This is a genomic window from uncultured Friedmanniella sp., assembly GCF_964244005.1.
Taxonomy (GTDB): Bacteria; Actinomycetota; Actinomycetes; order Propionibacteriales; family Propionibacteriaceae; genus Microlunatus.
On sequence record NZ_CAXTHG010000030.1, the window covers coordinates 1 to 51237 of the forward strand.

General features: G+C 71.2%; 44 protein-coding genes and 1 pseudogene. 31 read left to right on the forward strand and 14 right to left on the reverse strand.

Annotated features, from left to right (window positions below):
• Nucleotides 1-490: 490 nt before the first annotated feature.
• The 8 genes from ACFE76_RS16695 (at nucleotide 491) to ACFE76_RS16730 (ending at nucleotide 8058) form a co-directional block, all read left to right on the forward strand.
• Entirely contained in the window at nucleotides 491-1441 is a 951-nt protein-coding gene (locus ACFE76_RS16695; RefSeq protein WP_375432903.1) for a permease, read from the forward strand.
• Nucleotides 1431-2219: a TIGR03943 family putative permease subunit gene (locus tag ACFE76_RS16700; protein ID WP_375432904.1), complete on the forward strand. Its 789-nt coding sequence runs from the start codon at nucleotides 1431-1433 to the stop codon at nucleotides 2217-2219. The genes ACFE76_RS16695 and ACFE76_RS16700 overlap by 11 nt, the downstream gene beginning before the upstream one ends.
• Nucleotides 2209-3627 (forward strand): hypothetical protein, encoded by a 1419-nt coding sequence (locus ACFE76_RS16705; protein ID WP_375432905.1) that lies wholly within the window; start codon nucleotides 2209-2211, stop codon nucleotides 3625-3627. The genes ACFE76_RS16700 and ACFE76_RS16705 overlap by 11 nt, the downstream gene beginning before the upstream one ends.
• Before the next feature lie 37 nt (nucleotides 3628-3664).
• The gene (locus tag ACFE76_RS16710) at nucleotides 3665-3949 is read left to right on the forward strand and encodes an alkaline phosphatase PhoX (RefSeq protein WP_375432906.1); all 285 of its coding nucleotides are present in this window, start codon (nucleotides 3665-3667) and stop codon (nucleotides 3947-3949) included.
• Between the two features lie 419 nt (nucleotides 3950-4368).
• On the forward strand, nucleotides 4369-5091 hold the full coding sequence (locus ACFE76_RS16715) for a DUF1361 domain-containing protein (RefSeq protein ID WP_375432907.1): 723 nt from the start codon (nucleotides 4369-4371) through the stop codon (nucleotides 5089-5091).
• 482 nt (nucleotides 5092-5573) lie between these two features.
• A complete protein-coding gene (locus ACFE76_RS16720; RefSeq protein ID WP_375432908.1) occupies nucleotides 5574-5915 on the forward strand; it encodes a hypothetical protein in 342 nt (113 codons plus the stop codon).
• Between the two features lie 29 nt (nucleotides 5916-5944).
• A complete protein-coding gene (locus tag ACFE76_RS16725) occupies nucleotides 5945-7171 on the forward strand; it encodes a cupin domain-containing protein (RefSeq protein ID WP_375432909.1) in 1227 nt (408 codons plus the stop codon).
• Nucleotides 7168-8058: a sucrase ferredoxin gene (locus tag ACFE76_RS16730; RefSeq protein WP_375432910.1), complete on the forward strand. Its 891-nt coding sequence runs from the start codon at nucleotides 7168-7170 to the stop codon at nucleotides 8056-8058. Before ACFE76_RS16725 ends, ACFE76_RS16730 begins: the two co-directional genes overlap by 4 nt.
• 324 nt (nucleotides 8059-8382) lie before the next feature.
• On the opposite strand, the gene ACFE76_RS16735 is transcribed toward ACFE76_RS16730, so the two are convergent.
• Both ACFE76_RS16735 and ACFE76_RS16740 read right to left on the reverse strand, forming a co-directional pair.
• Nucleotides 8383-9591: a PQQ-dependent sugar dehydrogenase gene (locus ACFE76_RS16735; protein WP_375432911.1), complete on the reverse strand. Its 1209-nt coding sequence runs from the start codon at nucleotides 9589-9591 to the stop codon at nucleotides 8383-8385.
• 74 nt (nucleotides 9592-9665) lie between these two features.
• Complete coding sequence (locus ACFE76_RS16740; RefSeq protein WP_375432912.1) at nucleotides 9666-11378, reverse strand: purine-cytosine permease family protein; 1713 nt, start codon at nucleotides 11376-11378, stop codon at nucleotides 9666-9668.
• Nucleotides 11379-11696: 318 nt separating this feature from the next.
• Here ACFE76_RS16740 and ACFE76_RS16745 point away from each other — a divergent pair.
• The 6 genes and pseudogenes from ACFE76_RS16745 to ACFE76_RS16770 form a co-directional block, all read left to right on the forward strand.
• A pseudogene (locus ACFE76_RS16745) lies at nucleotides 11697-11963 on the forward strand (aquaporin); the annotation flags it as partial.
• A 99-nt stretch (nucleotides 11964-12062) separates the two neighbouring features.
• Entirely contained in the window at nucleotides 12063-12821 is a 759-nt protein-coding gene (gene aqpZ / locus ACFE76_RS16750; protein ID WP_375432913.1) for an aquaporin Z, read from the forward strand.
• A gap of 52 nt (nucleotides 12822-12873) precedes the next feature.
• On the forward strand, nucleotides 12874-14208 hold the full coding sequence (locus ACFE76_RS16755) for a GAF domain-containing protein (protein ID WP_375432914.1): 1335 nt from the start codon (nucleotides 12874-12876) through the stop codon (nucleotides 14206-14208).
• Nucleotides 14209-14329: 121 nt separating this feature from the next.
• Nucleotides 14330-15853 carry an aldehyde dehydrogenase gene (gene adh / locus ACFE76_RS16760; protein ID WP_375432915.1) on the forward strand — a complete coding sequence of 508 codons (1524 nt, stop codon included), beginning with the start codon at nucleotides 14330-14332 and terminating at the stop codon, nucleotides 15851-15853.
• A 28-nt stretch (nucleotides 15854-15881) separates the two neighbouring features.
• Entirely contained in the window at nucleotides 15882-16292 is a 411-nt protein-coding gene (locus ACFE76_RS16765) for a DUF779 domain-containing protein (protein ID WP_375432916.1), read from the forward strand.
• Nucleotides 16293-16377: 85 nt separating this feature from the next.
• The gene (locus ACFE76_RS16770; protein ID WP_375432917.1) at nucleotides 16378-16815 is read left to right on the forward strand and encodes an SRPBCC family protein; all 438 of its coding nucleotides are present in this window, start codon (nucleotides 16378-16380) and stop codon (nucleotides 16813-16815) included.
• Between the two features lie 31 nt (nucleotides 16816-16846).
• Here ACFE76_RS16770 and ACFE76_RS16775 read toward each other — a convergent pair whose 3' ends face one another.
• Nucleotides 16847-18463 carry a phytoene desaturase family protein gene (locus ACFE76_RS16775; protein ID WP_375432918.1) on the reverse strand — a complete coding sequence of 539 codons (1617 nt, stop codon included), beginning with the start codon at nucleotides 18461-18463 and terminating at the stop codon, nucleotides 16847-16849.
• A gap of 196 nt (nucleotides 18464-18659) precedes the next feature.
• On the opposite strand from ACFE76_RS16775, the gene ACFE76_RS16780 reads away from it, so the two are divergent.
• Nucleotides 18660-18866: a hypothetical protein gene (locus ACFE76_RS16780; protein ID WP_375432919.1), complete on the forward strand. Its 207-nt coding sequence runs from the start codon at nucleotides 18660-18662 to the stop codon at nucleotides 18864-18866.
• Between the two features lie 24 nt (nucleotides 18867-18890).
• Here the strand turns inward: ACFE76_RS16780 and ACFE76_RS16785 are convergent, their stop codons facing one another.
• Both ACFE76_RS16785 and betA read right to left on the reverse strand, forming a co-directional pair.
• Complete coding sequence (locus ACFE76_RS16785; RefSeq protein WP_375432920.1) at nucleotides 18891-19829, reverse strand: NlpC/P60 family protein; 939 nt, start codon at nucleotides 19827-19829, stop codon at nucleotides 18891-18893.
• 145 nt (nucleotides 19830-19974) lie between these two features.
• A complete protein-coding gene (gene betA, locus ACFE76_RS16790) occupies nucleotides 19975-21648 on the reverse strand; it encodes a choline dehydrogenase (protein ID WP_375432921.1) in 1674 nt (557 codons plus the stop codon).
• 34 nt (nucleotides 21649-21682) lie between these two features.
• Between betA and ACFE76_RS16795 the strand changes: the two genes are divergently transcribed.
• Complete coding sequence (locus tag ACFE76_RS16795) at nucleotides 21683-22501, forward strand: IclR family transcriptional regulator (RefSeq protein ID WP_375432922.1); 819 nt, start codon at nucleotides 21683-21685, stop codon at nucleotides 22499-22501.
• A 31-nt stretch (nucleotides 22502-22532) separates the two neighbouring features.
• Here the strand turns inward: ACFE76_RS16795 and ACFE76_RS16800 are convergent, their stop codons facing one another.
• The 4 genes from ACFE76_RS16800 to ACFE76_RS16815 form a co-directional block, all read right to left on the reverse strand.
• Complete coding sequence (locus tag ACFE76_RS16800) at nucleotides 22533-23657, reverse strand: aromatic ring-hydroxylating dioxygenase subunit alpha (protein WP_375432923.1); 1125 nt, start codon at nucleotides 23655-23657, stop codon at nucleotides 22533-22535.
• Nucleotides 23658-23717: 60 nt separating this feature from the next.
• Nucleotides 23718-24914: an NAD(P)/FAD-dependent oxidoreductase gene (locus tag ACFE76_RS16805; protein WP_375432924.1), complete on the reverse strand. Its 1197-nt coding sequence runs from the start codon at nucleotides 24912-24914 to the stop codon at nucleotides 23718-23720.
• A gap of 13 nt (nucleotides 24915-24927) precedes the next feature.
• A complete protein-coding gene (locus tag ACFE76_RS16810) occupies nucleotides 24928-25287 on the reverse strand; it encodes a bifunctional 3-phenylpropionate/cinnamic acid dioxygenase ferredoxin subunit (RefSeq protein ID WP_375432925.1) in 360 nt (119 codons plus the stop codon).
• Between the two features lie 147 nt (nucleotides 25288-25434).
• Nucleotides 25435-26793 (reverse strand): DUF222 domain-containing protein, encoded by a 1359-nt coding sequence (locus ACFE76_RS16815; RefSeq protein ID WP_375432926.1) that lies wholly within the window; start codon nucleotides 26791-26793, stop codon nucleotides 25435-25437.
• 114 nt (nucleotides 26794-26907) lie between these two features.
• On the opposite strand from ACFE76_RS16815, the gene ACFE76_RS16820 reads away from it, so the two are divergent.
• On the forward strand, nucleotides 26908-27393 hold the full coding sequence (locus ACFE76_RS16820) for a DUF1707 domain-containing protein (RefSeq protein WP_375432927.1): 486 nt from the start codon (nucleotides 26908-26910) through the stop codon (nucleotides 27391-27393).
• On the opposite strand, the gene ACFE76_RS16825 is transcribed toward ACFE76_RS16820, so the two are convergent.
• The 3 genes from ACFE76_RS16825 to purU all read right to left on the reverse strand — a co-directional run bounded on the left by ACFE76_RS16825 (nucleotide 27394) and on the right by purU (nucleotide 29129).
• On the reverse strand, nucleotides 27394-27756 hold the full coding sequence (locus ACFE76_RS16825) for a hypothetical protein (protein WP_375432928.1): 363 nt from the start codon (nucleotides 27754-27756) through the stop codon (nucleotides 27394-27396). It abuts the gene before it with no gap.
• 68 nt (nucleotides 27757-27824) lie between these two features.
• The gene (locus ACFE76_RS16830) at nucleotides 27825-28016 is read right to left on the reverse strand and encodes a hypothetical protein (RefSeq protein ID WP_375432929.1); all 192 of its coding nucleotides are present in this window, start codon (nucleotides 28014-28016) and stop codon (nucleotides 27825-27827) included.
• 240 nt (nucleotides 28017-28256) lie between these two features.
• Entirely contained in the window at nucleotides 28257-29129 is an 873-nt protein-coding gene (gene purU, locus ACFE76_RS16835; protein WP_375432930.1) for a formyltetrahydrofolate deformylase, read from the reverse strand.
• Between the two features lie 92 nt (nucleotides 29130-29221).
• Here purU and ACFE76_RS16840 point away from each other — a divergent pair, with 92 nt between their 5' ends.
• From ACFE76_RS16840 to ACFE76_RS16880, 9 genes are all read left to right on the forward strand, one after another.
• On the forward strand, nucleotides 29222-30013 hold the full coding sequence (locus ACFE76_RS16840) for an IclR family transcriptional regulator (protein ID WP_375432931.1): 792 nt from the start codon (nucleotides 29222-29224) through the stop codon (nucleotides 30011-30013).
• Nucleotides 30014-30258: 245 nt separating this feature from the next.
• Entirely contained in the window at nucleotides 30259-31737 is a 1479-nt protein-coding gene (locus ACFE76_RS16845; protein WP_375432932.1) for an aldehyde dehydrogenase family protein, read from the forward strand.
• Between the two features lie 35 nt (nucleotides 31738-31772).
• Nucleotides 31773-32918, forward strand: coding sequence for a glycine betaine/L-proline ABC transporter ATP-binding protein (locus ACFE76_RS16850; RefSeq protein ID WP_375432933.1), 1146 nt, complete (start codon nucleotides 31773-31775; stop codon nucleotides 32916-32918).
• The gene (locus ACFE76_RS16855; RefSeq protein WP_375432934.1) at nucleotides 32918-34987 is read left to right on the forward strand and encodes an ABC transporter permease; all 2070 of its coding nucleotides are present in this window, start codon (nucleotides 32918-32920) and stop codon (nucleotides 34985-34987) included. Before ACFE76_RS16850 ends, ACFE76_RS16855 begins: the two co-directional genes overlap by 1 nt.
• Before the next feature lie 65 nt (nucleotides 34988-35052).
• Nucleotides 35053-36036 (forward strand): ABC transporter substrate-binding protein, encoded by a 984-nt coding sequence (locus tag ACFE76_RS16860; RefSeq protein WP_375432935.1) that lies wholly within the window; start codon nucleotides 35053-35055, stop codon nucleotides 36034-36036.
• A gap of 116 nt (nucleotides 36037-36152) precedes the next feature.
• Complete coding sequence (locus ACFE76_RS16865) at nucleotides 36153-38669, forward strand: FAD-dependent oxidoreductase (protein ID WP_375432936.1); 2517 nt, start codon at nucleotides 36153-36155, stop codon at nucleotides 38667-38669.
• Nucleotides 38670-38715: 46 nt separating this feature from the next.
• Nucleotides 38716-39984 (forward strand): sarcosine oxidase subunit beta family protein, encoded by a 1269-nt coding sequence (locus ACFE76_RS16870; RefSeq protein ID WP_375432937.1) that lies wholly within the window; start codon nucleotides 38716-38718, stop codon nucleotides 39982-39984.
• 36 nt (nucleotides 39985-40020) lie between these two features.
• A complete protein-coding gene (locus ACFE76_RS16875) occupies nucleotides 40021-40314 on the forward strand; it encodes a sarcosine oxidase subunit delta (RefSeq protein WP_375432938.1) in 294 nt (97 codons plus the stop codon).
• Nucleotides 40311-43778 carry a 2Fe-2S iron-sulfur cluster-binding protein gene (locus ACFE76_RS16880; RefSeq protein ID WP_375432939.1) on the forward strand — a complete coding sequence of 1156 codons (3468 nt, stop codon included), beginning with the start codon at nucleotides 40311-40313 and terminating at the stop codon, nucleotides 43776-43778. The genes ACFE76_RS16875 and ACFE76_RS16880 overlap by 4 nt, the downstream gene beginning before the upstream one ends.
• 154 nt (nucleotides 43779-43932) lie before the next feature.
• Here the strand turns inward: ACFE76_RS16880 and ACFE76_RS16885 are convergent, their stop codons facing one another.
• Nucleotides 43933-44481: a gluconokinase gene (locus tag ACFE76_RS16885; RefSeq protein ID WP_375432940.1), complete on the reverse strand. Its 549-nt coding sequence runs from the start codon at nucleotides 44479-44481 to the stop codon at nucleotides 43933-43935.
• 110 nt (nucleotides 44482-44591) lie between these two features.
• On the opposite strand from ACFE76_RS16885, the gene ACFE76_RS16890 reads away from it, so the two are divergent.
• The 5 genes from ACFE76_RS16890 to ACFE76_RS16910 all read left to right on the forward strand — a co-directional run bounded on the left by ACFE76_RS16890 (nucleotide 44592) and on the right by ACFE76_RS16910 (nucleotide 49814).
• Nucleotides 44592-45107 (forward strand): MarR family winged helix-turn-helix transcriptional regulator, encoded by a 516-nt coding sequence (locus ACFE76_RS16890; protein WP_375432941.1) that lies wholly within the window; start codon nucleotides 44592-44594, stop codon nucleotides 45105-45107.
• An 80-nt stretch (nucleotides 45108-45187) separates the two neighbouring features.
• On the forward strand, nucleotides 45188-46057 hold the full coding sequence (locus ACFE76_RS16895) for a glycosyltransferase family 2 protein (protein ID WP_375432942.1): 870 nt from the start codon (nucleotides 45188-45190) through the stop codon (nucleotides 46055-46057).
• Between the two features lie 16 nt (nucleotides 46058-46073).
• Entirely contained in the window at nucleotides 46074-47438 is a 1365-nt protein-coding gene (locus tag ACFE76_RS16900) for a glycosyltransferase (protein ID WP_375432943.1), read from the forward strand.
• A gap of 54 nt (nucleotides 47439-47492) precedes the next feature.
• Nucleotides 47493-48827, forward strand: a complete 1335-nt coding sequence (locus ACFE76_RS16905; protein ID WP_375432944.1) for an MFS transporter — start codon at nucleotides 47493-47495, stop codon at nucleotides 48825-48827.
• Nucleotides 48828-48869: 42 nt separating this feature from the next.
• The gene (locus ACFE76_RS16910; RefSeq protein WP_375432945.1) at nucleotides 48870-49814 is read left to right on the forward strand and encodes an SDR family oxidoreductase; all 945 of its coding nucleotides are present in this window, start codon (nucleotides 48870-48872) and stop codon (nucleotides 49812-49814) included.
• Here the strand turns inward: ACFE76_RS16910 and ACFE76_RS16915 are convergent.
• A complete protein-coding gene (locus tag ACFE76_RS16915; RefSeq protein ID WP_375432946.1) occupies nucleotides 49811-51127 on the reverse strand; it encodes a cation:proton antiporter in 1317 nt (438 codons plus the stop codon). The two genes, ACFE76_RS16910 and ACFE76_RS16915, sit on opposite strands and share 4 nt — an antisense overlap.
• Nucleotides 51128-51237 lie beyond the last annotated feature (110 nt).

Below are 51237 nucleotides of genomic sequence, written 5' to 3' on the forward strand. Positions count from 1 at the left end.
AGTGAAACTCCTTCAGTTGAGAGGACCACTTACACAGACCATCTGACACGCCCTGAGTGCGATCTGCGGACCACCCTTCTCGTTGACGAGCCGTGACGGTTCCACCGGTTACGGCATGTGCCCGACTTCCCCCTGCAGCTGGTCGACAGCAGCTATCTGGTCGTCGACGTGGCCCGGATCAGACCGCGATCACCGAAGGGCGGCACCTCAATCGCCCTCAGCAGGAGCCGATGATCACTCTTCCGGAACTCTGCGCCGAACCCCGAGGCGAGGCTGCTTCATCAACACACCGACGGACCGGCCATCGTCGCTTATCCTCGGCATCTCGGGACTGACCAGGGAGCTCGAGCATGCGCACCACACCGTCCCGGACGCCGCGATGACCGAACGCCGAAGCGAAACCATCCCCTCGCTTGACGCACCATCGGCAGGATGGCCGCCGCAGCGGCGGCCAGGTGCAGCCGGCAGCCAGGTTCTGCCTCGGACAGCCGTGGCGCTCGGTCTGGTCCTGACCCTGGTCGCTCTGCGCGCAGCAACCTCTGCCTCCCATGGCCTGGCCGATGCTCTGCAGGACTTCCTCACCCTCTCCATCAGTGTCGTGGTGGAGTCGCTGCCCTTCGTGGTCCTCGGCGTCGGACTGTCCGCCGCCCTGCAGATCTGGATGCCGCAGTCACTGTTCTTCGCCCTGCTGCCGCGGCGCCCGCTGGTGCGGCGGGCCGCCCTGTCGATGCTCGGGGTGCTGCTGCCGGTCTGTGAGTGCGGGAACGTGCCGCTGGCCCGCGGCCTGCTGGTCCGCGGACTGAGCGTCGCGGACGCGATGACGTTCCTGCTGGCGGCGCCGATCCTGAACCCGATCACCATCGTCGTCACCTACCAGGCGTTCGGGTTCTCCGACGGCATCTTGTTCTGGCGGGTCGTCGGCGGCTTCGCAGCCGCGAACCTGGTCGGGTTCGTCTTCAGCCGCCACCAGCGGCCGCAGGAGCTGTTGACCCGACAGTTCCAGGTCACCTGCCAGACCCATGACCATCCCGCCCACGAGGCTCGGCCGGTCCAGGCGCTGCGGCTGTTCGCCGCCGAGACCAGTGCGATGCTCCCCGCGCTGTTCGTCGGTGCGGCGGCGGCGGGCGCCATCCAGGTGTTCGTGCCTCGGAACCTGCTGCTGCTCCTCGGACAGAACCCGCTGTGGTCGGTGGTCGCGCTCATCGTCCTCGCCTTCGTGATCGCGATCTGCTCCACCGTCGACGCCTTTTTCGTCCTGTCCCTCGGCTCGACCTTCACCCCCGGCGCCGTCATCGCGTTCCTGCTGTTCGGTCCGATGATCGACATCAAGATGATCGCGCTGCTGCGGACCACCTTCACCCCTCGCACCCTGGCCGTCCTCACCACCATCGTGACCCTCTTCGTTGCTGCCGTCGGCCTGGCGGTCAACTATGCGCGCTGACGAGCTCGTCCGCCGCTGGACCGGCCCCGCCCTCACCGCGGTCGGGGCGGTCGCCACTCTCTGGCTGACCGCTACCGGCCGGCTGTCGCTGTACATCCACCCCCGCTACACCCTCTTCACCGCCACCATGTCCGTGCTGGCCCTCGCCGCGGTCGTCGCGGTCGTCGCCCTGCGCGCCGACGGGGAACGCGACCACCACGACCACCCGCAGGACCAGGACGAACCGGGCGACGCCCACGATCTGGTCACGCGGGCCCCACGCTCCTCCCGGTGGAGCACGACCCTGCGGATCCTGATCGTCGCGGCGGCAGTGTGGGCGCTGCTGGTGGTACCCCCGGCCACGCTCAGCGCCACCGCCCGCCAGAGCCGGGCGCTGGTCACCTCCAGCCAGGCCCTCGACTCCGCCGACACCACCGTCCTCGCCGGCGGCGACCCGGCCACCTTCACCGTCAAGGACTGGGCCAACCTGCTCCGTCAGGGCGGACCCCAAGCCACCCTCGGCAAGCAGGTCGACGTTACGGGCTATGTCCTCGACCAGGGCGACGACAACGTGTTCTACCTGGCCAGGCTGATGGTGTCCTGCTGCGCCGTCGATGCTCAGCCCATCGGCATCCCCATCTCCCAGCCCGGTTGGCGCCAGCACCTGCGCCCCGGCAGCTGGCTGAGGATCACCGGCACCTTCGCCGGCAACCCCGACGCCGGCAACGACCTCCCAGCCCTCGTCCAGGTCGCCACCCTCGACACCGTCACCGAACCCAAACAGCCCTATGTCTTCTAACCCAGCCACGGCTGCCCCAACATCGGACCTCGCCAACACGAGCTTCCGGCGCACCGCCGGCCTGGTGATCGGCCTGCTGCTGGCGCTGGTGGCCGGCCTGACCGCAGCTGGCGCTGTCCGTGGACCACACCTCGTCCGCGCCGAGGTGAACACTGCCTCGGCCGTCGAGCACCCCGGGCAGCGCCTGACCCTGCGCCTCGACCAAGCCGTCACCGTGCCGACGCCCAACGACGTCACCGTTGACCCGACCACCCCCGTGGAGCTGACGAACCTGCCCACCAGCGCCGTGCTGAAGTTCACCACGGCCCTGCACTACGCGACGACCTACCGTGTCTCCCTCGCCGTCCAAAGCGCCGACACCGGTCGACGCTCGACCATCACCTCCAGCTTCACCACCCCCGAGCCGACCCTTTACACCCTGCAACGCGCCTCTGCAGATTCGACGCAAGCCGGGGCCGACCCGGGAGCCGTCGCCGGTCCGCCTGACCGCATCGTCCGTAGCGTCGTCGGCTCAGCAGGGTCGACGGTGGTCCGCACCCAGCCCCACATCCAGGAGTTCGCCATCGCCGAGCCCCAGATGGCGGTCGTCACTGCCGACGCCGACGGCATCGGCAGCATCCAGGTCGGACCGACCGACAGCCCCGACAAGACCCGCACCGTCACCGAAGGCGAGAGGATCAGCGACCTCAAGTCCTCAGGCCCCAACGGCATCTTCGGCTACATCGCCGTCAACGAGACCGCCGCCACCGGCCCCACCGCCCTCAACACGGTCCAGCTGCGGCTGTTCGCCCCCGGCGCCGACGCCCGACCCGTCGACGTCACCGGCCTGGACGGGAAGCCCGTCCAGGTGGCCGACTGGTCCTTCGTCCCCGGCACCACCCTCGTGGTCGTCCAAGCCACGAACTCGGCCATGTACCTCGTCGACCCCTCCCGAGACGGCCACGTCACGCCTCTCGGCGGCCACCTGACCCTGCACGGCCTCGGTCGCGGCACAACCCTCCTCGTCGAGGACGAGGACACCAAGCTCACCACCATCGATCTCGTCACCGGCGCCACCACCCGACTGCCACCCTTCAACGTCCACGGCGGCGGGCTGCCGCACGTGCAGCCACTGCCCGACGGAACCAGCTACGCCGGCTTGCTGCTGACCCTCACCGGTCACGACCAGCTCCGCTACTCAGTCGTGGTCCTGCACGGACGGAAAGCCCGCACCCTTCACCGAGCGCCTGCCGACACCACCGCTGACGCCATCTGTCTGTCCAGCAACGGGGAGTACCTCCTCCTGCAAACTCGTCCCGCCGACGCCTCCCAAGCCGACGACACCGGCGCCGCCAACACCGTTATCGACATCGCCACCGGCCAGACCCTCCTTGAGGCCGCCGGATCTGACGCCAGCTGGTGCCACTGACTCCTGCTCAGCTGCGGCCGGTGGAGTCGGCTGCGGTTTGGACGAGGTCGCTGCCGGCTGCCGGTCGCAGGTGCACGGGACCTTCGGCAACTGCTCCGGCGGCACCACCCCCTGGGGCACCATCCTGTCCGGTGAGGAGAACGGCAACGGCTACTTCGTCGCCGACCCGGACGCGCCCGACAGCTCCGCAGCCGCCCGGCGCCACAACAAGCAGCTGCTCACCGAGGGGCGACCTGTACGTCGCGCGCTTCTCCGGAGCCCAGCGACCGGGCAGCGACACCCTCGGCCGGGGGACCTGGGTCCCACTGACGCTGAACGGTGAGTCCACGGTTCCCGGCACGAGCGTCGACGAGGTGCTCGTCTTCACCGCTGCCCGCCGACATCATGAAGGCCACCCCGATGGACCTTCCTGGCCGTGCCGAACGAGGCCGAGACCCTACGGCCGGTCACGGCCGGTCATCCGCGACCAGGACGGGTCGGTCTTCGTCGCGCTGCAGCACCCCGGCGAGGGACGGGAAGCCGACCTCCCACTTCATCGACGAGGACGCGGTCGCCGCCGGACACCCTGGCCGGAAAGCACCACGACAAGCGCGATGACGGCGGATTCCTGCGACGCCTGCGGCCCTGACCGAAGGCGATCAGGCCTGCGTTGCCGCGCCTCCGCGAGATAGGAGAAGGAGGCTCCCACGGGTTTGATCGGAACCGGTCGATGTCGAGCAGCATCCTGTCAGACTCGTTCGCATGTCCGTACCCGCGACGCCGCCCGGGACCAGCCGGTCTGGACCGGTGCGCTGCCTGGTGGGGCTGACCCTCGCACTCGTCGTCTTGTCCCTCGCCGCAGCAGGCCTGTACGCCGTGCGGGCGGACCAGGTCGGCACGTTCGCCTTCCGATTCCTGGTTAAGAACCTCTTACTGGCATGGGTGCCATTCGGGCTTGCGCTGGGTGTGGCCGCGGTTCATTGTCGTCGAGGGTCGCGCCTGCTGCTGGGGGTCTTGGCGGCGGGCTGGCTGGTCTTCCTGCCCAACGCGCCCTACATCGTCACCGACGTAGTCCACCTTCGGCCGAGAACTGGCGTGCCGCTGTGGTTCGACGTTGCCGTCTTCGGCACCTTCGCCACCGCAGGTTTCGCGCTCGGCCTGGCTTCCCTGCTCGTCGTCCACCAGGTGGTTGAGGCTCGCGCCGGGCGCGCCAGTGGCTGGGCGGTGGCCATCGGATCGTTGGTGCTCAGCGCCGTCGGGATCTACCTGGGACGCGTCCTGCGCTTCAACTCCTGGAACGTGGTCACCGACCCTCAGCGGCTGGTTCTCGTGGCTTCGCGTCGGCTCGCCGACCCGCTCGGCAACCTCTTCTTGTTGCAGTTCGGCTTGGCGATGTCGGCCGTGCTGGTGACTTCCTACGTGATGACGTGGGTGCTCGCGGGGGCCCTCCTCAAGCCGGTTCGCGGCCTGAGCACCCATGTCTGAGGGATGTGATTCCGAGCGGTGATGACCTCGTTGGTCGTGCTGGTCACGCAGCTGCCGCTGAGCTTGATGAACCTGTTGGTTGCCAGTTGACGGCCTCGCGCTCGGGTCGGGATGTCGAGGGGATCGTCTCCTCTCACGTGCGAGTGCGGGTTGCACCTCCGGGCGACGGGACCATCCCGCTGGGCTTTTCCCTCTCGGTGCAGAGCCGGTAGCACCTGCCGCCGACGAATCCGACAAGACATCGAGAATCGGTCGCCTGGCTCACGTCGTCGTTTCCCTGGTCAGCAGACCTCGCCGACGACAAGTTGCACGAGTTCCTACCGGACCGCGGAGCGGGGCTGCCGGACCGCGGAGCCGCGGTCCGGCCACCCGGCGCTACCCCCCGGCCGGGGCAGTCACGACGGATGCGAGAGTGGGATTGACGGCGTTCCTCGCCGCATCCAATCACCCCGCTGCGGGCGGGAATGAGAGACGGAGGACCGATGAGCGAAGCACCGAGCGAAGGCGCAGCAGACCTCGAGGGCCCGGCCGACGGCGGCGCCGACGGCATCACGGGGATCCAGGACGGCGGCGCGGACGGTGGGGCTGAAGGCCCGGCCGACGGCGGCGCCGACGGCACCCCCGGCGTCCAGGACGGCGGCGCGGACGGTGGAGCCGACGGCGGCGCGGACGGTGGGGCTGAAGGCCCGGCCGACGGCGGGGCGGACGGCACCCCCGGCGTCCAGGACGGCGGGGCGGACGGTGGGGCTGAAGGCCCGGCCGACGGCGGCGCGGACGGCACCCCCGGCGTCCAGGACGGCGGCGCCGACGGTGGCGCCAACTGATCGCCGCCTTGACCTCGTTCGATGACGGCGTGCCCGGACCGGTGGCCGGGCACGCTGTCCTTCCCCGGCTGATTGCTGTCGACCCCGAGACTTTCGCGGCCGACTACTGGGGGCAGCGTCCACTGCTGACCACCGCTGCAGAGCTCCCCCAGCCCTTCGACGACCTGCTGAGTGCCGCAACGATCGACGAGCTCGTCTCCGAGCGCGGGTTGCGGACGCCGTTCCTCCGCGTGGCCAAGAACGGCAGCACGCTTGCTGAGCACGCCTTCACCGCCCCGGGCGGAGTCGGGGCCGGCATCGCCGACCAGGTGAGTGACGACAAGCTGGTCGGCCTCTTCGCCGACGGCGCCACGATGGTGCTGCAGGCGCTGCACCGGGTGTGGCCGCCGATCCTGCAGCTCTGCCAGCAGCTGGCCGGTGAGCTCGGCCACCCCGTCCAGGCCAACGCCTACGTCACCCCACCCCAGAACCAGGGCTTCAGCAACCACTACGACGTGCACGACGTCTTCGTGCTGCAGATCGAGGGCGAGAAGTGCTGGCGGATCCACCGGCCCGTGCTCGACTCACCGCTGCGTGACCAGCCGTGGACCGACCGGCGGTCGGCCGTGTCCGCCCGGGCTGCCGAGGAGCCGATGCTCGAGGCCGTGCTGCGGCCCGGTGACTGCCTCTACCTGCCGCGCGGGTTCCTGCACGCTGCCACCGCCCTCGGCGGCGTCAGCACGCACCTGACGATCGGCGTGCACACCTGGACGCGGTACGCGCTGGCCGAGCAGCTGGTCGCGCAGGCCCTGCGCACGGTGGCCGGCGACCCGGAGCTCCACAGCTCCCTGGCCCTCGGGATCGACCTGCACGAGCCGGGAGCCCTACGGGAGGACGTCGATGCGGTCTGCGGTGCTCTCATCGGCGCCCTCGGCGCCCGCGACCTGACCCAGGTCTCCACGGCTCTGCAACGCAGCAGCCGCGGCAGCCAGCGGGCCGCTCCCCTCGGTCCGCTCCACCAGCTGCGTACGGCTGAGGAGCTGCAGCCCGACACCGTGCTGGTGCTTCGCGCCCACCTCGCGGCGTCCTTCGACCAGACGGGTACACCGAGCGTGCTGCGCAGCCGGGCCGGTGAGCTCACCGTCAGCGAAGACGACGTACCGGCGGTCAAGGCGCTGCTCGACGCCGGCCAGGCGGTCGTCGCCGACCTTGGCCCCGAGCTCGCCCGGCGGCTGGTCCTGGGCGGCGTCCTCACCCGCCCTGTCGCCCGGGCGTGATCCGCTGTGCGGTCGCGGCCGGCCTGAGGTCTGACCCGCTGGCCGGATCGGCACCGCCGGCCCGGCGTTGGCTGCTCCTCGAGCATCCCGGACCCTGGCCGGTCGACGCGGTCGCCGGTTCGGGGATCGACGCCGACCTGCTGGCCGAGCTGACCGGCGCGGCTCAGCGCACCCGGACGCGGATCCTGCTCGTCCGGCGGCCGGGCCGGGCGGCCCCGACCCCGGAGCGGCAGTGGCTGCTGCTGACCGACGGCCGGCCCACCGTCACCGGCCGGTGGTCGGTCGATGACGACCTGCGTACGGCGCTGGCGGCCGTCGCCGCCCCGCCGCCCCCTGCGGTGACCACCCCTGCGGCGCCGGTGGTCCTGGTCTGCGCGCACGGCGTGCACGACGCCTGCTGCGCCATCCGAGGTCGGCCGGTGGCGGCCGCGCTGGCCGCCCGCTGGCCAGACGAGGTCTGGGAGTGCAGCCACGTCGGCGGCGACCGCTTCGCCCCCAACGTCGTGCTGCTGCCGGACGGCTTCTACTACGGGGGCCTCGATCCTGACAGCGCCGTGGCGACGGTGGCGGGGCACCTCGCCGGTCAGGTCGACGCCGGAGCCCTGCGGGGGATGGCCCGCTACCCACCGGCCCAGCAGGCGGCCGTGGTCGCTGCCCTGGCCCGCTACGGGCCGCTACCGTCGGACGGGGTCCTGGTCACCTCGGCCCGGCACGAGGGCGGCTACGGGTCGGCAGACTCACGGACCTTCGTCGAGCTGGCGGTGGGTGGCGTCGCCTCGACGGTCCACGCCGAGGTGGTCGCCCGGCGCCGACCGCCGGCACAGCTGACCTGCCGCGCCGCCCGGGACGCTGTCGCGACCGAGTACCGCGTCGTCCGGCTCGACTGAACCGTGAGCGGTCGGGCCACAACCCGAAACCCGAACAGCAGAATGGGCCGGCAGCGTCTCCGCCGGCCGACCCACCCATCACTGGAGACGGTGTTCGATCCCCCGATTTTCCCTCGTCACCAGTCGCTGAACACTGGCAAGGTTACGGGCCCGTGATCACCCGCGCAGCAAAAACGCGCGATTTGTCCGCATGCGGACATGTCCGATTGAGGACAGACGAATGCCAGGGGTGAGGCGCCGTCGCGACGGGTAGCGGGTGGGAACGTGCAAGACGACCATCCCACATCTCTCATCCGTCGCACCAGGGACTTCCGTCCCGACTTCTCACAGCCGGACGCGCAGGATCCGGTCGTCGTGGCGGCCCGGGGTGACGCGGCCGTCGGTGTTGCTGGTGGTCATCCAGAGCGCGCCGTCCGGGGCGAGCACCACCGAACGGATCCGTCCGTGGTCGCCTGCGAAGTAGGCCTTCGGCTTGCCGGCTGAGGTCTTGTCCAGGCTGACGGCGAACAGACATCGGCCCTGCAGGGAGCCGACGAAGGCGGTCGAGCGGGTGATGGCGAGGCCCGCAGGCGAGCAGCTGCTGGTCGGCGACCAGGTGGCTGCCGGGGAGCGGAACCGGTCGTCGGAGGACCGTCCCTCGACCGCGGGCCAGCCGTAGTTGCCGCCCCGGCGGATCTGGTTGAGCTCGTCGGCCCGCTTGTCGCCGAACTCGGTGGCCCAGAGCCGGCCTGCGGCGTCGAAGGCGAGGCCCTCGATGTTGCGGTGGCCGTAGGACCAGGTGCGGTTGCCGTACGGGTTGCCCGACGCCGCCCTTCCGTCGGTCCGGATCCGCAAGATCTTGCCGGCCAGGGACGACCGGTCCTGGGCGAGCCCGGACTGCTCGGCGTCCCCGGTCGAGACGAAGAGGGTGCCGTCGCGGGCGAACAGCAGCCGGCCGCCGTGGTGGTGGGTGCTGGTCGGGATGTCGGTGAGCACCGGCCGGGGCTTTCCCACCTTGTCGCCGGCCAGGCTCATCCGGACCACCCGGTTGTCCGAGCCACTGGTCAGGTAGGCGAAGAGCGTGTCGGGGTCCCCCGGCGCCAGGGCGAGGCCGAGCAGGCCGCCCTCCCCCAGGCCGGACGGTGCCGCCACCCCGGCCACCGTGCCGAGCGTGGTCGTCTTGCCGGCGGGCGTGACCCGCAACAGCCGCGCGGTCCCCCGCTCGCCGACGACCGCGTCCCCTGAGGGCAGGAACACGATGCCCCACGGCACGTCCAGGTCATCGGTGACCGTGCCGGCCAGCGCCGGCTTGGGCGGTCCGGTCGGCGACGGACTGGCGGTGGGTGACGGGCTGGCGGTCGGTGCCGGGCTCGCCGTGTCCGACGGGCTGGCCGACGACGAGCCGGTCGGACTCGGTGCGGCACTCCTCGGGCCCGCGGCCGACGACGCCGCGCTGCTCGGGGCGCTGTCGACGACCGGGTCGGTCGAGCAGCCGGCGAGCGCCGCCCACGCGACGCCGGAGGAGCCGAGCAGCAGCGTGCGGCGAGAGACCATGGAGTCGATTGTCACCCACCAACCCAGCAGGGGCCTGCCAGACGGCGAGGCCCTGCTGCGGGCGGTACTCCACGTCAGGCTGGCTGGACCCTACGCGCCGGCTGGGCGGGCAGCACGTGGTCGGCCAGCTTGTCGGTGCTCAGGCAGAGCGAGCAGACGTACGCGTCGTGGGTCTGGCAGGCGGCCATGTCCGGCCGCTCGTAGTCGGTGTGGCAGACGTGACACGTCAGCTCCACCGCCGACGGGTTGCCGTTCTCGTCCTCCATCGGCAGCTCGATCCCGTCGTCGGAGCGCAGCGGGTCGGCCGGGTCAGCGCGCCGCAGGTAGTAGCGCCCCTTGGTGGCCACGGCCAGGATCGGCGGCAGGACGAGCGCGAGCCCGATCGCCACCAGCGGCGAGTACGGCTGGACCGCCGACCCGAGGGCGCCGAAGAAGGCGAGGATGGAGACCCCGGCCGCGACCAGCATCGAGCCGAAGCCCACCGGGTTGAACGCATACAGCATCCCGCGCCGGAACTCCGGCTTCAACGGCGACAGCTTGAGCACGAGCTTGTTGAACGTGATGTCGGAGGCGACGGTCACGATCCAGGCCATCCCGCAGTTCGCGTAGAAGCCGAGAATGGTGTTCAAGAAGCTGAACATGTTCGCTTCCATCAACACCAGCGCGACAGCGAGGTTGAAGGCCAGGAAGACCAGCCGGCCCGGGTAGTGCCTGGTGATCCGGGTGAAGGAGTTGGTCCACGCGAGCGAACCGGAGTAGGCGTTGGTCACGTTGATCTTGACCTGGCTGATCACCACGAGAACGACAGCCAGCGCGAGCGCCAGCCAGCCCGGCATGATGTCGCGGTAGATCTCCAGGAACTGGTGCACCGGCTGGTTCGCCACGGCGGCCCCGCCGTCGATGTTGGCGATGATGTAGACGGCGAGAAAGAGCCCGATGACCTGCTTGAGGGCGCCGAAGATCACCCAGCCGGGTCCGGCGAGGACGACCGCCCGCCACCAGCGGCGGGAGTTCTCCGGCGTTCGCGGCGGCATGAAACGCAGGTAGTCGATCTGCTCGGCGATCTGGGCGATCAGGGACAGGCAGACCCCCGCCGCCAGCATCACCGAGCCCAGGTTGGTCGTGCCCTGACCGTTCTCACCGCCGTACGCGAAGAAGGTCGAGACCGACTCGGGATGGCTGACCAGCAGGTAGACGAAGGGGATGACCATCAAGATCAACCACAGCGGGGTCGTCCACAGCTGGAGCTTGGTGAGCACCTTCATGCCGTAGATCACCAGGGGGAAGATGATCAGGGTCGAGACGGCGTAGCCGGCCCAGAGCGGGACGTTGAGGCCCAGCTTGAGGCCCTGGGCCATGATCGAGCCCTCGAGGGCGAAGAAGATGAAGGTGAACGTCGCGAAGATGACGTTGCTGACCACCGAGCCGTAGTAGCCGAAGCCGCTGCCGCGGGTGATCAGGTCGAGGTCGAGGTTGTAGCGGGCGGCGTAGTAGGCCAGCGGAAAGCCGGTCAGGAAGATCACCACGGCAAAGACCACGATTCCCCACAGGGCGTTGGTCGTGCCGTACGCCATACCGATGTTCGCCCCGATCGCGAAGTCAGCGAGGTAGGCGATGCCGCCCAGCGCCGAGATGGCCACCACGCCCGTAGACCAGCGGCGGTAGTGCCGAGGCGCGAACCGCAGGGTGTAGTCCTCCAGCGTCTCCTTCGTGCCGGTGTCGTGGGGCTGCGCGTCGCGGTCGGTCCGCAGCGCCGGCTCGGCTGGGGGTGCGGTATCGGATGTCATGGTGCTCCCGGGGGACTGGGGTGAGGTCGGTGTCCACCTCAGCATCGAGATCGGTCGTTACGTAGGAGTTCCCGCGGGGTTAAGACCGCGATCTGTCCACCGTCGAGCGCATTGCGGGAGAAGCCTGGCGCCAACGCGCATCTGTTGGAGGCTGATTTCCAGAGCACTTTCTGGCTCGTTTTCGGCGGTTGCGGCAGTGCCGCCCTCGCCGCGACGTTCCTCACCGACGACGACGTGCAGCTCGGTATTGGCTTCGTCGGGTGTCGCCGGCTTTCGGTCTCACCGTGCTCACGGGCGTAGGCCTTCGGCCACGTCTCCGGCGGCCCCTTCAACGTCAGCGAGAAGGAGGGCAACCCGGCCCTCACCATCGGCCTCGCCGTCGCGAAGCGATTCCAGTGGCGGGGCGTGGCGGCCTACATCCTCACCCAGGTGGTCGCGGGGGTCGCCGGCCTGGCGCTCTACGCGATCGCCTCCGGCACGTCGGGCTTCAGCGCCAGCGAGAGCGGCTTCGCCTCGAACGGCTACGCGGTGATCACCGGGGCGGACCGCTCCGAGGTCGACGAGGGGGTCGCCAACAACCCCTGAGAGACGTCTCAACCCCGACCGTGTGGGTAGAGGGGTCGCCGAAGCGCGGTTGCCCTCGACGGGTCTCCCGGACGGCGCTCACAACGAAAGGACCTCCTGATGCGGGAACCCACGCTCGGCGCCAGGCTCGGCGCCGAGTTCCTCGGCACGTTCTGGCTCGTGTTCGGCGGCTGCGGCAGCGCCGTGCTGGCCGCGAAGTTCATCAGCGAGGACAAGATCCAGCTCGGCATCGGCTTCGTCGGCGTCGCGCTGGCCTTCGGGCTCAGCGTGCTGACCGCCGCGTACGCGTTCGGTCACGTCTCCGGCGGCCACTTCAACCCGGCGGTCAGCGTCGGACTGGCTGTGGCCAAGCGGTTCTCCTGGAAGGACGTCTGGCCCTACGTCGGGACCCAGGTGGTGGCCGGGACGGCCGCCGGCACCGTGCTCTACGCGATCGCCTCGGGCCGGCCGGGGTTCGACGCCGGTGTCAGCGGCTTCGCCTCGAACGGCTACGGCGACCGCTCCCCCGGCGGCTACAGCCTGCTCGCCTGCCTGCTCGTCGAGGTCGTGCTCACCGCCGTCTTCCTCTACATCATCCTGGGCGCCACCGACCACCGGGCACCTCAAGGTTTCGCCCCGATCGCGATCGGGCTCGGGCTCACCCTGATCCACCTGATCTCGATCCCGGTCACCAACACCTCGGTCAACCCGGCCCGCTCGATCGGCGTCGCCTGGTTCGCCGGCGGCCCCGCCCTCGCCCAGCTGTGGCTCTTCATCCTCGCCCCCCTGCTGGGGGCGGCGATCGCCGGCGCGACGTACACCGCCATCGTCGGCCACGAGCAGGACGTGCCCGAGGAGCCGATCGCCAACAACGACTAGCGCGTGGGACTGATCCCGGGCGGCGGTGCCGGCCGCCGACTACCCTGGCTGCATGGGGCCTCCCTTCGGCCTGGCACTGCCGCCAGGCTCGGACCCGCAGCAGCTGACGCGCTACCTGCGGTCCGCTCACGACGACTTCGTCAGCACCGGTCACCTCGACCGGGCGCTGCGGCCGCTGGTCGTGGAGTCGTGGCGCCGTAGCGTCGACAGCGGCATCAACCCCGAGTCCGCGCTGGCCCCGATCCGGCTCGACGACGGACGGCTGGCCGAGATCCGCGCCACCCACCCGCTGGCCCAGGTGATGCCGGTCATCCGGCGGCTGCTGGTCGACCCGGCCGCCGAGTGCGGACTGCTGGTCGCGGTCAGCGATGCGGCCGGTCAGCTGCTGTGGGTGGAGGGCGACCCTTCGCTGCGGTCGCGCGCGGAGCAGATGCACTTCCTGCCCGGAGCCGACTGGAGCGAGTCCAGTGCCGGCACGAACGCTCCCGGGACAGCGCTCGCCGTCGGCGGACCCGTACAGATCCTGGGAGCTGAGCACCTGTCGCGGCCGGTGACGCCGTGGAGCTGCTCGGCCGCCCCCATCCACGAACCGGAGACCGGGGCGGTCCTCGGCGTGCTCGACCTGACCGGCGGGGCCGAGGTGGTGACCCCGCAGACCCTCACCTTGGTCCGGGCGACCGTCGCTGCCGTCGAGGCCGAGCTGCGGCTGGCCCGGTTGGCCCCCCAGCTGATGTCTGAACGGCCGTCCCTGGTCACCTCGGGCTGGTCGGCGCCGGTCGTGCCGACGCTCGAGGTGCTGGGCCAACGCGGTGCCCGGCTCGGCTACGGCGCGGCCGACGCCGGCACCACCACGACGACGCTGAGCCTGCGGCACAGCGAGATGCTGCTGCTGCTCACCGAGACGGCCGGGTCGATGAGCGGCGGCGGAATGAGCGCCGCCGAGCTGGCCGTCGCGCTGAGCGCCGACGAACACTCCTCGGTGACGATCCGGGCCGAGCTGTCCCGGCTGCGGACCCTGCTCGGACCCGTCCGGCTGGGCTCGCGGCCGTACCGGGTGCTCGACCAGGTCCGGACCGACGTCGCGGCCGTCCGCGGTCAGCTGCGGGCCGGCCGGCTGCGGCAGGCGGTCGCCGCGTACCAGGGGCCCGTGCTGCCCACCTCCACCGCGCCGGCGGTCGAGCGGCTCCGCGAGGAGCTGCACATGCTCGTCAGGTCGGCGCTGCTGAGCGGGGACGACCCGGACGCGCTGCTCTCCTTCGCCGACACCGCCCACGGCCGCGACGACTACGAGGTCTGGCAGGCAGCCCTAACCGCGCTGCCGGCCAGCTCACCCCGGTACGCCCAGGTGGCCGACCACGTCCGGCAGCTCGACCGGCAGCTGGCCTGATCCGGACGTCCCTGGCTGTCCCCGCAACGTTGCTGCAACCTCCGCCCGGCTAGCGTCGCCGAAGGCACGCCCTCCCGGGCCGCCACCCACCCGAGACAGCACCAGGACAAGGAAGCAGCCCATGACGGTCTACGCACCTCCCGGAACCGACGGCAGCGTCGTCAGCTACAAGTCGCGCTACGAGAACTGGATCGGGGGCGAGTGGGTCCCGCCGGTCAAGGGCCAGTACTTCGAGAACCCGTCGCCGGTGACCGGCAAGACGTTCTGCGAGGTCGCCCGCGGTACGGCCGAGGACATCGAGCTGGCCCTGGACGCCGCCCACGCCGCCGCCCCGGCCTGGGGCAAGACCTCGGTCGCCGAGCGTGGGGTCATCCTGAACAAGATTGCCGACCGGATCGAGCAGAACCTGGAGATGCTCGCCGTCGGGGAGACCTGGGACAACGGCAAGCCCGTCCGCGAGACCATGGCCGCCGACCTGCCACTGGCGGTGGACCACTTCCGCTACTTCGCCGGCGCCATCCGGGCGCAGGAGGGCCACCTCTCCCAGATCGACGACGACACCGTGGCCTACCACTTCCACGAGCCGCTGGGCGTGGTCGGCCAGATCATCCCGTGGAACTTCCCGATCCTGATGGCCACCTGGAAGCTCGCCCCGGCCCTGGCCGCCGGCAACGCCATCGTGCTCAAGCCGGCCGAGCAGACGCCGGCCTCGATCATGCTGCTGATCGAGCTGATCGGTGACCTGCTGCCGCCGGGCGTGCTGAACATCGTCAACGGATTCGGCACCGAGGCCGGCAAGCCGCTCGCCTCGTCCAAGCGGATCCGGAAGATCGCCTTCACCGGTGAGACCACGACCGGTCGGCTCATCATGCAGTACGCCAGCCAGAACCTGATCCCGGTCACCCTCGAGCTGGGCGGCAAGAGCCCGAACGTCTTCTTCGAAGACGTCGCCTCGGCCGACGACGCGTTCTACGACAAGGCGCTCGAGGGCTTTGCGATGTTCGCCCTCAACCAGGGCGAGGTCTGCACCTGTCCGAGCCGGGCGCTGATCCAGAACTCGATCCTGGACCAGTTCCTGCCGGCGGCGACCGACCGGGTCAAGGCGATCGTCCAGGGCAACCCGCTGGACACCGCCACGATGGTGGGCGCGCAGGCCAGCAACGACCAGCTCGAGAAGATCCTGTCCTACATCCAGATCGGCACCGAGGAGGGCGCCCGGATCATCTGTGGTGGCGAGCGGGTCGACCTGGGCGGAGACCTGTCGGGCGGCTACTACATGGCGCCGACGATCTTCCAGGGCAACAACAAGATGCGGGTGTTCCAGGAGGAGATCTTCGGCCCGGTCGTCTCGGTGACCGGCTTCGAGGACTACGCCGACGCGATCGAGATCGCCAACGACACCCTCTACGGCCTCGGCGCCGGCGTCTGGTCGCGCGACACCAACACCGCGTACCGGGCGGGACGCGACATCCAGGCCGGGCGGGTGTGGACGAACTGCTACCACCAGTACCCCGCGCACGCCGCGTTCGGGGGTTACAAGTCCTCCGGCATCGGCCGTGAGAACCACCTGATGATGCTCGACCACTACCAGCAGACCAAGAACATGCTCGTCTCCTACTCCCCGGACAAGCTGGGCTTCTTCTGATGGACGCGTTCATCGTGGCGGCGCGCTGGTGACCGAGCGCGTCGCGGTCACCCCGGTGGCGGCGGAGATGATCCGCCGCCTGACCGAGGACAACGGTCCGCTGATGTTCCACCAGTCCGGTGGGTGCTGCGACGGGTCGTCCCCGATGTGCTTCCCCCTGGGGGAGTTCATCACCGGCGACTCCGACCAGTTCCTCGGCGAGCTGGACGCCGGGACACCCGAGCCGGTTCCGGTGTGGATGAGCAAGGAGCAGTTCGCCTACTGGCGGCACACCCATCTGACCATCGACCTGGTGCCGGGCCGAGGGGCTGGCTTTTCCCTGGAGGGGCCGACCGGGTTCCGGTTCCTGATCCGGTCCAGGCTGCTCACCGAGGACGAGGTGTCCGGACTCTCCGAGGCGGACGAAGCCGCATCGGTGGGACCCCAGCTGCGGACCTGAGGTCGCCTTCCACCGAGCTGTCAGAACCCAGTTGTCCTCGGGGGCACCTCAGCTCTGACAGCTCGGGTGGGAGAGACTGCCGTCTGTGGCCACCAACACCGGAACGGCGTCCTGCACTCCCGAGGCGGTCTTCGCCGTCCTCGCCGACGGCTGGCTCTATCCCAGCTGGGTGGTGGGCGCGTCCCGGATCCGCGACGTCGAGGCCATCTGGCCCGCGCCGGGCGCCAAGATCCACCACTCGTTCGGTGTCTGGCCGCTGTTGATCAACGACAGCACGTCTGTCCTTGAGTGGGACCCGCCGCACCGCGCGGTGCTGAAGGCTCGCGGCTGGCCGGTGGGGTCGGCCAAGGTGGTGCTCGAGGTCGAGCCCACCCCCGGCGGCTGCACGATGACCCTGCTCGAGGACGCCATCGAGGGTCCCGGCTTCCTGATCCCGAAGGCGGCCCGGGACGCCCTGATCCACGTCCGCAACGTCGAGACCCTGCGCCGCCTCACCTACCTCGCCGAAGGCCGCGCCGCCTGATCCGGCCTTCCGCGGCCCGAGGCGCGGAGGGTCAGAGGCGGCCGGTACGGGCGGCGGCGATCACGGCGCGGGCCGCGTTCGCTCCGGGCGCGCCGTGCACCCCACCGCCGGGGTGTGCCGACGCGGAGCCGAGGAACAGGCCGCGGACGGCGGTGTCAGCCCGGCCGAAGCCCGTGATGGGCCGGAAGATCAGCTGCTGCTGCAGGTTGGCGGTGCCGCCGCCCAGGGCGCCGCGAACCAGGTTCTCGTTGCGCGCCTCCAGCTGGTGCGGACCGAGCACCCGGCGAGCGATGATCCGGGACGCGAAGTCCGGCGCGTACTTCTCCAGCCGGGCCTGCATCCGGTCGGCGAAGCGCTCGCCCTCGTCGTCGTCCCAACGGCCGGTCAGCCCGTCCGGGCCGTCGTCGCGACGCGCCTCCTGCGGGACGTGGGTGTATGCCCAGAGGGCTTCGGTCCCCGCCGGCGACCGGGTCGGGTCGGAAGTGGTCATCTGACCGACGAGCAGGAACGGGTCGGCCGGGATGCTGTGGCTGGTGATGGCGGCCTGGGTGCGGCTGAGCTGGTCCAGGGAGTCGATGATGTGCACCGTGCCGGGGGCGGCCGGCGGCGCGCTGGCCCACGGGACCGGCCCGGACAGCGCCCAGTCCACCTTGACGGTCGCCGGGTCGAACTCGAAGCGATCCATCCCCTTGCGCACGCGGGCCGGCAGCTCGTCGTAGCCGACCAGGTCGCCGTAGAGGGCCGGGGCGGAGACGTCGGCCACGACGGCGCGCGCCTCGATCCGCTCACCGGCGGCGGTGACGACCCCTCGCACCCGGCGCCGGTCGACGAGCACCCTGGCGACCCGGGTGTCGCACTGGATCAGCCCGCCGCGGGCCACGAACCGGTCGGCCATCGCCTGGGTCAGCCGACCGGACCCGCCCTCGGGCACCGGAAAGCCGACGGTCTGGCCGCTCATCGCGAGCAGCAGCCCGAGCAGACCCGAGCCGGCGGAGTCCATGCCGATGTCGGCGTGCAGGGCGTTGCCGGCGATCAACAGCGGAGCGTGCTCGGTGGCGAACCGCTTGGCGCCCATCACCGACGCAGGCTCGAGCAGGAAGCGGACGTAGTCGACGCCCCCGACCTTCGGCAGCCTGGCCAGCGTGGAGAGGCCGCCGCGGACCGGGGGGAACGGGGTCAGCAGCGACTGCACGACCGACGGACCGATGATCTGCCAGGCCTCGTGCAGCTCGCGCCAGGCCGCGCCGTCACCGGGGGCGAGCCGGTCGAGGCCGGCGACGGTGTCCTGGACGTCGCGGTGCAGCATCGCCCAGGAACCGTCCGGCTGCGGGTTGCCGAGCACCGCCGGGGCGTGCTGCCAGCGCAGTCCGTACTGCTCCAGGCCGAGGGCCGGGATGACCGGACCGGCGAGCGACAGCGGGTAGAAGGCGCTGAACTCGTCGTGCACGAAGTCCGCGGCCACGCCCGAGTCGTGCCGTACCGCACCGCCGATGGTTGGCTGGGTCTCGAGCACCAGCACGTCCCAGCCGGCGTCGACCAGCAGGTTGGCCGCGACCAACCCGTTCGGACCGGCCCCGATCACCACCGCGTCGCGGGGCTTGCGGCTCTTGGTCGCGCCCATCGAGACGATCGTGGGGGTCGAGGTCACCTGGTCCTCCGTCTGCCTACGTCATCGGGGGCCTGCGCCCCCGCCGCGACCGACGGTACAAGGCCACCGGACGCTGACGCCGCCCCCGTCGGTCGGCGGGCCAGCCGCAGGTCCGAGCGCAGAGTCCGGCGGGGCGCGGTAGCGTGGGCGCGTAGCGGTCATCCGACCTCCTCGACCAACGAACGGGAGCCCCGACGTGTCCTCCAAGATCCTCTTCCTCGTCGGGGCCGTCGTGGTCCTGGCCATCTACGGGGTGGCCGTCGCCGTCCTGATCACCACGCCGGGCAACAACTCGATCCCCACCCCCGGACGGGCCGTGGTCGCCGGCATCATCGCGATGTTCTCCACCCTGCTGGTCTTCACCCTCGGCTTCATCAAGACCGCGACGATCACCCAGGACTGAAGCCCTCGTTCGCGCCCGGAGGGGTCAGCCGGGTCGGCGGGCGCTCGAGTAGGGCATGTAGCTCATCTTGATGTACTGCACCGTCTTGCCAGGCCGGGGTGAGTGGATGACCAGCCCGTCGCCGACGAACATCGCCACGTGCGAGGGCGTGCGGCCGTAGAAGAAGACCAGGTCACCGGGCTGCAGCTGGGACTTCTTGATCTTGGTGCCGCTCTTGGCCTGCTGGGCCGCCGTCCGCGGGATCGTGACACCGGCGGCCTTCCACGAGCTCAGCGTCAGACCCGAGCAGTCGTAGGACGTGGGGCCGGTCGCCCCGAACTTGTACGGCTTGCCCAGCTGGGCGCGAGCGAAGTCGAGGGCGGTCTGGGCGGGCGCCTGGCTGGCGAGGTAGCGGACCGAGACCCAGCGGGTCTGCTTGGCGACGACGGTGGGTACGTATCCGCCGCGCTGGGCGCCGGTGAGCGTCAGCGCGGCGCCCTCGGCGATCCGGCCCTTCTTGGCCGCGGACTTGCTCGGACCCGAGCGGACGACCAGAGCGGCAGTCGCGATCTTGGTACCGGTGGCGCTGAGGTTCTCTGGCCGAGCGGGCTCGGGGGTGCCGGCGACCGGGACCACCAGTCGTTTCGCAGAGACGTAGGCCAGCGTGCTGCGATAGCGCACCGGCACCCAGCCCTTGACGGCAGGTCCGGTCGTGGGGATCCGCTGGCCCGCGTCGAGGGTCGCGAGGACCACGCCCTTGGCCGCGCCGGTCGCCCGGATCGGCGCCACGGAGGTCGCGGTCGCGCGGACGGTCGGCTGGGTGGCGGCGACCACGGCAGGGCGAGGCGCGGCGGCGGCGACCGCGGCGACCCGGACGGTCGGCTTCGGCACCGGGGCGGCGTTCGCGGGGGCGGCACCGATGACGGCAACGGCCACCACCGACGCCGCGACGAGTGGTCCGGAGCAGCGAAGGGACATGGGCATCGTGATCTCCTCGTGACCGTGCTGCGCTGTCGGACGCAGCGACGACGTCCCCGAGACACCCGAACGTTATCGAAGAACCTTGCCTCCCGGGCAGGGACCAAAGACCCCAAACGCCGCGACGCAAGCCGACACGCCGTACGACGACTCAGTTCTTGCGGTGCGTGTAGTACGGCTCCGGCGACGCGACGAGCGCCTCACGGCCGAGGATCAGGTCGGCCGCCTTCTCGGCGACCATCATCACGGGGGCGTAGATGTTGCCGTTGGTGACGTACGGCATCACCGACGCGTCGACCACCCGCAGCCCGTCGACGCCGTGCACGCGCATCGTCTGCGGGTCCACGACCGCCGTCGGGTCCGACGCCGGCCCCATCTTGGCCGTGCAGGAGGGGTGCAGGGCGGTCTCGGCATCTTCGGCGACCCAGGCGAGGATCTCGGCGTCGGTCTGGACGGCCGGTCCGGGCGAGGTCTCCCCGGCATCGAAGGGCCGCAGCGCCGGCTGGCCGAGGATGTCGCGAGCCGTCCGGATGCACTCCAGCCACTCCTGCCGGTCCTGGTCGGTCGAGAGGTAGTTGAAGCGCAGCGCCGGATGCCGCCGAGGGTCGGTCGAGGTGATCTGCAACGTCCCGCGCGCGTCGGAGTACATCGGGCCGATGTGCACCTGGTAGCCGTGGCCGGTACGCGCCACCGCCTCGCTGACCGACCCGTCGTAGCGGACGGCGATGGGCAGGAAGTGGAACATCAGGTTCGGGTAGTCGACCTCGTCGTTGCTCCGGACGAAGCCACCGCCCTCGAAGTGGTTCGTCGCGGCCGGGCCTCGGCGGGCCAGCAGCCATTCCAGTCCGATGAACGGCATCCGCCAGCGCTCGAGGTAGGGCTGCATGCTGACCGGCTGGCTGCACGCGTGCTGCACGTAGACCTCGAGGTGGTCTTGCAGGTTGGCCCCGACGCCCGGCAGGTTGACGACCGGGGTGATGCCGAGCGGGCGCAACACCTCCTCGGGGCCGAGGCCGGCGAGCTGCAGCAGCTGCGGGGAGTTGATGGCGCCGCCGCAGAGGATGACCTCGCCGGCGGTGACGGTGTGCAGGCGCCCGTTGCGGCGATAGCTGACCCCGGTCGCCCGGGTCCCGTTCATCGTGATGCCGGTGACCAGCGCGCGCGTGAGCACGGTCAGGTTGGTACGCGACATCACCGGCCGCAGGTAGGCCCGGGACGCCGACAGCCGGCGGCCGTGGTGGACGTTACGGTCGAAGGGGGCAAAGCCTTCCTGCTGAAAGCCGTTCACGTCCTCGGTGAGGGGGAACCCGGCCTGCTGAGCCGCCTCGAAGAAGGCGCCGAACAAAGGGTTACGGGCCGGGCCGCGTTCGAGCACGAGCGGACCGGAGTGGCCGCGCATCGGGTCGGAGACGTCGGCGGCGAGGCAGTTCTCCATCCGCTTGAAGTAGGGCAGGCAGTGCGGCCAGTCCCAGTCCTCCATGCCGGGGTCGGCGGCCCAGCGCTCGAAGTCCAGAGGGTTGCCGCGCTGCCAGATCATGCCGTTGATCGAGCTGGAGCCGCCGAGCACCTTGCCGCGGGCGTGGGCGATCCGGCGGCCGTTCATGAACGGCTCGGGCTCGGAGGCGTACTGCCAGTCGTAGAAACGGTTCCCGCTGGGGAAGGTGAGCGCCGCCGGCATCTGGATGAGCAGGTCCCAGGGAAAGTCGCTGCGACCCGCCTCGAGCACCAGCACCGACTGGTCGCCGTCCGCGCTCAACCGGGCGGCGAGGGCACAGCCGGCGCTGCCGCCGCCCACGATCACGTAGTCATAGCTGCTGTCGGTCACGGTCGGTCCCCTCGTCGTGTGCTTAGAGTGCGTTGTGCCCAACGAGAAGCGTGCCCACGACCCGGGCGCGGCCCTGTCCTCGGGCGCCGGGCTGTCTTCGGTGGAGCGGGCGATCAGCGCCCTGGAGCACCTGGCCCGGCACCCGGACGCCGGCGTCTCGTCGGTCGCCACGGCCATCGGGGTGCACAAGTCGACGGCCTCCCGGCTGCTCGTCGCGCTGGCCGGCCACGACCTGGTCGAGCCCGGGACCGTCCGCGGCCACTACCGGCTCGGGACGGGCATCTTGCGGCTCGCGGCCGCGGTCGGTGGCCGGCTGGACGTCTCGAGCCAGGCTGCGGCGGTCTGCGCCGGGCTGGCCCACCGGCTCGGCGAGACGGTCAACCTGGCTATCCGCCAGGACGAGGTCGTGGTCAACGTCGACCAGGCCGAGGGTGGCGGCACGATCACCGTCGACAGCTGGGTCGGTCGGCCGACCCCGCTGCACGCGACCTCGTCGGGCAAGGTCTTGCTGGCCTACGCCCCGGAGCCGGTCCGAGCCCGGGTGCTGGCCGACCTGACCCGCTACACCGACGCCACCGTGACCGACCCGCAACGGCTGAGCGACCAGCTCGAGCAGGTCCTGACCGACGGCTACGCCACCACCATCGGTGAGCTCGAGGTGGGTCTGAACGCCGTCGCGGCTCCTGTGCGTCGGGCCGACGGTACGGTCATCGCCGCACTCTCGGTCTCCGGACCGGCCTACCGGCTGCCGGCGGAGTCGCTGCCCGACGCGGCGCGCGCGACGGTGGCCGCCGCCGCCGAGGTCAGCGAGCGGATGGGCTACCTCAGATCCGGCGACCCAGACATGTCCTAAGAGGGTGGTGTCGCACCCTGGTCGGGCCACCTCAGGACGGGTCGATCTTGGCCCGCAGCCAGTCGTGGAACCCCGCGATGTGGTGTTCGCTCGGCACCAGCACGCCCCCGTCGGCGTACATCCGCGACGACATCGCCGGCTGGGTGCGCTCGCAGGCGTCGAAGTCCTGGGTGTTGACCCGGTGGAACAGCTCGACCGACTTGGACACGTCCCGGCCGGACGCGACGACTGAGGGCAGGAAGAGCCAGTCGCACTCGACGACCGTGCGGTCGGGCGCCATCGGGTACATCCGGTGGAAGATGATGTGGTCCGGCACCATGTTGACGAAGACCTGCGGCTTGATGGTGACGGCGTAGTAGCGCCGGTCCTGCTCCGGGTCGATGGTCGGGATCACGTCCACGCCCGCCGACCCGTCCACGGTGAAGCCCTCGATGCCGGCGCCGAACTCGGCCCCGTGGTTGACGAAGACCTGGGCGGCCAGCCCGTCGGCGAACTCGGGTAGCACCTCGGTCAGCTCGGGATGGATCGTCGCGCAGTGGTAGCACTCCATGAAGTTCTCGATGATGAGCTTCCAGTTGGCGGCCACGTCGTAGACGATCCGGCGGCCCAGCGCCAGGTGGTCGAGGTCGTAGTGGTCGAGGTTGGCCACCTCGCCGAGGCGGTCGACGATCTCCTGCATCACGGTGGACTCGAACGGCGGCGGGTCGTCGGCGAGTGACACCCAGACGTAACCCAGCCACTCGCGGACGTGCACCTGGCGCAACCCGTACGCGACCCGGTCGATGTCGGGCATCTTGGTCAGGTTGGGGGCGGCGATGAGCTTGCCGTCGAGGTCGTAGGTCCAGGCGTGGTACGAGCACTGGAACGCCCGCTTCACCGTGCCGGCGTCCTCGGTGCAGATCTTGGCGCCGCGGTGCCGGCAGACGTTGAAGAAGGCCCGCACCTCCCCGCGACGGGACCGGGAGATGATCAGCGACTCGGTGCCGACCTGGACGGTGCGGAAGTCGCCCGCGCCCGCGACGTCGCTGCCGCGGATCGCGCAGAACCACATGTCCTCGAAGATGAGGCTCTGCTCGAGGGCGAAGACACGATCGTCGGTGTAGTAGTGCCCGGGCAGGGTCGAGATGAGCGACTCCGGCAGCACGGTGTGGGTCATGGCACTTCCTCCGGGTGGATCTGATTCACGGGATCGGGTGAGTTCACGGGGCTGGCTGGTTCACGAGACAGGCTCACGCTCGAGCACGGTCGGGGTGGGGGCGAGCGAGCGGCGGAGCCGGGTGAAGAGCTTGGGCTGGTTCATCCCCAGGACGCCGACGACCTCGCTGGTCCCCTCAGGTCCGGTCCGCCGGAAGGTGGCCAGCAGGTTGCCGTCCTCGACGCTGCCCGCCTCGATGGTGACGACCTCGCCGCCGAGGTGCCGGCCGGCGAACTGGATCATCACCCCGTACTGCTCGGACCAGAAGTACGGGGCCCGCAGCGGGCTGGTCGGCCGGCCGAGCATCGCCTTGGCCAGGGTGGTGGGCCGCTCCAGCGCGTCGGTCCAGTGCTCCAGCCGGTGCTCGGTCCCGCGGACGGGGTCGTACCAGGCGGCGCAGTCCCCCACCGCCCAGATGCCGGGGGCGGGCGTCGCGCCGGTGGTCGAGCAGGCGATGCCGCCGGCGACGTCGAGCCCGCAGCCGGTGAGCCAGTCGACGGCGGCGTGGCTGCCGATGCCGACGACCACGACGTCGGCTGGCAGCACCGTGCCGTCGGTGAGCGTGACGCCGCTGACCCGTCCGGAGCCGACGAGGTCGGCCACCGGGACTCCGCACTCGAGGGAGACCCCGTGGCGTTCGTGCAGCGACGCCACCGCCAGCCCGAGCTCGACGCCGAGCGGTCCGGCGAGCGGGGCGGACGCCGCCTCGACCACGGTGACGTCCAGGCCGAGACCGTGCACGGTCGACGCAACCTCGGCCCCGATGAAGCCGGCGCCCACCACGACGACTCGGACGCCGGGAACCAGCTCGGCTTTGAGCGCGCGCGCGTCGGCCAGGTTGCGCAGCGTGTGCACCCCGGTGAGGGCGTGCGGCAGGTGCCGGGCGCCCGAACCGGTGGCCAGCACGACGGCGTCGGCGCTCAGCCGACGGCCGTCCGCCAGCGTCACCGTACGGGCGCTCACGTCGAGCGCGGAAGCGGCGGTGCCGAGCACCCACTCGGCCTGCAAGTCCTCACCGCCGGGCTCGAGGGCGAGGTCGGCCTCGCTGGTCGTCCCGGCCAGGAAGCCCTTCGACAGCGGCGGCCGGTCGTACGGACGCTCAGCTTCGGCGCCGACGAGGGTGATCCGACCGGCGAAGCCCTCGGCGCGCAGAGCGCGAGCGGTCGCGTGGCCGGCAAGGCTGGCGCCGACGATGAGGACGGAGTCGAGGACGCCCATCAAGACCGGGCCATCAGGCTCTGACGCCGGGCGGAAGGTTCGGCGCCTCGGCCGATGGGGTCAGCCAGATCTCACCGTCAGTGAGGGTGAGGACATGGGTCCGAACCCCGACCTTGGCGGGCGGTGCGTCGACCGCACCCGTACGCAGGTCGAACCGCGATGCGTGCAGCGGGCACTCGACCTCGCAGCCCTCCAGCCAGCCGTCGGCGAGCGATGCGTCCTGGTGGGTGCAGGTGTCGTCGATCGCGTACAGCTCGCCGTCCTCGGTGCGGAACACCGCCACCGGAGGCGAGACCGTCGTGACCCGGAGGGCCTCTCCCGCCGGCAGGTCGGCCAGCTGCCCGACCCGCACCGCCGACCCGTCCTGCGCCACTCGGCATCTGTCCTTTGCTGAGCCCGACCGTTGCGCAGCAGCGACAACGTGATTCGTGATACGCAACAGCCTCTAGAGCGAGGGGGCTGCTGTCAAGCGCTCTGAGCGAGCGACACGCACTTGTCACGCTGGCGGCACGGCGCGCGCTCATGCCGCTGTCCCGTAGCCGCCGTGGGCGGTGAGGATGCGCTGGTTGATCAGCGGTCGTTGGTGTCGGTCGACGTGCCTCGGTGGGGTCCATTCGGGAAGTCCGTCGTCGTTGATCCGGCAGGTCCAGCCCCGGGACCAGAACTGGTGGTGGTGATAGCGGCAGACCAGGGTCAGGTTGGTGAGGTCGGTGGGGCCGTCGTCGGCCCAGGCAATGATGTGGTGCCGTTCGCACCACTCCGGCCGTTGCCCGCAGCCGGGAAAGCTGCAACCCCCGTCGCGGGCGTACAAGGCCAGAGTCTGTTCCTTGGTGGCGATCCGTTTCGCCCGGCCCAGGGCGAGGACCGCGCCGGCGTCGTTCAGGACCGCCGGGATCACCTCGGCCTGCTCCGCCAGCCGCAGCACCGCCGCGGTGGAGAGCCGGGTGCCGTCGCTGGTGGTGCCGCAGCCGGTCCGGTTGATCAGGTCGTTCACCTTGAGGGTGACGATGACGGTGGCCGGAGTCCCGCCCGAGTCCGGGAGGCTGCCCGAGCGGAGCAACCGGTCACACGCGTCTTCGAGGGCGTCGTGCATCCGCTGCGGGTACGTGCGCGGGTCGAGCTCCTCCACCGGACGGCCGGCCGCGGTGACGCCGGTGGAGATCCGCGGCTTCGCGAGCGGACCGAGGACGGCCTGCAGCTTAGCGCCGGCCGCGCCGGTGAGCCGCAGCTCACCGCGCCAGGAGCCGTCGCGCAGCTGGCGAAGCTCCACCATCCGCCGGTCGGCCTGCAGCTCCTCCTCCGGCCGACTTCCGTCCGGCTCGAGGGTGTCGACGAACCGGTTGACACAGGTCTGCAGGTCAGCCGGCCCGAACGCGCGGGCGTGGCCGGTCAGGGACGCCTCTCCGGCGGCGATGGTGGCCGGGTCGTAGCCGACCCGGTCCACCCGGGCCAGCCCGCGGCAGATGATGTCCACCTGTTCCGGGTTGACCTCACCGGCTCGTTGCGCCGCGGCCAGGGCTGGCCGGACCGGCGGCACCGGCTCGCCCAGCATCGACGTCCGGTCTCCCAGCTGGTCGGCGGCCCGGACGCGGCGGGCCGCCTCCCCGCCCGAGATCCGCAGCATCGAGGTCATCAGCCGCGACAGCCGGCCCGTGCAGTACACCGACGCCAGATCGCGGGCCTGGGCGTCCCGGATGAGCCGGTGCTCCACCACCGGGAGCTGGTTGCGCAGCTCCTCCAGCTGTTGCCAGAAGCCGAGCAGACCCGCGTCGTCGAGATGGTCCAGACCACCGCCGTCGACCACGGAGACCAGCCGGGCGAACGCCGATCGCGCCGCGGCCAACGCCGCATCCGCCGGTCCTGCCTCCTCCATATCCATGTCTTGACACTATCGAACACACGTTCTTAAGCTCTAGGCCTGAACCGACACGGACAACACCTTCCCCGGAACGGACAACACCGCACGTAGAGATGGCCGTGCCTAAAATGCACCATGAGGATTCCGGTCCAGGATGGAGGCGTCTCCGCCCGGCGGGTCAGCGACGCCGATCGCGACCACTGCACCGAAGAACTGGCGGCCGCGTTCGGCGCTGGGCGTCTGAAAGCCGAGGAGTTCGAGCAGCGGATGGGGTCCGCGCTCGCGGCGACCACCGACGGCGATCTCACCCGACTCACGGCCGACCTCGGCTCGCGTGCCGAGCTCGAGCCGGTGGCTCGGCCCGAGCGGAAGGCACCGGCTCGGACAAGAACGGTCGGGCCGGTCCTCGCGTTCGAGATCATTCTGGCTCTCGTGGCATGGGTCGTCGGAGCAGCTTTCGACAGTCCCTCGACCAGCCACGCGCTGATCACCCTGCTGGTCTGGCTGAGCGGGTCGGCCTGCTGCGCGCTGGGCCTGTTGCTGCGCGAGACGGATGGCAAACCCGAAGCTCCGGATCCTCAGCGCCGACGCGACCAGCCGGTCAGCGCCCGTAGGCGTTGATCACCGCGGCGGCGGCTTGCGAGTTCTCCGCGCTGGTCGTGACCGGTCCGCCGTCGTGACGGGGCAGCTCCAGCTGCGGCCCGGACCGATGGTGAGCCGGGTGGCCCGCCACACTGATCGGTGGACGCCGAAGCCCCGCATCCTGCTCATCGGCACGTCGACGGCCTCGGCCCGTGCGATGGCGGCCGGGGCGAACCGGAAGCGCGGCAGTCCGAAGACGCCGTAGCGCACGACCACCCAGCTCGGCCCCGCCGTGGTGGGCACGCTCGTCATGGTGAGGTTGACCAGCACGAGGACGACCGCGGCGAGCACGAGCGGCACCAGCGCCCGCGGATCAGGCAGGATCAGTACCAGGAGGGCCACCGCGAGAAGGTTGATCGTCCAGAACAGGGCCCGGTTGGTGGCGCGTCAGCTGTAGACCGCTGTCGTTGTCATGCCAGCGCCTCGATCATCATGATCAGCTCATCGCGCCGGTATCCGTGCTGTCGGGCGATCCGCACGAGCTCGCGGCTCGCGGCGTCCAGCGCAGCCCGACCGACGCCCAGGTCGGTGACTCGAGCGCCACGTCCACGCCGGAACTCCAGCAGTCCGACGTCCCGCAGCTGCCGCAACGCCGCGAGCACCGTGTTGCGGTACGCTGACCGCGTCAGCGAGCTCCTGCGCGGAGGGCAGCCGGCCCCTGACCCTCAGCTGGCCCTCAGCGATGCCGCGCCGGGCGCAGCCGGCGATCTGCTCCGGCAGCGGGCTGCGCGACGTGCGGTCGATGGTCCACAACATGATGCTGATGCAGCTAGCACCATCAAGGTCAAGACGCCACCCTTCGACGCCCCCCGTGACGCTCGGGGAGCGGCGGTCTCAGGGGGTCAGCGGAAGACGACGGTCCGGGAGTCGTTCACCATCACCCGGTGCTCGCTGTGCCAGCGGACGGCCCGCGACAGCACCTGGGTCTCCACGTCGCGGCCGGCGGCGACGAAGTCCTCCGGGCTCATCTGGTGGTCGACCCGGGCGACGTCCTGCTCGATGATCGGGCCCTCGTCGAGGTCGTCGTTGACGTAGTGCGCGGTGGCCCCGATCAGCTTGACCCCGCGGGCGTGGGCCTGGTGGTAGGGCTTGGCGCCCTTGAAGCTGGGCAGGAACGAGTGGTGGATGTTGATTGCCCGGCCGGCGAGCGCGTGGCTGGTCGGCCCGCTCAGCACCTGCATGTAGCGGGCTAGCACCACCAGCTCGACCTCGTGCTCGCCGACGAGCCGGAGCAGCTCGGCCTCGGCCTCGGGCTTGGTGTCCGGCGTGACCGGGAGGTGCACGTACTCGATCCCGTAAGAGGTGACGAGGTCGGCGAAGTCGGGGTGGTTCGAAACCACGACAGGGATCTCGAGGTTGAGCATCCCCATCCGGTGCCGGTACAGCAGGTCGTTCAGGCAGTGCCCGAACTTGCTGACCAGGATCAGCGTCCGCATCGGGGTGGCGACGTCGGAGAGGGTGCTCTGCATGCCGTACGCGTCGGCGACCTCGGCGAAGGCGGCCCGCAGGTCGGCCAGCGACGGCACGGCCCCGACGAAGTCGAACTGCACCCGCATGAAGAAGCGCCCGGTCCCCCGGTCCTCGAACTGCTGGCTGGCCAAGATGTTGCCCCCGTACCGCACCAGGAAACCGGCCACGGCGTGCACCAGCCCCGGTCCGTCCTTGCACGACAGCGTGAGCACGTACTGCTGGCCGGGGGCCGGGCGCGGGGACAATCGCTGGGACAATGGGGGCAACCTCTGGGACGGGCGGTGGGCGGACGAGAGCGCAGCGTACAAGCCCGGAGTCCGGGCACTACACTCGCCGCGTGGCCGCCCCCCTCGAGAACGGCACGGCTGCCGTGCAGTCGGTCGACCGGGCGCTGACCATCCTCGAGCTGCTGGCCGCCGACGGCCACCTCGGCGTCACCGAGATCGCCGCCCTGCTGAGCGTGCACAAGTCCACCGCCTCGCGGCTGCTGGCCACGCTCGAGGCGCACGGCCTGGCCGAACAGCTGCCCGACCGTGGCCGCTACCGGCTGGGCGTCGGGGTGCTGCGGCTCGCCGGGGCCACCCGCTCCCGGATGGACCTGGTGCAGGAGAGCCGCCCGGTGACCAGCGCGTTGGCCGCCGAGGTCGGCGAGACCGTCAACGTGGTGATCCTGTCCGGCCGCGAGACGCTCTATCTCGACCAGGTGTCGGGGACGTCCGCGCTGCAGATCCACAACTGGGTGGGTAAGCGCAACCCGATCCACGCCACGGCGAACGGACGGGTGCTGCTCGCGCACGTCTCGGAGGCCGAGCGGGACGCCATCTTGGCCGCGCTCACCGACAGTGGAGGCGAGCTGGCTCGGCTGACGATGCGCACCCTGGTCACCCGCGAGGCCGTGCTCGCCGACCTCGAGCAGATCCGCGAGCACGGCTACGGCGTGGTGCGCGACGAGCTCGAGGTCGGGCTGACCGCCGTCGCCGCCCCGGTCCGCGACAGCGCCGGCGACGTGATCGCCTCGCTCTCGGTCTCGGGACCCACCTTCCGGATCGAGGGCCGGCTGGAGCCGATCAGCGCCCAGGTCAGCCGGGCCGCCCGGGCGGTGTCGGCGCGGCTGGGCTGGTCCGGCTGACGACGCCGAGTCCAGCCGGAAGCCGCCAACTGGCACCGCACGAGGCGTGCCGGTTACGTCGTGTGTCCACCGCGTAACAGGTGCCGTGCCGACCGGGTTGTGTCTTGACACTCTTCCTCGGCCCGGCCCATGCTGTTGCTCAGCAAGCGGGGCGGTGCGCATTATGCAACACCACATGATGCACCACCACAGTCCCCGGTGACCACGACCCAGGGACTTTCATACTTCGTGACGAGCAGCCCTCCATGACGAGCACACCCCCGCGGGGTCTCTTCTACGCGGGCACATGGCACGAGACCGCAGGCGCCCGCCAGATCATCTGCCCCGCTGACGGCGCCCCGGTCGCCGCGGTCGCCGAGTGCACCCCCGAGGACGCGACTGCCGCCGTCGCGGCCGCCCGGACGGCGTTCGACGAGGGCAGCTGGGCGGCCCTGCCCGAGCGCGAACGGGGCGACCTGCTGCTGCGGGTGGCCGATCTGCTCGAGCGCGACACGGGCGTCTACGCCAAGGCCGAGGCCCTCGACACCGGCAAGCGGCTCGTCGAAGCCCACTACGACCTGTCCGACATCATCGGCTGCTTCCGTTACTACGGCGGCATCGCCGGCACCGACGCCGGCCGGGTGGTCGACACCGGCCGCAGCGACGCGATCAGCCGGATCGTCTACGCCCCGGTCGGGGTCTGCGCGCTGATCACGCCCTGGAACTACCCGCTGCTGCAGGTGTCCTGGAAGGTCGCGCCCGCCCTGCTCGCCGGTAACACGTTCGTCCTCAAGCCCTCCGAGCTCACACCCGGCACGGCCATCTTGTTGATGGACACCCTGGCCGAGGCCGGGCTGCCCCCGGGCGTGGCCAACCTGGTCACCGGCACCGGACCGCAGGTCGGCGCCGTCCTGACCACCGACCCTCGGGTCGACCTCGTCAGCTTCACCGGCGGGGTCGAGACCGGCAAGGCGATCATGGCCGCCGCCGCGGCCACGGTGAAGCGGGTGGCGCTCGAGCTGGGAGGCAAGAACCCGAACGTCGTCTTCGCCGACGCCGACCGGGCATCCGCTCTGGACCTGGCGCTGACGGCGGTGTTCCTGCACTCGGGCCAGGTCTGCTCCGCCGGCGCTCGGCTGCTCGTCCAGGACACGATCGCCGAGGACTTCGTCGACGAGCTGGTCGCCCGCGCCGGGCGGATCCGCCTCGGCGGCCCGTTCGACGACCACGCCGAGACCGGCCCGCTGATCTCCGCCGACCACCGCGAGAAGGTCCACGGCTACGTCGAGGCGGCCGTCGCCGAGGGCGCGGTGCTGCGCTGCGGTGGCGCCCTGCCCACCGACCCGGCCCTCGCCGAGGGCTTCTACTACCCCCCGACCGTGCTGGACGGCTGCCAGGCGTCGATGGCGTGCGTGCAGCAGGAGTCCTTCGGTCCGGTCCTGACCGTGGAGACCTTCACCGACGAGGCCGAGGCGGTCCGGCTGGCCAACGGCACCCCGTACGGGTTGGCCGGCGCGGTCTGGACCTCCGACGCCGGACGCGCCCAGCGGGTCGCCGGCGCGCTGCGGCTCGGCACGGTCTGGATCAACGACTACCACCCGTACGTCCCCCAGGCCGAGTGGGGCGGCTTCGGCCAGTCGGGCAACGGGCGCGAGCTCGGCCCGAGCGGCCTGGCCGAGTACCGCGAGACCAAGCACGTCTGGCACAACATCGCCCCGGCCCCCCAGCACTGGTTCGCCTCCTAGCCCTCCGCTCACCCCCACCCAGCAGGGAGACCGTCATGGCCACCACCGCAGCACCGACCGGGGTGACCGCTCTCACGACGAGCTCGTCGCCCGGCTCCGCCGGCTTGACGGGGTCGTCGAGCGAGCAGCCCGACTTCTCGGTCCGCCACCTCTGGAAGATCTTCGGCGGTCGCGCCGCGTCCATCCCCGGGGACGAGTCGCTGAGCAAGCTCAGCGGTCCGGAGATCCTCGAGCGGACCGGCTGCGTGACCGCCGTCCGCGACATGAGCTTCGACGTGGCCCGCGGCGAGGTGTTCGTGGTGATGGGGCTGTCCGGCTCAGGCAAGTCCACCCTGGTCCGCTGTCTGACCCGGCTGATCGAGCCCACCGCAGGTGAGGTGCTGCTGGAGGGTGCTGACATCACCACGCTGTCGGAGTCCGCCCTGCGCGACCTGCGCCGGCGCAAGATCAGCATGGTCTTCCAGCACTTCGGCCTGTTGCCGCACCGTTCCGTGCTCGGCAACGTCTCCTACGGGCTCGAGGTCCGCGGGATGGGGAAGGCTGCGCGACTGGCCAAGGCGCAGCAGGTGATCGAGCTCGTCGGCCTGCAGGGCTACGAGCGGCGCTATCCCGACCAGCTCTCCGGCGGCATGCAGCAGCGGGTCGGCCTGGCCCGGGCCTTGGCCGGCGACCCCGACGTCCTGCTCTTCGACGAGCCGTTCTCGGCCCTGGACCCGCTGATCCGGCGGGACATGCAGGCCGAGGTGATCCGGCTGCACAAGGACATGGGCAAGACGATGATCTTCATCACCCACGACCTGTCCGAGGCGCTCAAGCTCGGGGACCGGATCTTGATCATGCGGCACGGCGAGCTGGTGCAGATCGGTACCGGCGACGAGCTGGTCGGAGCACCGGCGGACGAGTACGTGGCCGACTTCGTCTCCGAGGTGCCGCGGGCCGACGTGTTGACCCTGCGCTGGGTGGCGCGGCCGGCCACCCCCGGACAGGGTGACGACCTCGGGCCGACGCTGCCGTCCACCACGGTGATCAGGGACGCTGTGCCGACGATCCTCTCCAGCCCCTCCCCCGTCCGGGTGCTCGACGGCGACACCCAGCTGGGCGTGGTCGACCGCGACGACGTCCTCAAGCTGGTCAACGTCTCCCGCGACAGCATCGCCCTCGCTGGGGCGGACGCCCACTGATGAGCACCGCCACCAAGCCGGCTCGTCCGGCCATGGTCGAGACGCCGGTGACCACCGAGCTGCCGCCTGAGGAGGCGTCCCGGTTCCGGCTCGGTCCGAGGGGCCTGGTCCTGATCGGGACGCTGGTGGTCTGGCTGGTGCTGCGGCTGGTCCTCGGCGGCCAGTGGACGCTGGCGATCGGCCGCTCCGACCTGACCGGAGTGCACGAGAACCTGAACGCGCTCAACGACTGGGTCGGGGAGAACCGCAACAGCTCGCCGATCTTTCTCTACTTCTTCAACTACATCCAGATCGGCGTCGAAGGCCTGGGCAGCTTCTTCACCGCCCTGTTCTCCCACACCGACGTCGGTTTCGAGATCCCCCAGATCGGCTGGCTCGGGACGACGGTGCTGCTGACCTTCCTCGCCTGGGCGGTCGGCAACGTCCGGGTCGCGGCGCTGACCCTGGTCGGCCTGCTGGTCATCGTCAGCCAGGGTCTGTGGGCCGAGTCGATGGACACCTTCGCGCTGGTGCTGGCCGCCGTGCTGCTCGCGCTGCTGATCGGCCTGCCGCTGGGCATCTGGGCCGGCACCAACGACCGGGTGCACAAGATCATCACCCCGGTCCTCGACTTCATGCAGATCCTGCCCTCGTTCGCCTACCTGGCCCCGCTGGTGCTGCTGTTCATGATCGGTCCGGCGCCGGCGATCGTGGCCACCTGGATCTTCGCGGTCCCGCCGGTCATCCGGCTGACCGCGCACGGCATCCGCCAGGTGCCCGCCACCACGCGAGAAGCCGTCGACTCCCTCGGGGTCAGCGGCCTGCAGCGGCTGCGTGCCGTCCTGCTGCCGATGGCCAAGCGGACGGTGGTGATCGGCATCAACCAGACGATCATGGCGGCGCTGTCGATGGTCACCATCGCCGCCCTCATCGGGGCGCCCGGGCTCGGCCTCGTGGTCACCCAGGCCCTGCAGTCCCTCGACGTGGGCACGGCGTTCAACGGCGGGGTCGCGATCGTGATCCTGGCGATCATCTTCGACCGGGTGACGACCGCGGCCAGCATGCGGTCCGAGCTGGCCGTACGCTCCGGCAAGACGTCGGTCCGCGGCCGCCGGATCGCCGTCGGGGTTGGTGCCGTGGTCACCCTGGTGGCCATCTACCTCTCCCGCACGATGCTCTGGGCCGCCACGCCGCCCACGCTGCCGGATGTCGGCGGCCTGCTCACGACGGTCGGTGACAGCGTCTCGAGCTGGACCCAGACCAACCTGTCCTTCCTCACCCAGAACCTGCGCGACCACGTCACCAACGACGTGCTCAACCCGCTCGAAGCGCTGCTGACCGGCTCGCCGTGGTTCGTGGTCGGCGCCGTGCTGGTCGTCGTCGGCTATCTCGCGGGCCGCTGGCGGACCGCGCTGCTGGTCGTGGTGGCCGTCGGGCTGATGGTGTGGCTCGGGGTCTGGAACGACGCCATGGCCACCCTCGCCGCCACCGTGCTGGCCACGGTGATCGTGATGGTGCTGGGGCTGGTGCTCGGGGTCTGGATGGGCCGCTCGACGACGGTGGACAAGATCGTCCGGCCGGTCCTGGACGCGGCGCAGACGATGCCCGCGTTCGTCTACCTGGTGCCGTTCCTGGCGTTGTTCGGCGCCACCCGCTTCACCGCGATCGTGGCCGCGGTGGTGTACGCGGCCCCGCCGGCGATCAAGATCATCGCCGACGGCATCTCCCAGGTCGCGCCCACCACGATGGAGGCAGCACAGTCCTCCGGATCGACCGCCTGGCAGATGATCACCAAGGTGCAGATCCCGATGTCGGCCAAGGCGATCGGGCTGGCGGCCAACCAGGGCTTGATCTACGCACTCTCGATGGTGGTGATCGGCGGCATGGTCGGCGCCGGTGCCCTCGGCTACGACGTGGTGGCCGGCCTCGCCCAGCTCGACCTCTTCGGCAAGGGCCTCGCCGCCGGCCTGACTCTGGTGGTGATGGGCATCCTGCTCGACCGGGTCACCCAAGCCGCCACCGACCGGTCCCGGGACCGGTCCGCACCGGCCCTGGTCAAGCGTCCGCGCGGACAGCTCGGCCTGGTCTAGTCGCCCGTGCCCCACCCACGACCCCCAGCAGGACCCCGATGTTCACCCACGACAGGAGCTCACCCATGAAGTTCGGTCCTCGTACGCTCGGCCGGCTCGCCGCCGGCCTGGCGGCCACCACGATGCTCGTCACCGCCGCCTGTGGCGGGGCGACCGTCAACGGCGCGGCCGAGCCCGCCGCCTCCGGTTCCGGCTCGGGCGCGGCCTGCGGCACGGTCAACATGGCCATGAACGACTGGGTCGGTTACACCGCCGACGCGGCCGTCGTCACCTACGTCGCCGAGCAGAAGCTCGGCTGCAAGGTCGACCAGAAGGCCCTGAAGGAAGAGATCGCGTGGCAGGGCTTCGGGTCCGGCCAGGTCGACGTGATCATGGAGAACTGGGGCCACGCGGACCTGACGGAGAAGTACATCACCCAGCAGAAGGTCGCCGTGGACGGCGGACAGACGGGCAACAAGGGCCAGATCGGCTGGTACGTGCCGCCGTGGCTCGCCAAGGAACACCCCGACATCCTCGACTGGAACAACCTCAACAAGTACGCCGCCGAGTTCAAGACCTCCGAGTCCGGCGACAAGGGCCAGCTGCTGGACGGCGACCCGTCGTTCGTCACCAACGACGAGGCCCTGGTCAAGAACCTGAACCTCAACTACAAGGTGGTCTACGCCGGCTCCGAGGCCGCGCTGATCCAGTCGTTCCGCGACGCCGAGACCAACAAGAAGTGGGTCCTCGGCTACTTCTACTCCCCACAGTGGTTCCTGTCGGAGGTACCGCTGGAGAAGGTGTCGCTACCGGCGTACACCGACGGCTGCGACACCGACGCCGCCAAGGTCGCCTGTGACTACCCGGACTACACGCTGAACAAGATCTTGTCGACGAAGTTCGCGGACTCCGGCTCACCGGCCGCGAAGCTGATCAAGAACTTCACCTGGACCAACGACGACCAGAACGTGGTCGCGAAGTACATCACCGCCGACAAGATGAGCCCCGAGGACGCGGCAAAGAAGTGGGTCGACGCCAACCCCGACAAGGTCGAGGCCTGGCTCAAGTAGGACCCTGCGCCCTCCGACAGGCTCAGGCAACGATCACCGTTCCCTGAGCCTGTCGAAGGACCTATCATGTTGCGTACAGTGCGACGCGTTGCGGCAGAAGCAACTAGGAGGATCTTGTGGTCGGACCGAAGGTCGTGATCATCGGTGCGGGCATCGTCGGGGCCTCGCTGGCCGACGAGCTGACCGCGCGGGGATGGACCGACGTCACCGTGCTGGACGCGGGGCCGCTGCCGGCGGCGGGTGGCTCGACCTCGCACGCACCGGGAGTGGTCTTCCAGACCAACGGCGCCAAGATCATGAGTGACTTCGCCCGGTACACCGTGGAGAAGCTTTCCTCCCTGTCCTGGCAGGGCGAACCCTGCTACCTGCCCGTCGGCGGACTGGAGATCGCCACCACCCCCGAGCGGGCTCGGGAGCTGCAACGACGCTTCGGCTTCGCCCAGTCGTGGGGCGTCGTCGGCGCCGAGCTGCTCGATGCCGACGAGTCCGTCCGCCGCTTCGACCTGCTGGCCCCGGACACCGTGCTGGGTGGGCTGTACGTGCCGGACGACGGCGTCGCCAAGGCCGTCCGGGCGGTTTCGGCCCAGCTCGACCGGGCCGTCGAGCGCGGAGCGACCGTCCGGGACCGGACCCAGGTGCTCGACGTGCTGACCGCGGGCGACAAGGTGACCGGGGTCCGTACCGACCAGAGCGAGATCGCCGCCGACGTGGTCGTCTGCTGCGCCGGCCTGTGGGGCCAGCAGGTGGCCACGATGGTCGGCCAGCGGCTCGCGCTCACTCCCCTGGCCCACCAGTTCGCCTGGACCGGCCCGGTCGCGCCCCTCGCCGGCCGTACGGCAGAGGCGATCCGGCCGGTGCTGCGGCACCAGGACGCCGACCTCTACTACCGCGAGAACGGCACCACGTTCGGGATCGGCTCCTACCGGCACCGCCCGATGCCCGTCCGGCCGCAGGACCTGGCCGCGTGGAGCGACCACGACGAGATGAACAGCCTGGGGGGACAGCCGTCGGTGCTTCCCTTCACCCCCGAGGACTTCGCCTTCCCGCTCGAGGAGACGCGCCGGATCCTGCCCTCGCTCTTCGACGAGCGCGGTGAGCTGGAACTGGCCGATCCGTTCAACGGCGTCTTCTCCTTCACCGTCGACAACCTGCCGCTGCTCGGCCCGCACGCCACCCTCGACGGCTTCTGGACGGCGGAGGCGGTCTGGATCACGCACTCCGCCGGCGTGGCCAGGGCCATGGCCGAGTGGCTGGTCGACGGCCGGCCGCGCGTCGACCTGCACGCCTGCGACGTCAACCGCTTCGAGGTGCACCAGCTGGCGCCGGCCTGGATCGAGGCGACGAACAGCCAGAACTTCGTCGAGGTCTACGACATCCTGCACCCGCTGCAGCCGCCGGAGCACGGTGCTCGAGGAGAGCGCTCCGCGCTGCGTCCGTTGCGCACGTCTCCCTTCTACGCCAGGGAAGCCGAGCTGGGTGCGGTCTTTCTGCCGGCCAGCGGCTGGGAGCGGCCGCAGTGGTACGAGGCGAACGCCGCCCTGCTCGACTCACCGCGCAACGTCGGCTGGCACGTGCCGCAGCCGGACGCCTGGGCGGCGCACCTGTGGTCGCCGGTGGTCGCCGCCGAGGCCGCCATCACCCGGACCGACGTCGCGCTCTACGACATGACCGCGCTGAAGCGGCTCGAGGTCACTGGCCCGGGAGCAACGGAGTTCCTGCAGTCGATGGTCACCGGCACGATGGACAAGTCGGTCGGCGCCGTCACCTACTGCCTGCTGCTCGACGCGGCCGGCGGTATCCGCTCCGACGTCACCGTGGCCCGGCTCGGGCCGGAGCGCTTCCAGGTCGGCGCGAACGGACCCCTCGACCTGGACTGGCTCATCCGGCACCTGCGCGACTCTGCCTGGGCCACGACGGTGCAGGTCCGCGACCTCACTCCGGGCACGTGCTGCATCGGCATCTGGGGTCCGAACGCCCGCGACGTGGTGCAGCCGCTGACCGACGCGGACTTCTCCCACGCCGGTTTCAGGTACTTCCGCGCCCAGGAGTGCTATCTCGGCAACGTGCCGGTGACGGCGATGCGGCTCTCCTACGTCGGCGAGCTCGGCTACGAGCTGTACACGACCGCCGACCAGGGCCTGGCCCTGTGGGACCTGCTGATGGCCGCAGGCGCCGAGCACGGCATCATCGCCGCCGGCCGGGGCGCCTTCAACGCGCTGCGGATCGAGAAGGGCTACCGCTCGTCCGGCACGGACATGACCCCCGAGCACGGCCCGGACGAGGCAGGGCTGAGCTTTGCGGTCAGACCGGAGCTGCCGTTCTTCGGCCGTGACGGGCTGCGGGCCCGGCCCCCGGCCGACCGACGGCTGTGCCTGCTCAGCTTCGAGGCGCCGAACGGGATCGTCCTCGGCTCCGAGCCGGTCTACCCCGTCGGCGCCCCCGACGCGGTCGGCTACGTGACCTCGGCCGCGTACGCGTACACCCTCGGCCTGCCGCTGGCCTACGCCTGGCTGCCGGTCGCGCTGGCCGCACCCGGTTCTGAGGTCGAGGTGGGCTGGTTCGACCGCCGCTACCGCGCGGTGGTGACCGCCGAGCCGGCGTTCGACCCCGAGATGAAGAAGATCAAGTGCTAAGTGTCAGTGGGTCGCGTCAGGATGGACACATGACGAGGAGCAGGGCATGAGTGCCGTGTCGAACGAGCTGCCGCCGAGCCGCGCGGCGCAGCAGACGCCGCCGGGGGCGGACCTGCCGGAGCACCCGGAGTTCCTCTGGCGAAACCCCGAACCCAAGCGGCACTACGAGCTGGTCATCGTCGGCGGCGGCGGCCACGGCCTGGCCACCGCCCATTACCTGGCCCGGCGCGGGATCACCGACGTCGCGGTGCTGGAGCGCGGGTGGCTCGCGGGCGGCAACATGGCCCGCAACACCACGATCATCCGGTCCAACTACCTCCTGGACGCCTCCGCCGGCTTCTACGAGCACTCGCTCAAGCTGTGGGAGACCCTGGCCGACGACCTCGACTACCCGATCCTGTTCTCCCAGCGCGGGGTGCTGAACCTCGACCACACGCTGCAGGACGTCCGCGACTCGCGTCGCCGGGTCGAGGCGAACAAGCTCAACGGCGTGGACGCCGAGTGGGTCGACGCGACCGGGGCCAAGGAGCTGTGCCCGGTCCTCAACATCGCCGACGACATCCGCTATCCGGTGCTCGGCGGGACGTACCAGCCGCGCGCCGGTATCGCCAAGCACGACTACGTGGCCTGGGGCTTTGCCCGGTCGGCGAGCGCCGCCGGGATCGACCTGATCCAGAACTGCGAGGTCACCGGGATCGACGTCGAGCACGGCACCGTGCAGGGGGTGCAGACGCGGTACGGTGCCATCTCTGCCGACCGGGTCGCACTGATCGGCGCGGGCCACTCCTCGGTGCTGGCCGGGATGGCCGGCTTCGAGCTGCCCGTGCAGTCGCACCCGCTGCAGGCGCTGGTCTCGGAGCTGCTCGAGCCGGTGCACCCCACGGTGGTGATGTCGAACGCCGTCCACGTCTACGTCTCCCAGGCCCACAAGGGCGAGCTGGTGATGGGCGCCGGTGTCGACTCTTACGTCGGCTACGGCCAGCGGGGCGCCTTCCACGTGATCGAACGGCAGATGTCGGCCGCGGTCGAGCTGTTCCCGATCTTCTCCCGCGCGTCGGTCCTGCGGACCTGGGGCGGCACGGTCGACACCACACCCGACGCCTCGCCCATCCTCGGCCTCACCCCGGTGGACAACCTGTTCGTCAACTGTGGCTGGGGGACGGGCGGCTTCAAGGCCACGCCGGGCGTCGGGCAGGTGATGGCCGAGCTGCTCGAGACCGGCAAGGTGCCGGCCCTGGCCGAGGACTTCGGGCTGGACCGTTTCACCTCCGGCCGGCTGGTCGACGAGCACGGCGCCGCCGCCGTCGCCCACTGAGCCCTGAGCCGTGAGCATTGAGGAGGACGAACACCCATGCTGCTGATCCCCTGCCCCGAGTGCGGGCCGCGGAACGAGAACGAGTTCAGCTACGGCGGGCAGGCGCACGTCGCCTACCCCGAGGGCGGTGGTGCCGAGCTCAGCGAGGAGGAGTGGGCGCGCTACCTCTTCTACCGGTCGAACCCGAAGGGTCTGATGGCCGAGCGCTGGGTGCACGCCGCCGGCTGCCGGCGGTGGTTCAACGCGGTGCGCAACACCGTGACGTACGAGATCCTCGCCGTCTACCGCCCCGGTGAGCCGCGGCCCGAGCTCGAGGGGGTGACCGCGTGACCTCCTCCCGTTTGATGGTGGGCGGCCGGGTGGTCCGCGACCGACTGCTCGACGTGACCTTTGACGGCGTGTCCCTCGACGCACGGCCGGGGGACACCCTGGCCTCGGCGCTGCTCGCCTCCGACGTCCGTACGGTCGCCCACTCGGTGCTGCTCGGCCGGCCGCGCGGCGTCTACGCCGCCGGGGTCGAGGAACCGAACGCGCTGGTGCAGGTGAAGGGGCCGCACGCCGAGCCGATCACCACCGCGACCACGGTCGAGGTCGCGGACGGCATCGTCGCCGCGGGCCTGTGGGGCCAGGGCCGGCTCGACGCCGAGCCCGACACCTCGCAGTACGACCACCGGCACGCCTTCTGCGAGGTGGCCGTCGTCGGCGCCGGTCCGGCCGGCCTCGCCGCCGCGCTCGCCGCCGCCGCATCCGGCGTCCGCGTGCTGCTGGTCGACGACCGGACCCAGCCCGGCGGCTCGCTGCTGCGGGACGAGGAAGTCGCCTGGGCCGCCCTGGTCGCCGACCGGCTCGCCGCGACGTCGAACGTCACCCACCTGCAGCGCACCACGGTGATCGGCTACTACGACGACAACTACCTGGTCGCGGTACAGCGGAGTCCCGCCGGCGGCGACCACCCCGTGCGGGAGCGGGTCTGGCGGATCCGGGCGGGTGAGGTGGTGCTCGCGACCGGGGCCCATGAGCGTCCGGTCGTGCTCGAGGGCAACGACGTGCCCGGGGTGATGCTGGCCGAGTCAGTGCGGTCCTACCTGCTGCGGCACGGCGTCCTCGCCGGCGAGCGGGTCGTGCTCTTCACCACCCACGACGACGCGTACCGGGTGGCGATGGACCTGCTGGTGGTCGGCGCGCACGTGGTGATCGTCGACCCACGGCCGGGTGCGGAGCTGGCTGGGCTCGACGGCCCGGTGCAGACCGGCAGTGTGCTCAGCGGCTGCGTGATCACCCGGACCACCACCGGCCCGGACGGCGCGCTCACCGGCGTGACGGTCCGCCGGACCGCGGACGGCCTCGAGACCGAGCTGCCGGCCGACCTGCTGGCGCTCTCCGGCGGCTGGAACCCGGCGGTGCACCTCTACTCCCAGGCCGGTGGCCCGCTCGCCTTCGACGACCAGGTGGGCGCGTTCGTGCCTGCCGCCTTCCCTCCGGGCGCCCGCCGGCAGCGGGTGCGCGTCGTCGGCGCCGCCCGCGGTCTCCGAACCACGGCCGAAGCGGTCGCGGACGGCTCGTCGGTCGGTGCGCCGACGCCTCCTGACCTGCCCGACCTGCCGGTCGACGGGCTGAAGGTCACTCCGCGGCCCGCCGAACGGCTCTACCTGGTCGCCCCGGACGGCGCCGAACCGCGCAGCCTGACCCGGCACTTCGTCGACCTGCAGCGCGACGTCACCGTCGCCGACCTGGCCCGCGCCACCGGCGCCGGCCTGGCCTCGGTCGAGCACGTCAAGCGCTACACGACCGCCGGCACCGCCCACGACCAGGGCAAGACGTCCGGCCTGCTCGCCACTGGGCTGGTGGCGCAGCTGCTCGGCGTTGAGCCGGGCGAGCTGGGCACCACGACCTACCGGCCGCCGTACACACCGGTGGCCTTCGCTGCGCTCGCGGGCCGGGAGCGGGGCCGGCTCTACGACCCCGTCCGCACCACCGGCGCTCATTCCTGGCACGCGGCGCACGGCGCGGCGTTCGAGCCGGTCGGCCAGTGGCTGCGGCCCTGGTTCTATCCCCGGCTGCTGCCCGAGGGCGGCGAGGAGGATCTCGCGGCCGCCGTCGCCCGCGAGTGCGAGGCGGCCCGGACCGGCGTCGCCTTCCTGGACGGCAGCACGCTCGGCAAGATCGAGGTTGCCGGGCCGGACGCGGGCACGTTCGTGGACCTCCTCTACACGAACCTGATGTCGAGCCTCAGGGTCGGCATGGTCCGCTATGGCGTGATGTGCGAGCCGACGGGCATGATCCTCGACGACGGCACGGTCTTCCGGCTGGCCGACGAGCGCTTTCTGGTCACCACGACGACCGGTAACGCGGCGAAGATCCTCGACTGGATGGAGGAGTGGCTGCAGACCGAGTGGCCGCAGCTGCGCGTCTGGTGCACGTCGGTGACCGAGCAGTGGGCCACCATGGCGGTGGTCGGACCACGCTCGCGTGAGCTGGTCGGCGCGGTCGCCCCCGGGCTGGACGTGAGCCCGGAGGCCTTCCCGTTCATGTCCTGGCGTGACACCGAGGTGGCGGGGCTGTCCGCCCGGGTCGCGCGGATCTCGTTCTCCGGCGAGCTGGCGTACGAGGTGAACGTGGCCTGGTCCGACGCCGCCGCCCTCTGGGAGGCGGTCTGGACGCTCGGCGAGCCGCTCGGGCTGACCCCGTACGGCACCGAGACGATGCACGTGCTGCGCGCCGAGAAGGGCTACCCGATCATCGGCCAGGACACCGACGGCACAGTCACCCCGCAGGACCTGGGGATGAGCTGGGTGGTGTCGAAGAAGAAGGCCGACTACCTGGGCAAGCGTTCCCACGCCCGGCCGGACAACCTCACCCCCGACCGCAAGCACCTGGTCGGCCTGCTGCCGCTGGACACCACGCTGGTGCTGCCGGAGGGCAGCCAGCTGGTCGCCGAGGACGTGCTGCTCGACGGCGTGCTGCCCCCGCCGCCGGTGCCGATGCTCGGCCACGTCACCTCGTCCTACCCGTCGGTCGCGCTCGGCCAACCGTTCGCGCTGGCCCTGTGCCGCGGCGGCCGGGACCTGATCGGCCAGCGGGTGCTCGTGGTGGTCGACGGCGAGCCGCAGCCGGCCCTGGTCAGCTCACCGGTGCTGGTCGACCCCGAGGGAGCCCGCCGGGACGGCGACGCCACCCTCGCTCCCCTCTCGTGGCCACCGGCGCCGGTCGCCGACCCCTTCGGGCGGACGCCGCTGGTGGGCTACGTCGACGCGTTCGCCGGACTGAGCCCTCACCCGGCCCAGCTGAGGCTGGCCGAGCGGGGTCCCCGGACCGCGCTGAACCTGCGGGTCCGCCGCGACACCGACGGCGACGCCGCCGCGACCACCTGGCTGGGCATCGACCGGTTGCCGACCACCGGCGGGGTCGTCCGGGCCGGCGAACGCACGGTGCTGGCCCTCGGTCCCGACGAGTACCTGCTGCTCGACGGCGCCCACCAGCCTGACGCCGACGGGTTGCGCACGGCGGTGGGCTCCCACGGTGCCGTCACCGACGTCTCCGCCACCCGGACCACCGTGCTCCTCGGCGGCCGCCACGCCCGGGACGTGCTCAGCCACGGCATCGCCGTCGACCTCGACGCCCTCGTTCCCGGCACCTGCGTGCAGACCCTGCTCGCGCAGTGCGCGGTCGTGGCCGTCGGCCTCGGCGAGCCGGGGACCGACGACGACCGGGTGGAGGTGCTCGTCCGCTCCTCCTTCGCCGCTCACCTGGCCGACTGGCTGTTGCTCACCGCCGCCGAGTACGTCGGCGGCTAGCGCGCTACGCGAGGCGCAGCACTCGGGAACGCGCCCTGAGCTTGTTGAAGGCTTCGAAGAGGTTGCGCCTGCCCTTTGCCCATGGTGAGCGCGACCCCTTCGGGGCCCTCGACAAGCTCGGGGCACGTTGCTGGGCCCGCTGCCCCTCCAGGAGTCAGATCAGCTTGGGGGCGCCCAGCCCCAGGGCCTCGAGCGCGCGTCGGGCCTCGTCGCGAGGCCGGCCACCCAGCGTCACCACCACGCCGCGTTCGTCCGGCTCGAGCGGTTCGAGGGTGGCGAGCTGGGAGTCGAGCAGGGCCGGCGGCATGAAGTGGTTCATCCGGGCGCTCAGCCGGGCAAAGATGGCGTCCCGGTCGGCGCTCAGGTGGACGAAGACCACGCCCGGCCCCCGGATCCGGTCGCGGTAGGAACGCTTCAGTGACGAGCAGGTGATGATGCCCGGCGTACCGGAGGCGGTGTGCACCGAGATCCAGGCGGCGATCCGGTCGAGCCAGGGCCAGCGGTCGTCGTCGGTCAGCGGCGTCCCGGCGTGCATCTTGGCGACGTTCGCGGCGGGGTGCAGGTCGTCGCCCTCCTCCAGGTCCCAGCCGAGCTCGCCGGCGAGCAGGCCCGCGACGGTCGACTTGCCGGTGCCGGTCACCCCCATCACGACCAGCACGACGATCTCGTCCCCTGCGGGCGACTCTGCTGCCGCAGCGTTCATGATGGCCCCACCTCCGCCGGTCGTTCGACCCGGCGCCTCGCCGAGACAGGTCTGAGTATGGTCCCCTCTGCGGCGACCTGACAGCCGCGACCCCTCATAGACTCGGTTTCGTGCCCGCCCCCGAGGAGTCCCCCGACGTCCAGCCACCGCGTTGGCTAGACCCCGAGGAACGGGTGGTGTGGCTCGGTCTCGCCCGACTGATGACCAAGCTGCCCACCGCCCTGGACGCCCAGCTCGAGCGGGACGCCGACCTCAACTACTTCGAGTACATCGTGATGGCGATGCTGTCCGAACGCGACGACCGGACGCTGCGGATGAGCCAGCTGGCCGCCCTCACCAACGCCTCCCTGTCGCGGCTGTCGCACGTGGCCAAGCGGCTGGAGTCCCGCGGCTTCGTCCGCCGCGAGCCCGACCCCGACGACGGCCGCTACACCAAGGCCGTGCTCACCGACCTCGGCCTCACCAAGGTCGAGGACTCCGCCCCCGGTCACGTGACGGCGGTCCGCGCGCTGGTCATCGACGCGCTCACCCCGACCCAGCTGCGGCAGCTCAGTGAGGCCGTCGACGCGATCGTGTCCCGGGTCGACCCCGGCAACTCCAGCTGGCCACGGCCCCCGGCGGTCTGAGACGAGCCGATGGGTACGGGCTGATGGGTACGGGTTGATGGGTACGGGGCCGATGGTTACGTGGCCGGATGGGTACTGAGGTGCCTGTGCGACTCTCCGTGGTCATCCCCGCCTACGACGAGGCGGGTTCGTTGGGGGCGACCCTCGCCTCCCTGGCCGAGCAGCAGACCGCTAGCGAGGTCGAGGTGATCGTGGTGGACAACGCCAGTACCGACGCCACCGCCGCGGTCGCCGCCCGCTACGGCGCCCGGGTGCTGGTCGAGCCCCGCCGCGGCGTCTGCGCTGCCCGTCAGTGCGGCACCCTCGCCGCGCGCGGGGAGATCGTGGTCTCCACCGACGCCGACACCCGTTTTCTGCCGGGCTGGCTGCAACGGATCGAGGACGGCTTCGTCGACGACGTGGTCGCGGTGGCGGGTCCGTGCCGCTACGCCGACGCGCCGTGGTGGGCGCGCATCTTCCCCCCGCTCTACTTCGCCGCCCTCGCCGCGCGGTACCGTCTGACCGGCCGGGTCGGCTACATCACCGCCACCAACGTCGCGTTCCGTCGCGCGGACTTCCCGGGCTACGACACCTCCTTGACCCAGGGCGGGGACGAGGTGGACTTCCTCCGTCGGCTGCGTCGCCGCGGTCGGGTCGTCTGGGACGCCGGCAACCCGGTGAGCACCTCGTCCCGGCGGATGAACCAGGGCCTCGTGCACACCGTGGTGGTCTCCTACGGCTACCACTACGCGCTCAACCTGGCCGTCAACCGGGTCGCCGCCCGGCCGCTGCTGGGCGCGGCCCCGGCGATCCGCGAGCAGGACACCGCGCGGATCCAGCGCCGCCGGCGGCGGTGGCGGGTCGGTACGGCCGCTGCGATCGGCGCGCTGGTCCTGGTGCGGCGCCACGCCAGCCGACGGCGAGCGCCTTCGGCGCCCAGGATCACCGGTCCGCTGAGAGACGTGCGCTAGGTTGGGCGCCGTTCCCATGTCCCGTTTCCTGCTGCCGAGCACGCCCATCTACGGGCACCTGAGCCCGATGGTCGCGGTCGGTCGAGGCCTCGTCGCCCGCGGCCACACGGTCACCGTGCTGACGGGCCGCCGCTACGCCAGGCTGGTCCGCGAGGCCGGACTGGACTTCTGGCCGCTGACCGCCGAGGCCGACTACGACGACGCGCGGCTGCAGGACTGGCTGCCCGACCGGGGGCGGCGGAGCGGCGTCGCGGCCGGCCGCTACGACATCTTGAACCTCTTCGTCCGGCCGCTCGCCGCCCAGCACGCCGCGCTGCACGCTGCGCTGGCCGACGGGCCCTACGACGCCGTGGTCTGCGAGGCCGCGTTTCTCGGGGTGCTGCCGCTGCTCGCCGTCCCTCGGGCCGACCGGATCCCGGTGGTCGGGGTGTCGGCCACCCCGCTCGCCCTGACCAGCGTGGACGCTGCCCCGTTCGGCTCAGGCCTGGAGCCGGGCAGCTCAGCCCACACCCGCCGCCGCAACCGCTTCATCTCCGCGGTCCTGCACGGTGGACCGCTGCGTCCGGTCCAGACCGCGCTGGCGGACGCGCTCACCTCCCTGGGCGCCCCCGCCCCGGACGGCAACTACTTCGACCAGGCCACCCGCTTCGACGTGACCTTCCAGCTGGCGGCGCCCGGGATCGAGTACCCGCGGCGCGAGCTGCCGCCGACCGTACGCTTCGTCGGCCCGCTCCGGCCCCAGCCGCAGACGGGGCTGCTGCCGTCCTCGCCGCTGCCGCCCTGGTGGGGCGACCTCGACGGCAACCGACCCGTGGTGCACCTGACCCAGGGCACGATGGCGAACGTCGACCTGAGCCGGCTGATGGTGCCGGCACTGCGCGGTCTGGCGGGCACGGACGTGCTGGTCGTGGCCGCCACCGGCGGCCGGCCGCTGGCCCAGCTGGAGGACCAGCTCGGCGGTCCGCTGCCCCAGAACGCGCGGGTCGCCACCTTCCTGCCCTACGACCAGCTGCTGCCCCGGGCGGCGGCGATGGTCACCAACGGCGGCTTCGGCGGCGTCCAGCAGGCCCTCGCGGCCGGGGTGCCGCTCGTGGTGGCCGGCAGCACCGAGGACAAGCCAGAGGTCGCGGCCCGCGTCTCCTGGTCGGGCACCGGGATCAACCTGCGAACCGGGACGCCGTCGCCGCAGCGAGTCCGTCGGGCCGTCGAGCGGCTGCTCGCCGAGGCTGACTACCGCACCGCGGCCCAGCGGCTGCAGACCGAGATCGCCGGACTGGGCGACCCGGTCGAGGCGATCACCGCCTCGCTGGGCCGGCTCGTCGCCGGCTCGGACCTCGAGCCCGCGCACCCGCGTCCGGTGCTCGAACGCCACTCTCACTGATGCTCCGGGTTCCATAGACTGACGTCGTTTTCCCCCGACGACAAGGAGTCCGCCGTGTGCGCCGCCTGTGGAGTCGCCGGGCACGTCCCGGCCGCCGACCTCCCGGCGCCACCACCCGTCACGGCCGCGCTGCCCGCGAGCGGCGGTCCGCCCCGACGCTTCGCCGCGCTGCGCAACGCCGACTGCCGGCCGTACCTGATCGGCACCGGCCTGGCGATGATGGCCGACAACGTCGAACACGTGATCACCTACTGGGTGCTGTGGCAGCGCTTCCACTCCGAGGCGCTGGTCGGCTTCCAGGTGATCAGCCACTGGGTGCCGTTCCTGCTCTTCGCAGTCTGGTTCGGCGGGCTGGCCGACCGCTACGACTGCCGCCGGGTCATCCAGGCCGGCCAGGTGCTGTTCATGCTCGTCTCGGCGACCTGGGGCGTGCTGTTCCTCACCGGTACGCTGCAGGTCTGGTACGCCTGCGTCCTGCTGGTGCTGCACGGGATCGCCGGCGCGCTCTGGGGTCCGGCCGAACAGCTGATGCTGCACGACTTCGTCGGCCCCGCCGAGCTGCCGAGCGCAGTCCGGCTGAACGCCACCGTCAAGAGCCTCGGGATCCTCTTCGGACCGGTCGTCGGCTCGGCGCTGCTGCTCGGGCTCGGCCCGACCTGGGGAATCTTCGCCAACGTCGCCATCTACCTGCCGTTGACGCTCTTCCTGTTCCGTACCCGCTTCACCGGTCACCTTCGCGACGGCGTCGTGTCGCGGGCGCGGATGGGCGTCGGCGAGGCCGTCCGCACCCTGCGCGGCATCGGAGCCGACTCCGCGCTGGTCTCGATGATCGTCCTCGCCGGGCTGGGGTCGTTCTTCGTCGGGGCGTCGCTGCAGTCGGCGATGCCGCAGTTCGCGGCGGACCTGGGCACCGGCTCGGGCGGGTCCGCGTACGGCGTGCTGCTCTTCGCCACCGGCGCCGGCGGAGTGCTGGGCGGTTTCGTGCTGGAGGCGACGGGCTGGGTCAAGCCGATGGTGTCTGCGGCCGTGGTGGCCACGGCGGCGTACGGGCTGGCGATCCTGGGCTTTGCGGTCACCCACAGCTATCCGCTCGCGGTGATCCTGCTCGTGGTCGGCGGTGTGGCCAACCTGGCCTCGATGTCGATCAGCCAGACCGTGGTCCAGCTGCGCGCGCCCGCCGACCAGCGGGGCCGCGTCATCGGGGTCTACACGATGTCGGCCAGCGGGCTGCGGGCGGGCAGCGGCGTCACCGTCGGGCTGTTCGGTGTGCTGGTCGGGATCCACGCCTCGCTCGCGCTCAGCGCGACCGCCCTCTGCGTGGGCACGGTGGTCGCCGCGGTCTACGCCGCCCGAGGTGCCCGCCGCCGCCTCGCCGCCCACGCCACCTGACGCCCAACCCACCTGACGCCGCCCGACCGAAAGAGAGCTGCCGTGACCGGACTGCCCACCCTGGCCGTCAGCGGGGTGACCGGTCACCTCGGCGGCCTCGTCGCCCGCCAGCTGTCGGCGGCCGGCGTACCGCTGCGACTGCTGGCCCGGTCGCCCGAACGGGCACCGGTGCTGCCGGACTGCCCGGTGGTGGAGCTGTCCTACGGCGACTCACCGGCCGCCCGCACCGCCCTGGCCGGGGTCGAGGTGCTGTTCATGGTCTCGGCGGCCGAGAGCGTCGACCGGCTCGACGTCCACCGAGGCCTGGTGGACGCGGCCGTGGCCGCCGAGGTGCAGCAGGTCGTCTACACCTCCTTCGTCGCCGCCAGCCCCCACTCGACCTTCACCCTCGGGCGGGACCACGGCGCGACCGAGCAGCACATCGAGGCCGCCGGGCTCGCGTTCACCTTCCTGCGCGACAACTTCTACCTCGACTTCCTACCTGCCGTCGCCGGCACCGACGGGGTGATCGGCGGACCGGCCGGCGACGGCCGGCTTGCCGCCGTCGCCCGTGCCGACGTGGCGCGCTGCGCCACCGCCGTGCTGCAGCAGCCGTCAGCCCACCGCGGACAGCGCTACGACCTGACCGGGCCAGAGGCCCTGAGCCTGGACGACGCGGCCCGGATCATCACCGAGGTCACCGGCCGGCCAACGACGTACCACGACGAGACGGTGCCCGAGGCGTACGCCTCCCGGGCGGTTTACCAGGCACCGGACTGGCAGGTCGACGCCTGGGTCAGCACCTACACCGCCATCGCGACCGGCGAGCTGGCCGCGGTGAGCGACAACGTCCGCCAGTTGACCGGCCGGGCGCCAGTCGGGCTGCGGGAGGTCCTGACCGGATCGGACCACGTTCCCTCAACATCTGCCTCGACCAGAAGCGACACGCCGGGTCGCGCGGCGTGTCGGCTTCGGTCGGTGCAGATTTTGAGGGAAGGTCGGCCTTAGACCGCCGTCTCTGAGGCGAGCGACTCGGTCCCGTACCGGTCGAGCGCGACCCGGCGGCGCCGGCGGTCGAGCAGGGCCATCACCGGCGTGGCCGTGATGCCGTGCAGGACCACCGAGGCGGCCACGGCGAAGGCGACCACCGCCCAGAGCCGGTCCGGGTCGGCGAAGTCGGCGTGCTGCAGCGCCCAGCCGGTGTAGAACAGTGAGCCGATGCCGCGGACGCCGAAGAAGGCGATCACCACGCGTTCGCGCGGGCCCGTCCGGCTGCCGAGCAGACCGAGCCACCCGGTCAGCGGCCGGACCAGCAGCAAAAAGGCGAACGCCACCAGCATGTCCCGCGTCTGCAGCGGCGCCAACAGCCCGCGGGCCAGCGCACCGCCGAGCAGCACCAGGATGAGCACGGTGATCAGCCGCTCGAGCTGTTCGACGTAGGAGTGCAGCACCCGGTGGTAGCCGTGGCTGCGTTCGGCACCGCGCAGGGCGCACGCGCAGACGAACACCGCGACGAAGCCGTAGCCGTGAGCAAGCTCGGCCGCCCCGTAGGTCAGAAAGGTGACCGCCAGCGCGACGAAGCCCTCGGCGTGGTCGGCGAACCGCAAGCTCGGCACCGGCGCCGAGAAGAAGAGCTTGCCGAGCAGCCAGCCCGCGCCGACGCCGACGGCAAGCCCGATCCCGAGCCGGCCGAGGACGTCGATGAGCAGCCAGTGCCCGACGCCAGCCCAGCCGATGCCCATCGTGGCGATCCCGACCGCTGCGTAGGTGAAGGGGAACGCCATCCCGTCGTTGAGCCCGGCCTCCGACGTCAGCGCGAAGCGGGCTTCGTCCTCGGCCGGCGCGTCCTCCTCCTCGGCGGGCTCGGCCACCTGCACCTCGCTGGCCAGCACCGGGTCGGTCGGCGCAAGCACCGCGCCGAGCAGCAGCGCCGCGGCCAGGCCGAAGCCGAGCACCTGACCGGCGAGCAGGGTCACGATGCCGACCGAGCCCACCATCGTCAGCCCGATCAGCCGCCAGGTCGTCGCCCAGCGCCGCCAGCCCACCGGCCGGTCGAGCGCCAGACCCGCTCCCATCAACGACACCAGCACGCACACCTCAGCCAGGTGGGTGGCCACCTCGACGTGCTCGCGCGGGTCGGGGTTGGGCAGCTCGGGCACGAGCGTGAACACGACGATGCCCAAGCCCAGGAAGACCATCGGCATCGACACGGGAACCCGGCCGAGCACCCGGGGCAGCAGGGCGGCGGCGAAGGCGGCGAGACCGACGGCGAGGAACAGCAGGCCGGGGCTGTCGAGAACGATGAGGATCTCCTGGCGGATCGGTCGGGCAGCGTCCCCGGACGTGCCATGGCCTGTCGATCCTAGAGGCCGGTTCCTAGCCCGGCGCTTTCACGCAGTGAATCCTGAATGGGTGTTGATCAACTAGAAAG

Coding starts and splice junctions, on each gene's coding strand:
- ACFE76_RS16705 (WP_375432905.1), top strand. CDS start 2,209: ATGTCTTCTAACCCAGCCACGGCTGCCCCAACATCGGACCTCGCCAAC.
- ACFE76_RS16870 (WP_375432937.1), top strand. CDS start 38,716: ATGAGTGCCGTGTCGAACGAGCTGCCGCCGAGCCGCGCGGCGCAGCAG.
- ACFE76_RS16805 (WP_375432924.1), bottom strand. CDS start 24,914: ATGGGCGTCCTCGACTCCGTCCTCATCGTCGGCGCCAGCCTTGCCGGC.
- ACFE76_RS16715 (WP_375432907.1), top strand. CDS start 4,369: ATGTCCGTACCCGCGACGCCGCCCGGGACCAGCCGGTCTGGACCGGTG.
- ACFE76_RS16885 (WP_375432940.1), bottom strand. CDS start 44,481: ATGAACGCTGCGGCAGCAGAGTCGCCCGCAGGGGACGAGATCGTCGTG.
- ACFE76_RS16860 (WP_375432935.1), top strand. CDS start 35,053: ATGAAGTTCGGTCCTCGTACGCTCGGCCGGCTCGCCGCCGGCCTGGCG.
- ACFE76_RS16800 (WP_375432923.1), bottom strand. CDS start 23,657: ATGACCCACACCGTGCTGCCGGAGTCGCTCATCTCGACCCTGCCCGGG.
- aqpZ (WP_375432913.1), top strand. CDS start 12,063: ATGCGGGAACCCACGCTCGGCGCCAGGCTCGGCGCCGAGTTCCTCGGC.
- ACFE76_RS16720 (WP_375432908.1), top strand. CDS start 5,574: ATGAGCGAAGCACCGAGCGAAGGCGCAGCAGACCTCGAGGGCCCGGCC.
- ACFE76_RS16740 (WP_375432912.1), bottom strand. CDS start 11,378: ATGACATCCGATACCGCACCCCCAGCCGAGCCGGCGCTGCGGACCGAC.
- ACFE76_RS16855 (WP_375432934.1), top strand. CDS start 32,918: ATGAGCACCGCCACCAAGCCGGCTCGTCCGGCCATGGTCGAGACGCCG.
- ACFE76_RS16755 (WP_375432914.1), top strand. CDS start 12,874: ATGGGGCCTCCCTTCGGCCTGGCACTGCCGCCAGGCTCGGACCCGCAG.
- ACFE76_RS16900 (WP_375432943.1), top strand. CDS start 46,074: ATGTCCCGTTTCCTGCTGCCGAGCACGCCCATCTACGGGCACCTGAGC.
- ACFE76_RS16785 (WP_375432920.1), bottom strand. CDS start 19,829: ATGCCCATGTCCCTTCGCTGCTCCGGACCACTCGTCGCGGCGTCGGTG.
- ACFE76_RS16735 (WP_375432911.1), bottom strand. CDS start 9,591: ATGGTCTCTCGCCGCACGCTGCTGCTCGGCTCCTCCGGCGTCGCGTGG.
- adh (WP_375432915.1), top strand. CDS start 14,330: ATGACGGTCTACGCACCTCCCGGAACCGACGGCAGCGTCGTCAGCTAC.
- ACFE76_RS16850 (WP_375432933.1), top strand. CDS start 31,773: ATGGCCACCACCGCAGCACCGACCGGGGTGACCGCTCTCACGACGAGC.
- ACFE76_RS16700 (WP_375432904.1), top strand. CDS start 1,431: ATGCGCGCTGACGAGCTCGTCCGCCGCTGGACCGGCCCCGCCCTCACC.
- ACFE76_RS16820 (WP_375432927.1), top strand. CDS start 26,908: ATGAGGATTCCGGTCCAGGATGGAGGCGTCTCCGCCCGGCGGGTCAGC.
- ACFE76_RS16815 (WP_375432926.1), bottom strand. CDS start 26,793: ATGGATATGGAGGAGGCAGGACCGGCGGATGCGGCGTTGGCCGCGGCG.
- ACFE76_RS16875 (WP_375432938.1), top strand. CDS start 40,021: ATGCTGCTGATCCCCTGCCCCGAGTGCGGGCCGCGGAACGAGAACGAG.
- ACFE76_RS16845 (WP_375432932.1), top strand. CDS start 30,259: ATGACGAGCACACCCCCGCGGGGTCTCTTCTACGCGGGCACATGGCAC.